The organism is Metabacillus herbersteinensis, from assembly GCF_042433335.1.
Lineage (GTDB): Bacteria > Bacillota > Bacilli > Bacillales > Bacillaceae > Metabacillus > Metabacillus herbersteinensis.
The window spans coordinates 1-42,984 of sequence record NZ_JBHLVO010000036.1 but is presented as its reverse complement, the minus strand read 5'-3'; the positions used below and the strand labels follow the sequence as shown (position 1 = coordinate 42,984).

Sequence of the window (42,984 nt, the reverse complement as noted above, 5' to 3'; positions counted from 1 at the left end):
CAAAAGAAGAAGGAACAGGTCTTGGCATGCTCATGGTTTACAGTACAATCAATAAAGTTAAAGGAATAATTGAAGTCGAAAGTGAAAAAGGCAAAGGTACAATATTTCTTATAACAATTCCTGCTTAAATCTAATTAAATAAAAAGCATTCTTACATTACCTATAAATTGTTAAGGTAAGCACTGCTTGTTACTTGGACTTTTTTCGTGATTATAAACACTTAGGTTTATTTAAGTGCTAAGTGTTTTATCTTTTTTAAACTATCTACACTCCATGTTTGATGTGGTCAACAAATCTAGCATTCAATCTTTGAAAACAACAAACTTCTTCAGCTAAAATATAGACTTGTAGGCAAAACCCCATACCTTAGGACTTTGCCTACAAGCTAATAATATAGTTAAGATTTTCTTGAAGGGATTGATTTAAGACAAGTAAAAATAATCAATTATTCTAAATAAAACACTTCTTTCATCGGTCTAATCGGCTCCGCTTCATTAAAGTCAAAAGACCCTTCCACCATCTTAGAAGTAATCGCATTCCACTTATTACAATCATCACTTTTTGCAATATAGTCAAACGCTGAATCCACATCATCACATTCAAAGCAATAAAAGAATTGGTTTCCATTTTGAAAAATAGAATAGTTTTTTATGCCTGCTTTCCTATGCTCTTCCATGATTTCTGGCCATGGATTAAGGTGTAGCTGTACATACTCTTCTAGCTGATCTTCTTTTATTTTCCAAGTCCATGCGAATTTATTACTAGTGTTCATCAGTATCCCTCCAATTTCTTTAATACATTTAAAAAGAACCGAGCCTACTCTCTTGTCATATGAGAAGATTGTTAGACTCGGCTTTTTTTACTATTTAACTATTAATAAACATCTTTCCATTCAGCAATATTATCAGCATCAAATTTGAATGGGTCTCCAAGCATAATCTGTGTGCCTTCATCATCTTCAACTATTTCTTGGCTACCTAATTCACCTGCTTCAAACGCCTCACCAAGTTCTCCGTTTATCGTTCCTTCAACTAATGCATGTGCAGTATATCCCGCTGCTGCCCCTACATCGATTGGGTTCCATAAGTACATCCATGGAGAAACACCACTCTCAATATAACTAGCCATTTCACTTGGAAGGCCTAAACCTGTTAATTTTACTTTTCCTTCTAGTCCTTTGTCGGTCAATACTTTACCTGCTGCCGCAATCCCAACTGTTGTTGGAGCAATAATTGCTTTTAAATCAGGATATGACTTTAATAATGCTTCTGTTTCAGATACACTCTTATCTCTTAAATCGTCACCGTAAGCGACTTTAACAAGTTCAACCTTTTCATATTCTGGTTTTTCTAGCTCTTTTTTCATCCACTCAATCCAGAGGTTTTGATTTGTTGCTTGTGAAGTAGCACTTAATACAGCAATTTGCCCTTCTCCACCAATCATTTCAGCAACTGCTTCGATTTGAATACGACCAATTCTTTCAGGATTTGCTTGGTTAACATGGAGATCACGACTGTTAGCATTTACAGCTGAATCAACTGATAGTACTTTTATCCCCTGACTCATCGCCTTCTTTAAAACAGGCTCTAATGCGTCTTGGTCATTTCCGGCAATTGCAATTGCCGCTACTTTTTGTGTAATAAGTTGTTCAATGATTTGGATTTGGCCTTCAGCAGTCGGCTGGTCTGGAGAACGTAAGATCACTTCTCCACCAAGTTCTTCTATAGCTGTTTTAAAACCATCCATCATTTTCTCTCCGTATGGATTTCCCGTGTTTTTAAAGATAAATGCGTATTTTGGTTTTCCGCCGCTGTCTTCCCCACCTTCGTCATTTGTGGAAGTTCCACTTTGAGGTGCCCCTTGGCTACAAGCTACTAGTATTGAAGATAGGAATACAATGGATAGGAACATCGATAAAAACTTCTTCATTCTCTTTCTCCCCTTATTGTTTTAAATTTTTATATACATAACAGTTTTAAAAACTGGAGTATAACAATTTGATTATTTTTTCTTAGTAAAATTCGGTAGTTTTATCTTTGGAACTGCAACAGCTAAGATCAGCAATACACCAACAATAATCAGCAGTGTCTGTGCTGGGATATTAATGAGCCCTAGTCCGTATTGAAGGTAGCCAATAATGAACACTGCGATAACTGTACCAATGATTTTTCCTTTTCCACCTGCTGTACTAATGCCACCTAATGCAGCCATAGCAATAACATCTAGTTCATACATGTTCGCTACATTTGGTCTTGTACTTCCCATTCTTGAAGATAAAAATAGTGCTGTTAGACCAGCCATAAGTCCAGCTAACGTAAAGACAATAATTTTCACCTTATCGACTTTCACTCCAGAAAAGCGACTTGCAGTGGGGTTTTTACCCATCGCAAAAATTTGTCGACCAAAAGTTGTTTTATGAAGAATCAATCCAAAAACTATTGCGACGATCACAAATAAAATTAAGATGAACGGGATCCCAAAGATATAGCCCCAACCAAAGAAGCCGAACCATTCGGGGAAGTTTCCTGAGGACTGATCTTCTAAGATAACGTAGGCGATTCCACGATAGAGAATCATTGTCCCTAATGTTACGATTACAGCTGATAACTCTTTAAACTTAACAATTAACATTCCATTTATCAGTCCGCAAAGGGCACCAACAGCCAAACATATTACGATTGCCAATTCCATTGGAACACCTAAGCTGTTATACATCGTTGCCATCACAACAGATGATAAGGCAACGGTTGAACCTACTGATATATCGATGTCTCGAAGAATCATGATCATGGCCATCGGGAACACAATATACGCTTTATCTAAGAAAATCATCGTTCCATCTCGTAAACTAGCATAGTTCAAATAATAAGGTGATAGATTTGCGTTAATGATCGTGACAACAACTAAGATGATAACAAGCATCCATTCCCATTGCAGGAAAAATCCTTTTAGGCTAAATTCATTTTTATCAAGGATATTTCGTTGTATATACCCTTGTTTATCCAGCATTGTTCTCTGTTCCATGGCTTATATTTTCCTCCTCATCAGATTATTTCGATCGACACCTCTTTTAACAAGAGTGTTTATAATAACAGCAACGAGGATAATGAGACCTTGAATACCTGTTTGCCAAAATGGTGATACATTTAATAATGGCAATGCATTATTTAAAATTCCTAATAAAATTGAACCAAGAATAATTCCTGATATTTTCCCAGAACCACCGGCAATACTTACTCCACCGAGAATACATGCCGCGATAACTGTTAGCTCATAGCCTGAAGCTGTATCTCCTTGAGCTGAAGCAAACTTTGACACCCATAACACACCTGAAAGTCCAGCAAATCCCCCCATGATGGTGTAAACAAGCATTAAGATTCGATCTTCCTTGATTCCACTTATTTTAGCTGAATCAGGATTACTACCGACTGCATAGATTTGTCTCCCTGTTCTTGTATGGTTAATAAGGTAGAAAAACAATAGATAAATAATAACGGCAATTACGATTAAATTATTAATACCAAGAGTAGTACCAGTTGCAATGGAGACAAAACTCTTAGGCATTTGATAAGAACTTATCCATTCACCACCACTAATCTTGAACGTAATTCCTCTAAAGATATTCATCATCGCTAGTGTTGCAATGATAGGCAAAAGGCCAATCTTAGCAATTAATACTCCATTAATTGCTCCACAGAACATACCAATTAATGTGCCTAATAAAATAATAAGAACAGGATTCAGGTCTTGATACGTACTAACGACTTGTGCAGCAACCATCCCTGAGATGGCTATTGTGGACCCAATTGATAAATCTATTCCTCTTGTAATTAATACAAGCATCATCCCAAGTGCCAAAATACTTAAGATGGCTGTATTTGTCATCATGTCATTAATGTTTTCCCCACTTAAAAAGCTTGGGTTACGTAACTGTACTGCTAACGATAGGATGATGATAAAACCTAATAATCCTAATTCCCTAAATTTATAAATATTTGATAGCTTTGATGTTTTTTCCACTTGAGACTGTAGTTGTGTTGGGTTCTCTATGACATTTTCAGGCATGCTCTTCACCTCGTTTGTTTAAAGTCTACTATTAACCTACTTCTTTCCCCTTTATATCACTCATTGCAGCTTCTAAAATAACTTCCTGTGTGGCATCCTCTTTGTTTAGTACCCTTGTGATTCTGCCTTCTCGCATCACAACAATTCTATCGCTCATTCCTAATATTTCAGGCATTTCTGATGAGATCATAATAATTCCATAGCCTCCAGCTGCTAAATCATTTATGATTTCATAAATTGCTGACTTTGCACCGACATCAACACCTTTTGTTGGTTCATCAAGAATAATGATATCCAGGTCTGCTGTAAGTAGTTTTGCAACAGCTACTTTTTGTTGATTTCCACCAGACAGTGAGCTTACTAAGTCAAAAATACTGTTTGCTTTGACGTTTACTTTTTCTGCTAACTTCTTTGCGATCGAGGACTCTTTTTTATTATTTAACCAACCTTTACTAGACAGTTCCTTCAACGCTGGTAAAGTAATATTTCTTCCAATTCCCCAATCTAAAACCAACCCTTGTAATTGACGATCTTCTGGTAAATAGCCAATTCCTAAGTTCATTGCAGCTTTTGGATCTTTCAAGTTTATCTTTTGTCCCTTTAAATAAACTTCTCCTCTTTCATAGGAAGTAATCCCAAAAAGAGACTGACAGACTTCCGTTCTACCAGCTCCAACTAGACCTGTTAATCCTAGGATTTCACCTTTATGAAGTGTAAAGGAAATGTCTGCATAGTAACCCACTTTCCCAAGGCCATTAACCTCTAGTAATTTTTCGCCAATTTTAGCTTTTTTGTTCGGAAACACCTGAGTTATTTCTCGACCTACCATCGCAACGATAAGCTTATCGTTTGTTATTTCATTTACTCCCCAAGAGCCAATATACTTAGAATCTCTGAGCACAGTCACTTGACTTGCTAGTCTATACATATCTTCGAATCGATGAGAAATAAAAATAATCGATGCGCCTTGATCACGTAACCGTTCTGTAATTTTATAGAGTTCTTCACTCTCTCTCGCCGTTAACGCTGCTGTTGGTTCATCCATAATGATGATTTTTGCATTTGTTGAAATTGCTTTTGCAATTTCGACGATTTGCTGTTGTGCCACACTTAGGGCTCCCATTTCTGTTTTTGGATCAATTGAAGATCCTAAATCTCGTAAAATACTTTTTGCTTCAGTGTGCATGTCTTTCCATCGTAATCTCTTCGTCCCTTTTTGGACCTTTTCATGTCCCATAAAGATATTTTCAGTGACACTTAAATCAGGATAGTTCGTAACATGCTGATAAATCGCTGCTATTCCCATTTTTTGAGCATCTTTTGGATTATCGAATTGCACCTTTTCACTATTTAAATACATATCACCTGAATTGGGTGAATGGACACCAGTTATAACCTTGATAAATGTGGATTTCCCTGCACCATTTTCGCCCATCAACGCATGTATTTCTCCTGCTTTTAATTTAAAATGAACATTATCGAGAGCCTTTACACCTGGAAATTCCTTTGTTATCCCTCTTAGTTCAAGAACATACTCTGACATGTTTTCACTCCTAACACTTTGTTTTGGATACTTACTTTGTGGCTATATATGAATCTTAATAAAAAATGAACGATATTAAGAATGCGCTTACATACATCTTAATGAATGATGGGTATTTATTGTAGGAGACGATTTTCGGTTTAGGGTGAAAATTTTCTGATATTTCAAAATAAAACAAAAAAACTCCCTAGTAAAGGAAGTTAAATTTGTTCTAATTTCATTCTCTCTTTATATTTTGAAGGGACTTCTCCATAATGTTTCTTAAATAACTTACTGAAATATTTCGTATCTGTGTAACCGACTTTAACCGATATATCATAAATTTTTAAGTCAGTAGTTAGCAAGAGTTCTCTTGCTTTTTCAATTCGAATTCGGGTTACATAATCAAGAACAGTTTCCCCAGTTTGGCTTTTATAGTATTCACAAAAATAAGTTGGATTCATATATACTTGACTTGCTATCTTATGAATTGTTACGTTTTGGTCAAGATGATTTACGATCCACTTTTTAGCAATATCAATATGATCGATGTTTTGAGTTTCAGTTTTTCTTTCTAAAATGTCTAGTACCTTTTTGGTCCATTCAAATACTCCATTTTTTAATTCTATTAGATTAGCCATTTTCTTGGTTAAGCCAAACACTTCTTGGATAAGTGGAAATTCATCTTTTCCTTGGGTATTTTTTATCATGTAATTGATGATTTGAATACCTAATAAGTGTAGCGATTGCTCGATTTCTTTAGGTGATTCTAACGTTTCGATCATATTCAAAAAATTAGATATTTCTCGCTTTGTTCTTTCTTGATTCATACTATCTAAAGAAAAAATTATTTTATTAATTTTATTTTCTACTTCTTTATTATCCCGTCCACCTTTTTTTTCTTTCCACTTCTCGATAATAGAATTCGAAAAGATTTGATTTCCTCCATAAAGTAAGCGGAATTGAATAAAGGTTAGGAGCTCGTCCTTTACACTTGATAATAGAGTGAGATCTCCGATTTTCTGACTAACTGCAATTGAACACGTTAATGGTGTAAACTGTTTAATATTTGACTTTAATTCTTCTGCAAATTGAACACTAATTTCCTGAAATAATTCAACTTTGTCATCCCGAACATGGAGTAGTAACCAAAAGGATAAATCGTCTCCTTTCCATTTCCAAGCTTGAATTGAAGAGTGTTTTAGTTTATTCATCATTTCATCAGATATGTTCTCAATAGCAAATGTCCAAGCATTCCAATCTTCTTTATGAAATGACTTCGCCTTACTCACAAGATTATCCATACTTACGTACAATAGGAGGTAATCCCCAGTCGGAAAGTCCTTCGTCCATTCTAGAAGTGAAAGGTCAATATCTTTTTGCCATGTTATTTGGCTTAGTTTTTGAGTATGCTTTATATATGAGAGCTGAGAAGCTTTTAATTCAATTTCTTCTATATGTTGAAACTCGTCCCATTGAGTCATGATTTTTTCCCTGATCTTCTTTAATTGTACTTTAAATTCATCACGATCAATCGGCTTAATCATATAATCACTAGCACCTTCACGCATGGCTGTTTGAAGAAATTGAAAATCATCAAAACCACTAATAACCATTGCATGAAAAGATTTTGTTTTCTTCATTTCTTTTATTAGTGTTAATCCGTCCATCCCTGGCATTTTTACATCGGTGATTAATAGGTCAAACGAAAGCTCTGTTTGTTGAAAAGCTAATAAACATTCATTCCCACTGCTAAAACTTCCGACGATTTCCCAGTCGTCATCACATGATAAAACTAATCGTTCAATCCCACGTCTAAGTCTTGCTTCATCATCTACAATAACAGTTCTTATTTTTTTAAGCATGCTCCCCACCTCCATTTACATTGTTTACTTCAGATCTCGTTAAAGCGGGTATTTTGACGATCACCTCAGTGCCTTTGTTATATTCACTATTCACTTGTAGTCCATAAGTTTCTCCAAAGATCATTGCAATCCTTGCATGTACATTTATTAGACCAAACTTTGAATCTCTTCTTGCCATTGGGTTTGTTTTCAAAGTCTCATTTAAATTTGTTAGAATGTTTTCTTCGATTCCTGGTCCATTATCCTTTACACGTACTATTAATTCGTCTCTTTCATTTTTACTAATTGAAATATCAATTACACATTTGTGATGTTGCTCAAGGCCATATTTTATTGCGTTTTCTATAATAGGCTGCAAAATGAATTTTGGTGTATAGTATAGGTTTGTATCTATATCTTCAAAAATCGTAAAATCGATTCGATCTTCAAACCTGAATTTTTGGATGGTTAAATAATCATTCATATGCATCACTTCTAAAGAAATAGGAACTAACTTTTCTTTATTGTTAAGCGAATACCTTAACATTCTGCCTAGCAATGTAACCATTTTAACAACCGCATCTTTTTCCCCTTCTTCAACTGCATACCCAATGGTTTCTAACGTATTGTACATAAAGTGTGGATTGATTTGTGATTGAAGAGCATAGAGTTCTGCATCCTTTTGTCGTAATTCGATTTGATAATTCTTTTTTATTAATTGGTTAATTTCTTGAATCATCGAATTAAAGCTATTGGCCAGTATTCCGACTTCATCCTTTGTATCAATTGGGAGATCTACATTGAAGTTTCCTTTTTCAACTTGTTTCATTAATTTCGTAAGTTTATTAAGTGGGTTTGAAACATTCCAAGCTAGAATAATAGATATGATTGTACTGAGTAAAGCAAATCCAATAAACACGATGATGGTTCCATTCCGAACAACATCCGTTTCTTTTGTTAGGTCACTTAATGGAATCCTATGAAATAAATACCACTCAGATTCTTGAAGCTTATCCATGCTAATTAGTTGGTTGTCCTCATGTTCAGTTGTCCGAAAACTTCCATTTATTTGTGGATAATCTACAAATTCATTATCAAGATCTCCTATTGAATGAGGTTCTGTATGAAAAATAATCCGACCACTTTGATCCGTTAACCAAATTTTTGACTTTTGGTCTTGATCCAGACTTTTTAAAGCCTTTTCAAAGAAAGTTAACTCAACAGCAATAAAGATCGTTCCAAGGTTCTCTTGGTTCTCATAATCTCTTAATTGCCTCATCAATAGAATAAAAGGAGGATCCCCTCTAAATGTTAGATTTGTTTGATATGGAAGGATGATCTCTTCTTTACCTTTCAAATCGAGATCCTGCCCATATGGTAAGGGGAAAGTTTGCATATCAAAACCAGTAAACGGAGTTTTCGTACTAGTAAATAACCTATTTTTAGAGAGGATGAAAACACCCAATATATCTGTATTACCACCATTAATATACGTTCTTGATAAATAGCCGTTAACTAAAAATTCATCCTTTAACAAGTTCGATTTACTTTGATACGAGTCCTGTCTTAGCACTTCAATTACTTGTGATGAATTGTATAATGAATCTGGAAGCTGTTTTAACTCGTTAATTTGGTTATTTATGTTTTCATTTGCTTGCTCTAATAATTTCGGAATGTATTCCCCGACTTGCTCTTCTATTGATTTTGTATATTGACTGTAAGCAATGTAACCTAATAATGAGATGGGAATGACAGTTAGTAGTAAATAGGTGATCATGAGCTTTGTCATTAGTTTATAATTTCTTAACTTAAACCTTTTAAAAATCATATTGATCAACATTTTCCCTTGTAAAGTCAATTGGTTCGCCCATTATGACCATATCATCAATCATTCGGATTTTGCCTACTCCTGGAATTTCTTGATTATCATAAGGCAATGAACCCGTTAGTATATTTTTACTAAGTGATACTGTTAAATAACCTAGCTTTTTCGGACTCCATAATGTGATGACTTGTGCTGATCCATCCTTTAAGTACTCATTCATTGGATTAGGTGAAGATAAACCGACTACTGCTATTTCTCCTGATTTACCTGCTTCCATAACAGCTTGTGCAGCTGCGGGAGGGCCAACTGACGAATTTCCAATAATACCCTTCAAATCTGGATAATCATTTAGTAGTTGTTGGGCAATGACATATGCTTTATGCGGGTCATCATCTGTTGCTGAAATATCTACTAGTTTCATATTCGGATAGTATTCCTCCTGTTGTGTTTGTATCCACTTCAGCCATTCATTTAAATTAGATGCAGAATGTGCACCAGTCATAATCGCAAATTCGCCTTCTTCACCTACATTCCAAGCAAGGGTATCCATTAAATGTCTGCCCAATGTTTCCGGATTCACCATATTAATAAAAAACTCCCTACCTTCTGGAAGTGTATCTGCATCCCAAGTAATTACCCTAATTTGATTTCGTTGTGCCTTTTTTAAAATAGGGATCAATTTTTCAGGATCATTTGCTGATATGGCAATGACATCTACTTCTTCATTTTCAATAAGATCATTTATTATCTTTATTTGCTGAGTTGAGTCAGCAATACTAGGTCCTTTGTAAATAACATTAACCCCTAAATCTTTTCCAGCTTCAATAGCACCTTCTTCTATTGCATTGAAATAAGGGATATTGATTACTTTAGGTATGATTGCTATTGTGTATTCTTTTACCTCTTGACTTTCATTCTCTGGTTGTAATGGTTCATTAGAGTAGACAACTTTGTATTCGTTATTGTTTGGTAACGAAGGGCTGCAACCGCTTACAATCAATAAAAATATTTGATACCAGAGTATCTTCTTTAACATCTTCTGCCCCCTTTTAAAAGTACTATTTGACTACTCTAGTTGTATTTTCCCATAAATATATTACTTAAAGCATAACATATGTTTATTTCCCTTTTATTATCTTTATTTGCTATTAGATATATAATTCACACTAACTCACCTATAAAATACCGATAATTAAAGATTCCTATTATAAGGAGAGAACTATATCATAGACTCTGCCGATGAAAACACAGCACTATGCAAAGTATTAAAGATTTATCATTTACCATTGTGTTTTTATTTTATAAAGTACATAATGAAAAATTCTTTGGAAGGCTATATTCGCTTTAAAAATCCCAAAAGAGCTGTAATAATGGAGCAGATCCTGTGACTATAGTAACGATAATCATGTTCTTGTCTCCACAATAGCTACTCAAATAAGCCCTATTTAAAATGTGTTTTCATTTACCAAATTATACATTAAATTCTATAAAGGTTTTAACATGATTTTCCTTTAATATAGAACTTATCCCGAAAATCCTCCCCCTTATCCGAAGTTTATCTACTTTCCTGAAAATTGCAACTATTATAAAATCATTATAGAAAATATAAAAATTTACAATTATATAAAATGACTAATCCTTATGAATATGGACTTCTCAACTTCTTAAATGTGCAGGCTATCATTTATTACTGCAAATTTGAAAGCGTTATCAACTATTTCTCCTAAAAAGGAAAAGTTAGATTAGGGTAATTTGAATCAACTATAGATACAACCAGTATCATCTACTGTTTTGTATAAATTTTACTCATGAAGAAAGGGGAGAGATAGTTTTCATCTACTAATCTGGTAAAGAGGAGTAGATGAAATGGACATCCAATACATTCAGAGAGGAGGAAATGAATTATTACTTTAAAAAATGTTTAAATATGTACTATATTGAAGGAGGACATGATGAATAATTCGCACGTAATATTTTCTAAAAATATATTAAGTATAACCCTAATAATACTTCTTATGGTAAGTATGGTAATAAGTAGCCTAAGTCCCTCAGCTTCTGCTAAAAATAATAAGTCATTCGAAGTAACTAACCTCATGGTTGACTACACCAAAACACCTATAGGGACAGATGTAGAAAAGCCGAGTTTTAGTTGGCAAATGAGTACTGAGTCTGGAAGTCGTGGGGATTTACAGACTGCCTATCAAATCGTGATCAAAGACTCAAAAAACAAGATAGTTTGGGATACAAAAAAGGTTAATAGTGATGTCTCGCTTGGCATTCAATATGCAGGCAACGAATTAAAAGCAACCACAAGGTATAACTGGACTGTGACAGTTTGGGATCAAAGCGGCAAAACCTCATCGTCAAATTCATGGTTTGAAACTGGTCTTATGAACCCCGATCCAAATTTGTCTGCATGGGACGGCGCAACCTGGATTGGGGGCGGAAATGACGACCTAGTATTTTATTCTCATTACCTGTCGGTTTTCAATGTAAAGTATACGCTAGGACTGGACAAAAGCTCCACCAAAGCAGGCTTTGTATTGAATGCAAATGATAGTCGCATGATGGATAAAAATAAGAACATTTACCAGATTGAAAATGGTAAAAATGAGAGTTATGTTAAGTTTGAACTAGATGTTTCGGATGTTGATGGTACTTCCACAGGTCTTGCAAAATTAAAGGTCTATCGTGTAGGCTTTGTAGAAAGTGACTCGTCTAGTAAACCGTTTAGTACTGTCGAGATTCCACAAACATTGATCAACAACGACAATAAGAACAAACCACACGATTTCCATATTTGGGGCACCTTTGGGGCATACCAAGTATTTATAGACGGTACGAACACTGCAACTAACAGGGTGTTCAATGGAGTCCTCAACCCAGTGGGCAATAATCATGATTATCTTACTCATGTGGGAATGTTAGCCGATATTGGATTTTCGGTGGATGCTGGACAAACCGCGTCTTTTAAAAACGTCGAAGTGAACCACAGACGAAGTCCTTCCAATACGCTGTTTAAAGAAGAGTTGACAACAGACGTTTACAGTGGTATCTATTCAGACGCCGTAAATAACGTGGATTCAGGGCTCAAGATAAACAACGGTGCTTATGTAGTAGATGGCGGTACCAATGGGGCCTTAATAGTGGCGGATCCAAGCCGCAACTCGATGCCGATGCTTCGTACAGAATTTACAAATGATGATAAGAAGATTGAAAGCGCTCGCGTGTATGCCACTGCTCGCGGTGTCTATGAAATGTACATCAACGGTGAACGGGTTGGGGAAGACTATTTTAACCCTGGCTATACACAATACAACCTCACTCACATGTACCAAACTTATGATGTTACAGATATGATCAAGAAAGGAGACAACGCTATTGGAGCGATGTTAGGAGAGGGATGGTGGAGTGGACTCCTTAACTATGGTTCAAACTGGAATTACTTTGGTGACCGCCAGTCTCTGTTAGCAAAGTTGGTTATTACGTATAAAGACGGTACAAATAAAGTGGTCACCACTAATCCAACTGACTGGAAATACAATAACGATGGTCCAGTGCGTTACGGAAGTTTCTTCATGGGAGAGACTTATGACGCTACTAAGGAATCTGCGATTAATGGTTGGAACAATACAGCTTATAATGACAGCGAGTGGAAAAGTGCTGTTGAAGTTCCTCTTGATAAGTCTACAACTTGGAATGGCTATAATTATGACAAAATGCAGCTCATTGGTCAGATTGGTGAAAACGCCAGCGCTGTAAAAACGCTAACGGCTAAAAATGTGACTGAAATTCGCCCTGGTGTCTATGTTTATGACATGGGTCAAAACATGGTCGGAGTTCCAAAAATTACGATCAAAGACGGTACTGCAGGTAATAAGATCACAATGAGAGTCGCAGAAGTGTTATATCCAGATCTACCAGAATCTAGAGAAAACGTTGGTATGATCATGCAGGAAAACCTACGTGCAGCATTGAACCAAGATACTTACATCTCTAAGGAAGGCAGTCAGGTTATCAAACCTCGTTTCACCTTCCATGGCTACCGTTATATCGAGATTACTGGAATTGATGAGGCTCTTCCCTTGGAGGCAGTGCAAGGTGTAGTTATTAGTTCGATCAAAGATTTAGACTCAAGCTATAAAACATCAAACCCTACAGTTAATAAGCTTTGGGAAAATATTACATGGTCGATGCGGGGTAACTTCCTCTCCATTCCTACTGACACTCCTGCGCGTAATGAGCGTATGGGTTGGGGTGGTGACATTTCAGTGTTCTCCCGTACCGCAACTTATCTTGACAATGTGAATCAATTCTTCAATCGACATATGATCGCTAATCGTGATAATCAGAGTGCTGCAGGTAGGTTTCCCGATGTTGCACCGGTCGGTCCAGGATTCGGTGGTCTTCTCTGGGGTAGCGCAGGAATGACAGTTCCTTGGGAGGCATACCAACAGTATGGCGACGTAAGTTTATTGAAAGAGCATTATGACGCTATGAAAAAATATATCTCCTACTTGGATTCAACGGTCAACCCAACTACAGGCCTAGTATCCGATAGCAGGTTAGGGGACTGGCTTAGCCCAGAAAACAATAAAACTGGGAATGATATAATTGTTACTGCCTATCATGTATATGATTTGTGGATTATGGCTAAAACCGCTGAAGCACTTGGAGAAACTGCGGATGCTGCAGGCTATTGGAAAGACTATAAAGATCGTAAGGCTTTCTTTAATACAAAATTTGTAGATGTAAAAACTAAAAAAACAATCAAGCCTGCTGGGATCATCTCCGACACCCAGGCTTCCTATGCTGTACCATTGGCACTTGATGTCTTCAGCGATGAGAATATTCCTTATGCCGCAGACCACCTAGCTGCTGCAGTTATGCGTGAAAACACTGATGACACAGGAGTAACACGTCCTCCGTATTCACTAATGACAGGATTTATAGGTACAGCCTCGATAAGTCAGGCACTGTCTGAAAATGGATACAATGATGTCGCTTATCGCTTATTACAGCAAACATCTTATCCATCATGGTTGTATTCTGTGAAAAATGGCGCAACTACGATTTGGGAACGACTAAATTCTTACACTGTCGAAGATGGTTTCGGTGGTAACAACAGTATGAATTCCTTTAATCACTATTCCTTCGGAGCCGTAGGTGCTTGGATGTATAATCAGTCACTCGGTATTCAGCGAGATCCGAATAATCCTGGCTTTAAGCACTTTATCCTCCAGCCTACTCCAGATCCAGATGGTGTAATGACTTGGGCTGAAGGTCACTATGATTCTATGTATGGCAGAATAAACAGTGCATGGAAAGTTAAAAATGGTACTTTCACTTATAGCGCGACTGTGCCGGCAAATACAACTGCTACTGTTTATATCCCATCCAACAATGTTAAAACTATCAAAGAAGGTGGCCAGCCAATTGCTGAGGCTGAAGGAGTTACGTTTGTAGAGTTTAAAGATGGCAAAGCAGTCTATGAACTTGAGGCAGGAAATTATGATTTCCGTTCTATTATTGCAGGTTCTAAAAAGTAGTTTTAAAGAAGACCCAATCTTAGTTTTTTTATTGTAGTATTTTCTATCTATCAAGAAATGTAAACACTAACAATATGGAACTGAGATAAGGAAAACACCTTACCTCAGTTCCTCTATGAGTCTATATTTTACAATTTTTATATCATATATTAAAAGAACAAAAGCGCAAGCGCCTTGAACAGCCTTAGGCATAGCATAAGGCGATTATAAATAGAAGGTGTTCTTTGCCTTAAATTTATAATTGACTTATGACCTCGAGGGGCTAGGCGCTGGAGCTGGATTCAGAAACGTTATCCACAGTACAAGAATTTTATAATTTCCTAAACAACAATGAAAAGCTTGGCTCCATTTCAGCCAAGCTTTCCATGTCTTCAGAGAACTTATGTGTATTAGTACCCTCTTCTCCACCACGAAGAACTTGAATCATTTTATGACTACTACAACCAACTGTCGAGAAGAGTAAAACAATAGATAGTAGGATTGATAAAGCATTTTCCTTCATATCTTTCACTCACAAAAGAAATTCCACGTGCTGTAAGTAAAGAATGGCCAACGATGAATCCACCTTTCAGCTTTTCATACTCACCACCGGAGCACCATGATAAATAACTGGACTAACTGAAGTAGTATTTATGAAGAACAAAAAATTCTTATTGATAATGAGCACTAGGGTTACGATAAGTATAAAAGTATAAAAGTATAAAATAAAGTTGGTTATAATCTTAAAATCTAAAATAGTATGATAAATTACTCCTCCGTACGCTGCTTACCCATTTCTGTAACCGCAAACTTTCGAATCATTGTTTTAATGTTTTCGACTTTACGGAATCGTAACGCTGACCAATCTTCGTCGATCGCAACCTGACGTACGGGTTCGTAGCCTTCAGATGCTAGCAGAGTTGCAACACTTTCACGGCTGCAGTCTGAACCTTTGTAAGTTTTTGAAGACTTTTTCGGGTAGCAAAGCCAGAACAAACCGTCTTCAGTTACATAGCGTTCAACACCTTTCGCTGCCGTTTGAAGCTCCTCATTCGTGGTCCCAAAAACTTGTACAAAATCATAGCTCTCAATCGTAGCCTGTTGATGGACCTCCCCCTCAAACGCAGCGATGACTTCATTATAAGCAGTAGGTGCTTGAACAATTAAGACTGGTTGCCCTTTATCTTTAAATTGCAGTTTTTTTATAATTGGCTGTGTTTCTGACATCGTAATCATTCCCTTCCTGTCTGGATAGCCTTTACAGCTTTAAATTCTATATCATCTCTTCTTTTTCCTATCGACATATTAATCTATTTATTAATGTTAAAAATTTACTAAGGGCTCTACAGCTTGATAGGCCACATACAAGGATTGCACCAAAAACAAGGCACCCCAGAACATGGCAGGTATGCTTGTATAATGCGCCAAGCTAGTTGCATCCCCTGCTTCTTTCCTTTTCAAAACACTCAAGATGAAAATTTGAAATGCAGATAAAACTGACTGAGTTAACAGGACGGCGGTTAAGAAATAGGCAACGAAAGTCTGTAAAAAAAGAGGACCATTATACACAGTCCACCAACACAAGACGACAAACGAAAGAAGCCAAACAATCCCATAGAGGTTTCGTATCCAGAGGATCAGGTTCACCAGAGCGATTGCGAGGAATCCATAAAGAATCCACACTATCTGACCTCTATGTAGGAAATAAACACAAAGATAAGCAACCAATGAAGAACAAGTATAACCCGCATATGCGGTAACCACACTTGAAAACCATCCACGTTGGCCTGTCACCGCTTCGCCTTCAGTGTTCATAAACAGCTTAATCGAATACACCTTCCCCTTCAAAAGTAAGGCCGCAATTGCATGACCATTTTCATGAACCAATGTATTGATTACCGTTACATAACGACCAATAAATGGTACAAATGAAATCACATAAGCAACTACTATATATATAAGTAAAGAATCAACCATTTTTTCTCCCCCACGAGGACTGGTTACTGCCCAATTATTCTATAGTCTATTTTAACTAAAATTTGAAGAGATTAAACGATTTGAGGTGTTAAACCTCCAAAATCACTAGATATCCTAATTTTTAAAGCACTAAACTTACTCTTTTCGATCTATAAATTAAAATGGTTATTCATCGTGATCCTGCCCTGCTACATTTTTTAATAAAATTTAGGTTAACGCCTATCAATCTTTCCCCTAGTCCAACATTAAATAAAGAAAAGGATTATAGATTGAATTTGATGTAGGGATGGATGGAAATGGCAAAAAGCAATCGAGGAAAAACATTGAAGAGAATATCTGCAAAAGCAGGAAGAATATATAGAGGAACTTGTCCTTTGTGTCCGAGAACGGGAGTTAAGTTGCTTTATCCATATCGGGATGAGAATAATAAGTTGATGCAGGTTTGTAAGCATTGTAGGGGGAAATAAAGTGTAGCCAAATTAGGAGTTGATAATTCGGGTGTTTGTGTTTTGGGCTCCTAGTGTTATTCAGTTAAGCTCGTGCTTTTGCTTGAATCTTTTTCTACTTGCTATTTCGACTGATAAATACACGAGCCTGGAATCCTTGAAACGGACTGACTTGATTATGAACCTAAATTGGTTTATTATAACAGTATTAACATATACTAAAAAGACGATTGGTGCTGATACACCAACCGCCTTCCTTGTTGCAGCTACTCCGCAGTGTAAAGCGCGGTGGCTGAGGCAGTAAAGCAAAGACTAGTTCACTACCTTCTTCCAATGACAGGGTGGGCTAGTCATTTTTTTTGTCGTTGTTTCTTGCTACAACGATAATTGAAACAACCAAAGCTGCGAATGCGATCATTGTATCTAATTCGTCTCTTGTAACGTACACGGCATCACCCCCATTCTTCCTCGGGAGTAACCACCGCTACCCTACCCTGCATTGTAGCTACCATAATTATATCAAATAAAACTACCAATTATTTCATATAATATTGTTTTTGAAAAGAATCGATTTTAACTTTTCTTTACTCTCATTAAGGAAGGCGAAGTCAAAAAAAAAATACAAAAAAAGAGCCCCTTTTTAGACTTCAAAATTCTTTTCTATTCTGTTCACTCAAAATTCTAGTTTTGCATTTTTCTCTATTAATAAATCAGTATCGAACTTGAAAGTATCAAGTTTTTCATTTGTTGCATTTAATCGTACATCTATCCTTTGCATGTCTCTTCTGTATTCTTCTTTAAATTCTGTAAAATCTTGCTGGAGTTTTTTTTAGATATTTAGTTTCTTTAGTCTTTCTATGAAACGATCAGTTAGCTCTCAAGGTGGGATCTCTTTCACACAAGAAAAGTCTTAACCCTTTTCGAACAAGGATTAAGACCTTCTGATCTCTTTGATTTTAGTAGGACATTGTCAAATCAGCCATAACAGGATAATGATCGCTTGGGAATTGGCCATTTTTATTATAGTCTAAAATTTCAATTGTTTTCGTTAAGAGGTCTCCTTTTCCAAGAATCCAATCAATACGTCTATCTGGTCCTCCACCAGTCGGATCCTTAAAACCATTAAATGTTCCAAGATTTTCATTACTTCTATTTTGGGCAGTTTCCCATAAATCATCAAATGCTCCGTCACTAGTGAGCGTTTGGTGTGGAAGACTATCAGGACTAGTATTAAAATCCCCTGTTAATACAATAGGTAGCTCCGCATCAAATGCTTTTATTTTTTCTAAAATTAAATCTGCACTCTTCTCTCTTGCTTCTGCAGATTGATGGTCAAAATGAGTGTTCACCACATAAAATTGTTGATTGCTCTGTTTATCAAGAAATTTCGCCCATGTTACCATACGTGGAATTGAGTTCCCCCAGGACTTGGATCCAATCACATTTGGTGTATCTGATAGCCAAAAATGGTCATACTCTAAAGGAGAATAGCGGTTTTCATTATAGAAAATAGCTGAGTATTCCCCTTTATTTCCTCCCTCACGCCCTAAACCGATCCATTCGTAATCTGGCAAACTAGCACCCAGATCCTTAAGTTGTTGATATAAAACTTCCTGAGTTCCAATAATATCTGGTCGTTCCATTCGAATGAGTTTTTTAATTTCCGGAACTCTTTCTGCCCATGTATGTGGCGAAGGATCACTGTTATTTAAATACCTTAAATTATAAGTCATTACCTTTAAATCTACCTCAGATGCTTGTCCTGATTTTTCTAAAGCGAACACATTTGACGTACCTGAAAACATGCTACTTACCAAAACAACTACCATTGTCAACAGTAAAACAGGATTTAACACTTTTCTCATCTTAAATTTCCCTCCTCGTATGTATTACAAATAAAGCATAACGTTCCTATGTTAACTATTTGTTAAAGAAAGGATAAAAAAGTAACCAATGGTAGGTAAAGAATAGAAAGTCTGTATAATCAAGGATTTAATCGTAAAAAACATGCTATTTGTATGAGAGAAACAAGAACTTTTGTAAATTTTCTTGGTGAATTTCTCCTATTAAACTTTGCAATTTTTTCATAATGTTATTAACGTTTACTTTATTTTAATCAATATGTAATGATCTGGTTTCATCTCACATCGTTAGCAGGCACTTATGAGGGATACAGAAATATCTATTTATTGACACAAAATCAAACGATACGGGACGTATTCTTAAGAGCGTTTACTGCCGAAATAGAACATGCGGTTAGATTTGGATTTTTAAGAACTCTCTAAATTAGAAAATGCCTATCACCCCTCGTGATATGTCGATTAGTTTTCGACAAATAAACGAGGGGTGCAGGCACAGCATCTTAAGTGTATACCTATGTCTTTCCAAAACTAAACGAACACAATCATCTATTAACCATGTAAATATTCCGACCAAAAATCATCCGCAAAGTTTTAATGATTGACTGCCATCATTTATTTCTTGACTTTATTAACCTTGTTTTTTACTTGGTTAAACACAACAGTTGAATCCCAGACATTTAACCCAAATTGTCCTTTTATATAGGTTTGGTCGCTTGTGTCAATAACAAGCTCATCATCTAAATAAGCCTTAATGTTTTCGTCTGCAGTCACTACTTCGAGATGATAGTTTTTATTTGCATGCAGATTTAGTTTTCCATCATTGTTATAAGACACAAGGTCGTGGCCCACACCGTTCACAAACTTGATTAGTTTAACAGCATTATTTTTCACATCAACATTGACAACATACGAGTTTTTCCCTTTAGAATCTGAGCGAAAAACTAATCCTCCTGCACCGACTAAGTTATGAACTGTATCCTTATTAGGATCATTCGGATGTGAGTCAGTATCAAGAACTTTAATGTCTGCTTCATACTTAAAATCGCTTCCTGCTTCATCCGATAAATTGAAGGCATCTCCACTACTTTGTCCCTGTTTTCCATCAATTGTATCAGCCCAATTACCATTTACAGATGTCCAACCATTTAGTTTTGATTTGAAATCGCTTTTTTTCCAGATACTTTTTACAGGATAGATAGTTAAGGATTTCAATGTACTATTTCCATCCTTACTGTAAATCTTTACGTCTTTACTTGTTGGGCTAGGAAAAATTTGATCGGTAATTACCGTCTCTCCATTGTTTCCAAACACTTCTACCGCAGACCGATCTACAAAAATATGCATCTTTACAGTTCCATCTGACACAGATAGTGGAGCTTCATGCATCTCAACGACATTATTGCCGTAATCAAAGAGATCAGAATTCGTTCGGTCAACAAATAATTGCTTGTTCGCAACTTGGTATCCTATTTTTGTATACTCATCATTAGATCCTTTGCGAACTTCAAAGCCAAATTCAGTTGCCGATGTTTTAGAAACATCAAATTCCGCAATCATTTCAAAAGTATCTCCCGAAAAATCATCGAGAAGATTATTGTTAGTTGAAACAACTTTATTTTCATAAGACACTTTATTGCTATTGTCACGAATGGAATTGATCGAAACCGGCGTTTGTTTTAGACGCAACCCATCTTCTGTTTGAGTCAGTTCCATCTTACGTGGTAAAGTCGTTGAACTTCTCCATGATGATGTTGGTGTATTGTTAGCGTATTGCCAGTTACTCATCCATCCTAGCCAATATTTTTCACCACTCTCACCCTCAATTCCACTCCATTCTACCGCTGCGTAGAAATCTGCTCCATAATCAGTCCATAACACCTGATCAGAAGAATTCTCATTTTCAAACGTTTTTCCGTCAAAATCGCCAACAAAATATTGCATACCAGACCCACCAGCAGGTGCTCCATCATTTATACTTACTTGTAACACCCACTTTGTTTTTGTAGGATCACCATCAACTGGTAATTCAACTAAAGCAGGACATTCCCAAATACCACCGTTATTGCCGTGAGTTGATGGGATCCATTCTCCTGAAACTGCAGACCATTCTGTAAGGGTTCCACTGTGCTTGACTGCTTCATCTTCCACAGGTTCTTTTGCAACATTGTCAACTTCTGTTGGCATAGGACCTTCATTATAAGCATGGAAATCATCAATATTTATATGCCCCCAGCCACCCTTAGCTAGATCAACCACTTTAATATATAGTACTTCACCGATATACTGAGAAGCATCCCATACGTATCTGTTATACTTTTCATCATTAAATTTTGTATTCGCCTGGCGGATTAATTCTTTGTTATCAGAGGCTCTCACTAGTGATACATAGCGATTGCTACTATCATTACCACCGCCTAATAAGAAGTTTATTTCACCTGTACCATCTAGCTTAAAGTAGGAGGAATGCAGTTCACCTGTTGCATCATCTCCATTGTGAAGGTCAGAAAATCCCCATAAATGTTTGTTTCCTTCATGGCCAAATGGACCACCCCAATATGATGTAGCTTCTGTCACATGATCATTTGTAAAAGCATTACCTTCAACTACTTTCCAACCTGTTAAATCTCCTGTTTCGAAATCATGGTTTATGATTTCTTTTTCGTTCGTTTTGATGTTCTTATTTAATTGAACGTCTTGAAAAGTCGTTGAGGAATTCCAAATGTTCAATCCTAAATAACCTGATTCATACGTTGTGTCATTTATGTCATGAATAAGCTGACCATCTACATCTACTTTTATGTTTTCACCGTAGGTACTAACCTTTAAATGGTAGGTTTTATCTGGATCAAGACTCATCGCTTTTTCAGCTAAAACTTCTATCTTTCCGTTATCAATTTTCATTAATTTCACAGCATCATTCAACACATCAATATTTGCTATATAGCCATTCAATACATCAGCATCTGCTCGGAAAACGAGTGAACCTGCCCCATTTCCTCCTTGATCTCCAGAAATATTGATGTTCGCTTCATAAAGGAAATCATCTGCCATTTGACCACTCATAATAAAAGCGTCATCCGTTGCGCTCCCACTTTTCCCATTTAACGTATCTTCCCAAGAGCCATTTACAACCGTCCATTTAGACAAATTTGTCGAAAAATTTGATTTATTATCAAATTCAACATTTCTAAAAGTTGCTGTAGAATTCCATGCTGACAATCCATAGTAACCGCTTTCAAAAGATGGATCAGTTGCTTCAATAACAGATTTATCGTTAACGGAAACTTGCATTTGATCTCCAACTACATCTACCTTTACATGGTAGGTCGTTGAGGTTTTTAGAGTTAACGGTTTTTGAGCAATTTCTATCTTTTCACCATCGATATTTTTACTTAAAGTTACAATATCGTTTTTTGCATCTAGGTTGGCAATATATCCGTTCTTCGCACGCTTGTCAGCGCGAAAAACAAGACCGCCTGCGCCTTCTCGCCCATTCTTTTCGTTAAGGGTGATGTCGCCTTCATAACTAAACGATCCACCTGTTTGCGTAGACATAGCGTAAGAGGTGCTATCAAGACTATTTGCTTGGATCCCACCATCTTGACCGAATTCACTAGCAAACTCCCAATCTTTTAAATTGGGTGAATTATAAAACATAATTTTATCCTTTGCAGCTAACGACATAACCCATTGGTTTGAGTCTTCATGCCAAAATACTTTTGGATCACGCCAATCTGGTATTGGAGGATTAGGCATAACCGGATTACCTTCATACTTTTCCCACGTTCTTCCTTTATCAAGGCTGTATGCGAGACTTTGTACTTGCCCTTTTTCCCCTGCATGAGTGAAGATGGCAACCATTGCTTCCTTTCCAAATCCTGCTGTATTGTTCCAATCAATCACAGCACTTCCTGAGAAAATCTGACCATTTTCATCAGGTGATAACGCAATCGGTAAATGCTCCCAATGAACAAGATCCTTACTTATAGCATGACCCCAATGCATCGGCCCCCACGTTGTCCCATATGGATGATACTGATAAAACAAATGATATTCACCCTCGTAATAAACCATCCCATTTGGATCATTCATCCAGTTTGCTTCAGGGGAAAAATGAAATTGATTACGATAGGGTTCATCATAATACCCAGGGTCTTCTGCAAATACACTAGATAAAGGTAAACAAAAGACAGTAAAACAAATTAGGAGCATACTAATCTTTTTTTTCACTTTTTCACATCCCTTTTAATAGTTTAAAGCCATTTTTTAATTTTACTTGATGAAAATTAAGCTGCACTACTTCCTCTTAAACGATCTAATAAAACGGCTGCTACAATTACCCCACCCTTTACAACTAACTGCCAATAATAATTAACATCCATAAGTGTTAATCCGTTACTAATTACACCCATGATTAACACCCCGATGATCGTTCCTTGTACTCTACCCTTTCCTCCGGTTAAACTGGTTCCACCTAAAATAACCGCAGCAATGGCATCTAATTCATACATTTGTCCTGCAGTTGGCTGGCCAGAATACAATCTTCCTGCTAAGACGACACCACCTAAACCAGCTAATAAGCCACTAATGGAATAAACGTTTATTAATGACTTTTCAACCTTGATCCCTGTTAAGCGTGCTGCTTCTTCATTTCCGCCAATTGCATAGATATGGCGACCAAACATCGTATACTTCAAAATAAAAAACATCACTACATACACCAAAAGCATGATATAGATCGGAGTGGGTATTCCTAAAATAGCCCCGCCACCAATGAATTTAAAGGTTTCATTTTGTAAAACAATTGGATACCCCCCACTGATGACATAAGCAAGACCACGGACATATGTAAAGCTTCCTAACGTGACGATAAATGCTGGTAATTTCGCTTTTGCTGTTAAAAAGCCATTTATAAGTCCTACAGCATAACCTACAGCTACACCTGATAACATCGCTAGAATTGGGTTAACTCCTGCAGCAGAAACCATCACTGATATAACACCAGATAGAGCAACTGTGGATCCTACTGATAAATCGATACCCCCTGTTAAAATAACCATTGTCATTCCTGCAGCTAGTATCGCAATAATTGAAACCTGCTTTAATACATTAAACATATTGGCTGCATCCAAGAAGTTAGGTGCTGCGAACGAAAGGACAACACATAATAATAATAGAATCATAATCATCCCTAAACGATTCCATAAATCATGAAGGATATTTCCGACCTGCAGGCTTTGCGATGGTGAAGCTGATTGAGCATTTGCCTTCATTTTTCTCTACTCCCCTTTAGTAGCTAAGTGCATTATTTTTTCCTGTGTAGCTTCTTCTCTTGAAAGTTCCCCAGTTAATCTTCCTTCGCTCATGACAAGGATTCGATCACTTACACCTAATACTTCTGGCAACTCAGATGAAATCATAAGTACGGCTAAACCTTCATCCGCAAGCTTTGAGACTATTTTGTGTATTTCAGTTTTTGCCCCAATATCAACGCCCCGAGTTGGTTCATCTAGAAGTAAAACCTTCGGTGAAATGGACAACCATTTAGCGATGACTACTTTTTGTTGATTACCACCGCTTAGGTTCGAGACCTGCTGCTCAGGTGAAGCAATTTTAATATTTAAGTCTTTTATAAATTGATCGGCACTACCATTAACCTGCTTCCAACTAACAATTCCTGACTTACAATGCTTTTTCAATTCTGCCATTAAAATATTCTCTTTTACTGACATAGATAAAAATAAACCTTGTTCTTTTCGGCTTTCAGGAACATGGGCAATTCCATTTGCAATTGCATCTATTGGCGATTTTATGTTTACAGACTTACCATTTACGTATATTTCTCCACTTTTCAACTCCGATACACCAAATAGAGCCCTGACTAGCTCAGTTCTACCGGCACCTACAAGTCCTGCTAAGCCAACAATTTCACCAGGGTAAATTTTGAACGAAACATCTTTTACAAGGGTATTATCCGAAACATTTTTCAGCTCTAGAACAGGTGTCGTTCTAGATGAAATTGTTGTCTCAGATGCTTTCGTTCGATTAAATAAATCTTTTAAATCACGACCTACCATTAGCTTTACGAGGTGCTTGGGATTTGTCTCTTCAATTGGGCCACTTGTAATCCACTCACCATCACGTAGTACAGTGAATCGATTAGAAATCTTAAAAATTTCGTCCATCCTATGGGAAATATAAACGATCGCAACTCCTTGTTTTTTTAAATCGTCAATAATTTGAAACAACTTAGTAATCTCTTTATCTGTTAACGAGGCAGTAGGTTCATCCATGATAAGAACCTGCGCCTTAAATGATAATGCTCGTGCAATCTCTATCATTTGTTGTTGTGCGACACTCAAGGTTGAAACTAATTGACGGGGATTTAGACTGGATCCCATTGAATCTAACACCTTTTGTGCACGTTCGTGTACTTCGTCCCATTTGATCATTTTCAGTCGATTTCTCGGAAAAATTGAACCCATTAAAATATTTTCACTAATGGTCAAATTAGCAGAAAGATTTAACTCCTGATGTATAACACTAATTCCTTTGTTCCTTGCATCAACAGGATCCTTCCATGATATAGGTTGACCTTTTAAGTAGATGGTCCCTCCATCAGAATCAGGAGAATGAATCCCTGCAAGAATTTTCATAAAAGTTGATTTCCCGGCACCGTTCTCTCCCATTAATGCGTGTACTTCACCTGGATAAAGTTCGATCCTCACATTGTTTAATACCTTTACACCTGAGAACGTTTTACTGATCCCTTCCATATTCAGTACTGGCAGTTTGTTTTCGTGTGGTTTTTTTATTACCAATTCTCTAACAGCCATCCTTTTAATCCCACCCCGTATTTATGATGTCTCACTTTATTTAAAAGAGGCTGAGTAAGGGATCAACCCTATTCAGCCTCTTTATTCAAGGAAGGCTTACCAACCTTTGTAAGAATCTAATGTATCTTGAGTTACAAGCTCTACAGGTACTTTGATAAGCTCTTCAACTTCTTCAGCGTTTTTGACCTTCATTCCAATTTCAACTGCCTTTTTCACCATTTCGCTAGGAGATTGAGCCGAAGTTGCCATAATTGAGCTTCCTTCTTTCGCCATTGCTTCTGTAGCTTCAGGAGCACCATCTACACCCACAATGAAAAACTCATCTTTACGATTCGCTTGTTCTTGAGCAATTTCAACTCCAATTGCTTCAGGGTCATTGATTGCAAATACTGCATCAATCGATCCAGCTGGATTTGCTTGTAATATACTTTCCATAACTGATAATGCCTTTTCACGGTTTCCTTCACCATTTTGCTTCGCAACTACTTTAATACCAGAATCTTTAATTACATCCTCAAATCCTTGAATACGATCTGTAACGGCTGAAACTGGAGGTCCATCGATAATGACAATGTTTCCTTTTCCATTTAATTGTTCAACCACGTATTCACCAGCAAGTTGACCTGCTTGATAGTTATCTGACGTTACCGTTGAATCAACACCACCCTCAGCATTCGTATCGACAGCAATTACTGGAATACCTGCCTCCTTTGCCTGTTGAACAGCTGCGGCAATGCCCTTCGTATCAACCGCATTTAATAAGATTACATCTACCTTTTTAGTAATAAAGTTTTCAATTTGGGCAGTTTGTTTTGCAAGATCGTATTCAGCACTTTCTACGAGAACCTCTGCACCTAATTCTTTCCCTGCTTCTTCAGCACCTTTTCCCATTGAAACGAAGAATGGATTTGCTAAAGTACCTAAAGATAATCCGATTGTTAACTTGTCGTCGCTGTTATCCTTCCCAGTACTATCATTTGAAGATTCACTTGCACTACTACATGCGGACATTAAAGCCATTACAGCAATTAAAGCTAGTACTACTAATGTTTTTACATTCTTTTTCATTGGTGGGCCCCCTAGAATTTAATCATTTAAAGTAAAATTTTTTAAAGAACTACATCTTTTGATGATCTCCATTGGTAACGCTTACATTTTATAACTACAACACCCCCTTAAAAATCTTTCAAATATAATGTGGTTTCTAGATTGGATCGTTTTCTTTGCTAACGCTTTTAATATTAGTTGTATGGATAGTGTTTTTGGCTTTTTCTGACTGACTTTTACATTTATCTTGCTTGATAATGACTATCTTTGATTGATTATGATTATATTACGCTCATTTACAATTGTCAACATATTGAGAAAATTCAGGAAATTATATCTATATTAGAAAATTCTACCTTTTTCAACTAGCTTTCTATATGTGTTGAATGAGGAAATTATTAGGGAGTAACCGGAAATTCTATCGTCAATACACTCCTTCCAAATCTCAAATAACGGTTTACTAAAATATTAATTTTTGAGAAACTTAATTTTAAAGAGAAAAAAATATTGAGAATTTTCATCATGAACGAAAAGAACACAAGCGCAAGTGCCTTGTTCAGCCCCGACAAGCATAAGACGATTCTAAATAGAAGGCGTTCTTTGCCTTCAATTTAGAATTGACTTATGACCTCGAGGGGCTAGGCGCTGGAGCTGGATGCAGAAATGTTATCCACAGTTTGAAAATTTTATAATTTCCTGGTAAACGAATAAAAAGAGCTTTACCCATTTTGTCTGTTCACTAGACATCTGAGACAGCTCCAATTGGAAATACTTATCACTTTTACCGTTTTATTAATTCCTTATCTAGAAAGTTGTTTTGCGGGACTATATATGTAGTTTCTTAGCAAAATACATACCGAACTCAATATCAACGATAGTAATCCCCCTAATACGACGTATTGTGTACCTATTCCTGATATAAATAATCCACCTACAGCTGTACCAATTGTTGTTCCTAAGTTAGTGGATGTTAAAAATAATCCATTAGCGAAATCAGGAGCTTCGGGAGCTGCAGACGTAATCCAATATTGAGCAATATTAGTTCCTATACCAGCTAATATTCCCCAAACCAAAATAATGAAAGCCATAGGGACAGTGAACTGTCCCAATGAGAATAGTACGATGTAAACTGCTCCTAATGCGAAAGGAAAAGACGCTGCAGATTTGACGGCATTTTTAGTAAGTAACTTCCCTGCCACAATGTTTCCAATAATATTTGCCGCACCGTATATTACTAACATTAAACTAATTGTTTTCCAAGACATATTAGTAATGATTTCAAGATACTCAGCAAGGTAACTATAAACCCCAAATATGGCTGAATTTATAAAAATGACAGCGGCAATGGAAAGCCAAGTAATCGATTTTTTTAATACGATTAATTGGGCTCCGTAAGAAAGTCTTTCCGTTACAGGCATAGATGGTACAAATAGTAATGTAGCAATGAATACTATAGCATTAACGATAGCAAAGAATGACATCGCCATTTCTAATGAAGTTGAATTAGCAATAAAAGTAGTGACTGGTACACCAAGTACCATACCTGCAGATACACCCATGATTACTTTAGAAACAGCTTTTGGAGCTTCTTCCTTGCTAACTGAGGTAGCAGCTAATGTAAAAGCCATTGAACAATAAATTGGATGAAAAAAAGCTGGAATTACACGAGCAATTAATGCAATGGTAAAGTTAGATGCAAATATGGAGACAATGTTACCCAGAACGAAAACACCGAGTACAAGTAACATTGCCGTCTTGCGATTTATACCCGAAAACAATAACGGCATAGTTGGACCAGATATTGCAACAGCAAGTGCAAAGAGACTCACAAACCACCCTGCTTTAGATACACTGACCTGAAAGTGATCAGCAATTAAAGGTAATATCCCAATAACTCCCATTTCAGTATTTATGATGCCGAAAACTCCTATGGTCAATATAAGAATAATCAAATTATTTCGTTTAGCCATAAAAATCCATCTCCAACCATCATTAATGGTAAATCTTAAATCTTATGTTTCATTTATCCCACAGCTGTATTTGCATCGTCATAGATGAGAATAGCACTGAATTTAATCAATTTTTTCAATTGTAACTGTAAAATCGTCCTCAATACTTGCAAGCTTCTCTATTCCAGATTCAATGGTACCTAATTTAATAAGTCCATTTGATTTACCAATATCAGATTTTTTGAACTGCTCTTCGTTCCTGCCCCTGAATAAATTTCAAAGCATAATGTGTCCCACAAATATAGATTCCCGTGATAGATAGATGGTCAATTAAAAATCTTATAATGGAATCATCATTGAACCAATTACCAAATGGGTTATAAATGATTAGTTTAGAACCTATCTCTCTCTCGAAGGAAGAATGCACCCCATAGGCAACAATTAATAACGCCAAAATACGCAACGTAATGGTGCGAATACGGCTAGTACCGGTGATTCCCGTCATCCTCCGTACTGAATTGATAATCATTCCCCATGATAATCCTATATGTACTGCCATGATGATAAATCCCCAATAAGCAGTCTGAACATGTATTTGCCGTAGCGTCATGTCGTTATTTATAGGAATAAAGGGAAATAAATTACTGGAAATCAACACAGCACTTGTCATCATCAAAACCATAGTTACAAGAAATAGTAGGTTGATTCCTATTTGTAGAATGCGTCGTACATTTTGTTTTCCCTTTAAAATCGCTTTATACCAACGTCGATTTAAAAAGTTATGGACGATAAATAATACAAGCACCACAACTCCAACGACTTCATGGATCATATTTCCGGTAATATAGTAAGCCATTGCTATCAACATGAGAACTGTCATAACAAGGTCATTTACTAGCCTGAATACCACCTTTCGATTCAAAGCAAGCACCTCTTTCTATTGAACATTTATCACTGGATTGTGTTTCCATGTGGATATGCAAATATCTCTTAATGGCAACACATCCATTAGCTTTTATATTGCTGTAAATACATCCTCAAAAGAACTTCCTGAATTTTTTTCGCTTTTTCCTCATCATCTATTAAATTACTTTCTTCTTTATTTACATCCTTAGAATCACTCATATGAGCAGATATCTCATTTACCTTCCAACCCTCTGTAGGGATAGCTACTGTTTGGGTTTCTGTACTGCTGTTCTTTGATTGTGAAACCTCTCCTAAATCAAACTCTTTCATTTGACCTAACGAATTCATATAGTCATCTCTTAACTGATTGGCGTGACAGGAAAAGCAACGGCCAATACTATCTGGCCTCACTTCTTTGTCAGGAGTAAATGCTTGGTATTCCCATTCCCCATTACGTTCTTCCGGCGAATATTGAGAACCCCAGTCGGTACGCTTTTCCATCACTAAATATTGGTCAAGCTCTCCATCCTTATATCCCACAAGAGTAATAACGGTGCCGCTCGGAAGCTCCTCCCCGCTCTGCACTGCTTCAATCCCTTCTTTACTATTTACATAGATGTCTTCATGAATATCTCCTCGATCGTAAGTGGCAAACACGATCCCCTTTTCAAGGTCTTCAGGGAATTTAACAAGGTTAGCCCCAGATCCAATCTCAGCATATTCCCCAGACTTAGCCCCAGAGGAATTCTCTTCTTGTTGAGAAATGTCCTTTGTACCAGTATCGTTGTTGTTGCAAGCTGTAAGGGTGACGGCTAGCAGGAATGCAAATGAATAAATTAATCGATTTTTCATACCGTTTTCTCCTCCAAGTTTCGTTTTATTGTCTCGTAAATTCATCGTGACTTGGCTTCTATCTGACTAATAATCTAAGTTGAATATCGTTGTCTTTAGATGGTAAGGGAATTACTTTCATACTGACTTCTTCTCTATTCGTTATATCCGCCAAGCATAAAAAACTCCAGCATATGGTAATGATTAACAACACCCTTCAAATCTACATAGCGTATGGAATTCTATTAGACAAAAAAATGTGAATCCCGACAAGATATGCAGGATTCACACAGTGGTTTCACTCTAAGTACCATTGGCACGCAAAGCATTCTACGATCTTCAACACAAGCCTTATTTTTTCTTCAGGTTTTCTTTGAAGAAGGACTCGAGCTTGTCAAAGGGGATTAAATTCACCCGGTCGTACAGATCCACATGACCTGCTCCTGGAACAATGTAGAGTTCCTTCTGTTCGCCTGCTAGCTTGTATGCGTCTTCGCTGAACTCTCTGGAATGAGCGTTTTCACCCGCGATGAAAAGCATTGGACGAGGAGAAATCGTCTCTATGTCTTCGAACGGGTAAAAATTCATGAATTTGACGTTGCTGGTAAGCGTCGGGTGCGTTGTAAGTTCTGTCGACGAACCTTTAGGCGTGTATTCACCTCTTGGAGTGCGGTAGAAGTCATAAAACTCACGCTCAATGGCGGTTGAGTTTTCATTTAGTTCATGCACTGTCCCGCTGGTGTATTTGGTTTCACCGCCCGTGAACTCTACATAGCGTTGCTCGGCTGCCTCTTCGAGAATCTTCTTTCTCTGCTCGAGAGTCTGCGAGTGTTTAAGCCCGTTACGGTTAGCGGCACCCATGTCGTACATACTGACTGTCGCAACGGCTTTCATGCGCGGGTCGATCTTGGCTGCGCTGATGGCAAAGCTTCCGCTGCCACAAATCCCGAGAACACCAATCCGATCCCTGTCAACAAACGGCCGGGTGCCTAGGAAATCCACCGCAGCACTGAAATCCTCGGCATAGATATCCGGCGAAACAGCGTTGCGAGGCTGACCCTCACTCTCTCCCCAGAAAGACAAATCCAAGGACAAAGTAACGAATCCCTTTTCAGCCATTTTAGTGGCATACAGATTCGCACTTTGTTCTTTTACTGCGCCCATAGGATGCCCGACAATGATCGCGGGATTTTTGGTGTTCTTCTTCAAACCTTTAGGAATAAAAAGATTCCCTACAACATTCATGTTGTATTGGTTTTTGAACTCAACCTTCTTCATGGTTACCTTGTTGCTCTTGTAAAAGTTGTCTGCTCCATTGGACATGTCCGGCGTGTATGCAGCGCCAACGCCGGTCGTGGATGCAACGATGGTCGCGGATAAAAGCAAGCACAGTGCTATCACTGTGAGTACACGCGTGATAATAGATTTTTTTTTCATTTTTAAAATAACACCCTTTCTTATTTTTGTTTTGAAAATAATTCTTTTGTGACTATCATGGTGTACATTGACTTCGTTCAAAAAAGAAAAGCATCATTGATTGATTAATCAACATCTGTTTATAATTATTAAATAGAAATACGATGCTCTCAATGGTTAAATGAACGTAATTCGTTGATTACTCAACAAATCAATAAAAATTGTTGATTATCTTTAGGAAAGTCTGGTGACCAAACAATGCCGAAAATAGATAGAAGAATAACCAAAAGCCAAGAAGCCATTAAAAAGGCTCTTATCGAACTGATGTCTGAAAAAAGTTTTGATAACATTACCATTCAGGATATTTCTGACAGGGCAAATGTTAACCGAGGAACCATCTATCTTCATTACTTAGATAAATTTGATTTATTAGATAAGATCATGGAAGAACATATAAATAACATGAGTAATTTTTGCGAGACAGCAACTGAAATGGATTTTATAGAATCCACTGTACACTGTATGGAATACTTTGAGAGTAACTATTTATTCTTTTCGACGATGTTAGCAAGTGAAGGAGCCCTATATTTTCGTAGTCGATTCCTTCAGTTTAATATCGTAGAGTTCAAGAACGATGTGGACATAACAAAAGGAAAAAATTATGGTCAAAATGAGGATGTAATTGTTCAATTTGTTGCAAATGCTTACGTAGGGGTAGTGGAATGGTGGTTAAAGAATGGAATGCCTTATCCACCTCGTGTCATGGCAGAAAAAGTAGGGGATTTGTTAGAGAGGATTGTATAGTTATCTCCTATGAAAAACCTACCTCCATTTAGTGACGAAGAAAGTTGATAATTCATGGGGAGATGCTTTAACTAGTAACATTGTCTTTCACAATCTGTATTTTTATCAATGAAAATATGTCTAGTTAAAGCATCTTCCAGACGGTTTTGCTCGTTAGCTGGTTATTCATACACTTTGTTCATTTAAACGTAGTTCTCTCTCAATCGGTTTACATCTACTCTAGGTGAAAAACCAAACATTAAAGGCTTTAGAAATAGTACTCAAATTCAAATCTAAATAATCGGCAAAAGGGTACTTTGTTTCTTTGCCAAATGGAGACGAAATTTCCTTAGATAAATTGTCTTCAGGAAAGCAACATGAAATTGTATTAATGTATGATACTTTATTTAGGACTACTACCGGTGCTTTTGTACTTGTAGATGAACCAGAACTCTCTTTACATATCACATGGCAACAAAGATACTTAGAGGATGTCCTTGAAATTGCAAAGCTCACTGGTTTGAAGATGTTGATAGCAACCCATTCACCAGACATTATATCTACTAGATGGGATTTGACAGTTTCTTTAGGGGAGGAGTCATAATGCGTAATCATATACCTCCTTTTAGGCATATAAACTCCATGTGTATGTCATATTTACCCTTAATTGATAATCTCCTGAATAGTGGGAAGATTATAGGCTGTATTTTATGGGCTTCTTTAAAATATGGAGCTGATTTGAACAACCCGTAAGGATATTAAGGAGAGGGCATTCACGGTTCTTGTTTAACATGAAAAATTTTCTTATTCAGTCTAGGGATATACATAATTAGAAAACCAGATCTAACCATACTAAAGATGATGAAGGCGAGCCATAAGCCATGATTGTCCCAGATGGGGGTTGCAGTGACTTGCACAATAATATACGCCATCAACGCGTAAATCATAGAGTTTCGAACCGGTACAATTTCAGTCGCTCCCGTAAAGACACCGTAAATGACGAGTCCGAAACAAGCTGCAAATGGGAAAATAATTAGCCAATCTCCATATGTATTCGATAGCTCAATTACTCTCGGTAATTTCGTGAAGATTCCAATAATCTGTTCTTGAAATAGTCCATAGACGCAAGCAATAAAGAAAGCGGATAGAATTGACCATTGCCACGACAATGTGAGCGTTTTTTTATATAATTTTTCGTTATTTGATCCAATCGCTTTACCTACGAAAATGCTAGATGCATTCGCAAACCCATCAAAGAAATAAGCCATAATATAATGAATTTGAATCAATACAGCATTGGCAGCCAATAGTTCTGTACCAAAAGAAGCACCTTTTGCTGTAAACAAGTTAAAAACGGCTAATAAACAAATCGTTCGAATAAACAAATCCCGGTTAACGATAAACGTCTTTTTCATAGAATGTGAATCTATAAGAGTTCCCACAGCTGGCATTTTCCATTGAATCGGTGATGACTTCATTAAAATGAGTAAGCCAATTAAGAAGGCTATGATTTCTGCGATTAAAGTGGCCATAGCGACCCCTTTTACGGCCCAAGAAAAGACATGAACAAACAAAATGGCAAGAACCATATTTAGGACATTCATGAACACTTGTAAAAATAAAGATACTTTAATCTTTGACATGCCCATCAACCAACCAAGAATGACATAATTCATCAAAGTGAAGGGAGCTCCCCAAATTCGAATTCGAAAATATTCCGCTGCAAATTTGCTAACATCGGAATCAGGGTCAATTAGTGTCAAAGCGGCATATTCAATCGGCCATTGTAAGAGGATAAAACAAAGACCTACAATGACAGCTAATAAAAAAGGGCGAAACAAAGCGAGTGTTCCTTGAGCATGATCGTTTGCCCCATTAGCTTGAGCGGCAAACGCAGACGTGCTAACTCGTAAAAAACCGAATAACCAAAACAAAGTATTAAAAATAATGCTACCTACTGCAACTCCTCCAATATACGCCGGATCTGGAAGCTGACCAACAACTGCTGTATCAACAGCCCCTAATAAAGGGGTTGTCATCGTTGAAATCGTTAAGGGGATGGCTAAGGCAAGGTATGCTCTATGGTTCATCGGATTTTCCTCCAATATGTTCTTCAGAAAAAATATAAACAAGAGCCTCGATTTTTAATCTGAAATCGAGGCCTTCTTATCAATTAATATATAATTCTAATCTAGGTCTTACTAATCCTAGTTGGAAGAGAACGAAAACCTGGATGCTCGGCAAGGATAGAGCCTCTCATCTGTTTAACGACAGGATTTTCTGACGAAAAAAACTGATTTTTTGAATTGTAATGCTCAATTAATTCTCCGTTTTCTAGTACACCCAAAGTATCAGAGATTGAATAGGCGGCTTTAATATCATGTGTAATAAAAAGATAAGATAAGCCGAAGTCTTCTTTTAACTCGCTTAATAATTCTAAAATTAGTGTTTGATTAACCATATCTAGACTACTGACGGATTCGTCTAAGACGATTAGCTTTGGTTTAAGAGAGATTGCTCTAGCAATATTAATTCTTTGCAATTGTCCGCCGCTAAATTGGTGCGGGTATTTTTTTAAATCCTTTTTACTTAGGCCGACTCTTTCCAATAATTCAATAACGGTTCTTTTTTGTTCGGCTACGGTTAGTTTTTCATAGTTTTCTAATGGCTCGCCTATAATACGCTCGGCTGTCATTCGTGGATTGACAGATGAATACGAATCCTGAAAGACGACTTGTAGATTACGGCGTATCTTTTGCCGAGTAAGCTTATCGGCAGTATAGATATCATGCCCTTGAAACAGAACCTGTCCTTGCTGTGGACGTTCTAAGCCAAGAACCACTTTTCCTAAGGTGCTTTTTCCGGCTCCACTTGTGCCAAGTAGTCCTAAACATGTTCCTTCGTCAATAGAGAGGGAAATGTCAGTGAGTACTTTTTTAGAACGGTCTTTCCATTTAAATAACGTATGAGAATTATAGCTATGAGTTACTGCTTTTACTTGTAATAAACTCATTTGTTCCCCCCTCAAAAGAATGGCACTCTATCTATCACAACATATTGGTGATAGGTTCTTCAGGATGTAAGATTGGGCGTGCATTTAGCAGTTTCTTTGTATACTCATGCTGCGGATTATCAAATAGTTCAAACACATTTGCAGTTTCTACAATTCTGCCATGCTGCATAACGACTACATCATCTGCCATTTCAGAAATGACTCCAAGATCGTGAGAAATGAGTAAAATGGATGTTCCATATTCAGAACGAATTTTATCTAAGTGGCGAAGTACTTGTAATTGGTTATGAACGTCGAGTGCAGTTGTCGGCTCATCAGCAATAATAACGGACGGATGTAAACATGCGGCCATCGCAATCATCACGCGTTGAAGCATACCTCCACTCAATTGAAAAGGATAGCTTTTCAATAGTTTCGCGGGATTTGGTAGGTTTACATTTTGCATCGCATCGATGGCAAGTTCTTTTGCTTGTTTTTTATTCAATGAGGTATGTGACCTAATCGTTTCGACAAATTGATTGCCAATTGTAAAAACAGGCGTAAATGCATTCATCGGATTTTGCATAATAAAGGCGATGTCCTTACCCCGAATCTCACGCATTTCTTTATCGTCTAAACCATTCAATTCACGTCCTTGTATGGTAATGCTGCCTTCAATTGTCGTTGTTTTCCGGTCAAGAAGCTGTAAAATGGACATACTTGTAATGGTTTTACCACTACCACTTTCCCCAACGAGACCCAGTACCTTCCCTTGTTTAAGTTCAAAATTAATGTCCTGAACGAGGGTGGAAACACCATCTTTTGTTTTTACTTGTACATGTAGATCGCTCACTTTTAATACATACGACTGTTCTGTTCTCAATCTTCTCATTCCTTTTTATTAACGACGTTTGACTCCAAAACGTTCTGATAGAGCTTCGCCTAATAAATTAAAGGTGACGACAACGAGCATAATCATCAAACCTGGATATACCATTAATTCTGGATTCGTCCGAATATACGATTTTCCTTCATGAATCATCGCTCCCCATTCTGGTGTAGGGGGTTGCACACCTAAACCTAGAAACGACATGGCTGATATATCCATGATGGCCCAACCCATTTCTAATGTACCCATAACTGCTAGAGGTGGGAGGACATTGGGAACAATATGTTTCTTTATTATCTTCCATTGAGAAGAACCGCTTATTTTAGCTGCAGCAATATAGTTTTGTTCTTTCAGACTTAGCACCATTCCTCGGAAAATTCTCGCGTAATACACCCATTGCACGAGGATCAATGCTATTATGACTTGTTTAAGGCCAGGTCCCAATATACCAACAAGTCCAAGAATGAGCAAAAGATTTGGGAATGCCATAACACCATCACATAGTCTCATTAGCACCTGGTCCACCCAACCACCTTTATAACCAGCAATGGTTCCAACAATCAAACCAATCCCTAAAGATGAAATGAAGATTAATGTGGCAAAGCCTAACGAAATGCGAGCTCCATATAAGATGCGTGATAACGTACATCTTCCTAAATGATCGGTTCCTAATGGATAATCAAAGGAAGGGGGCAGTAGTTTATTAGCTAAATTGACAGCAATAGGATCATTAGGTGCAATCCAAGGAGCAAAGATGGTGATGAAAAATAGGATGCTCAATATTATGGAACAAAGGACAATTACTTTTTGACTTTTCAACATAATACGAATCTTTACGATCATTGACGTTGCCCTCCTTTTCTGGAGATGCGTGGATCGATATACATTTGAATAAGGTCAACAATCAAATTACTTATTATAAATAAGCCCGCTGCTAAAAGCACATAGCATTGAATGACTGGAACATCCCGATTAAAAATAGCTTCAATAAAATAACGGCCAAACCCTGGCCATGAAAAGACCGCTTCGACGATAATGGTACCAGTCAATAGTTTTCCTAGATTCATCCCAAGACCAGTAATCATGGGAGAAATGGCAATTCTCAATACATGTTTTCCCATAATGACTTTTTCATGAATCCCTCTTGTACGTGCAAAAAGAACATAAGGTTCCTGTAAATTTTCAAGAACGCTAGCACGTAATAGTCGAGTATACAAAGCTATTAATGGCAAAGCCAAAGTAACGGAAGGGAGAACTAGATGTTGCCAAGTCCCGATTCCTTCTACCGGAAATAGGTCGAGTTTAACAGAAAGGAAAAAAATCAATAAATAACCAAGCCAAAAAGAGGGAATGGATGCCCCGAAAAAAGAGAGAAGTCGACTAAAATGGTCGATTCCACTGTTTTTCTTTATGCCTGCCAAAAAACCAAGTGGGACACTGACCAGGACCGCTAATATGATGCTACCTATAGTTAACTGAATGGTAGCTGGCATTCGATATGTAACCTCGTCCCAAACAGGTTTGTTCGAAACATAAGATATGCCAAAATCAAATTGGCATATCTTAATAATAGAGTTTACATATTGAACAAGGAGAGGTTGATCTAAGCCAAACTCATGTCTTTTCTGAGCCAACATCTCATCTGTCGGTTGGATTTGTGCGGCGGATAAATATGCCTCAGCTGGGTCCACCGGTGAAAGGTTAATCATCCCAAACGTTAGAAGAGTGGCCAAAAGAAAGATGGGAATAATGGCCATAATTCGTTTCAAGATATAAGTGCCCATGAAAACCCTCCTGTTGCTTACTACTCGATGCTAATTCCTGTGAATGGATATTCGTCCCGGTTAGCAGGGAAAGTAAAATTAGATACATCTTTTTGATAAACAGCTATTTTCTTAATATAAGAAATAGGTACAATTGCTCCTTGGTCTTGTAGTGATCCTAAAATAGAAGAGTAAAGTTCTTGACGTTCTTTTTCATCTGTTGTTCGAGGAACCTCAGCAATTTGTTTTAACAACTGTTCTCTATTCGGATAAGATGAAATGGCTTCGCTAAATCCGAATCCTTCTGAACCAACGATGTTTACGAAAGTATGTGGATCATAAGGTGCGCCATAGTTACTAAAGAAATTTAAATCAAATTCATTTCCTTTAAATCTTTGAATTTGAACCGTAAGCTCTACTCCAACGATATTTAATTTAACACCTAGTGCCGCCCACTCAGATTGTAATGTTTCGGCCATTGTTTTTTGAATCGATTCTGCAGAGTCATACATTAACTCGATTTCAAGTGGTTTTCCGTCTTTTTCACGAATGATTTTTCCTTTTGGTAGCTTCCATCCTGCTTCATCTAATAAAGCTTTTGCTTTTTCAACATTATAATCAATTGGAGTTACATCAATATCTGCAGTGTAAGCGAAGTTTGTTGGTAATATATGATCTGCCTTTTCTTCCAACCCAGAAGTCACTCCGTCAACCATTGCTTGTTTATTAAATCCATATTGTAACGCTTGACGAACACGTAAATCCGAGAGCTGTTCTTTCTTCGTATTCATAACCAATTGTCTTGTTGCAACTGGTTCAGAAATACTAGTCTCATAGGAACCTGTTGAGTCTAATTGTTTGAAAGCATCTAAACTGATAACACCTTCACCATAAATAAGGTCTAGGTCACCTTTTTCAAAAGCAAGAACTCGCGTTTCAGCATCAGGAATGATTTTGATTTTGATTTTCTCTACTTTAGGGAGTTCACCCCAATAATTTTCATTACGTTTGAATATAGCATATTCATCTGCTTTATATTCTTCCAAAACCCATGGACCTGTACCGACTGGTTTTGTAACACCTTTTGAAGTGTCACCATCTTTAGGAAATCCAGCATCACCTAAGAAACGGACTGGACGAACGACAGCTAACTCCTGAATAGTAGGGTAATATGGTTCCTTTAATGTTAGTTTAAACGTGTATTCGTCGATTACTTCAGTTTGATCCACTTTCGGAATAAAGCCTAACCAACTATGTAAATCAACATTTTTCAATATAGCATCAAAATTCTTTTTCACAATCTCAGCATTAAAGCTTGTACCGTCAGAAAATTTCACATCTTGACGTAGGTTGAACATATATTCTTTCCCATCCTTAGAAATCTCCCAAGATTCAGCTAAATGTGGTTTCAGCTCTCCACCATCTTGGTAGCTAACTAAAGGTTCATATACCATTGATTGAGCAACTAATTGAGAAGGGTTATAAACATGTGGATTCATTTCGCCAATATCCCTAGGCCAAGCAAAAGTAAGCATGTTTTTACTGTCTTTGTTTGAAGCTGAATCTTCTTTTGATTCATTTGTACATCCAAGTAAAAGCATTGATAAAATTAAAACAATTGCATATATAAATAACACTTTTTTGCTGATTCGTCGTTTCGACATAAAATTGGTGCCTCCTGTATGAAATTGAAAATCATTTTCAATTGTAAAGAGTAAACATGTGATTGTCAATATAATGTCGAATAATTCCAAAAGATATATTATGTATAAGAAAATATGTTTCTAACAAATCATATTTGCACCAGAACCAAAGCATCTGCTCACCGACAGATGCTACTTTTTGACGAGTTTCTTCTATTATATAAAACTACTTTGAAAGTCTCTTTCGTATTTTTTAACGCCTATTTCCGCCATGGCTTTAACGGCTGTAATTTCTCCTTCTTTCCAACGATCATACACTTCTTTAAACTCTTCTGTAGCCAGAACTTTCGGTCGGCCAAAAGCTACGCCATTTTGCAATGCCACATTAATCCCTCTTATTGACGTTTCCGAATCCTGTCTCGTTCCTCATCTGCCATCCAGGAAAGAATCTGTAAAACCAAGTCAGCAATAAATGTACCAAGACTATCTTTAAAATTGTGTTGTGTCTAGCAAAGGCATATCCATTACAACGATATCTGCGAATTTCTTTTTGGAATGTCATTCCATTCCTGAAGGATCTCTTCCTTGTTTCTATCAAAACGATCAAGGGAATGAATGTAAGCGTGAGTGGCTATCATGGTATTTGGCGAAGGAGGAGCCAATGCTTTTTTATTTTTCAATCTATTAAACTATCTTTTAATTGGAACATTTTCAGCGTAGTACGACGTTAGCGATTCTTCTTTTTTGAAGCTTTACTTAGTTTTCTTTTCTTCTTTTTAGCCTTCAGATGCTGTTTTTGTTCTTCTGTATGAACGTGGTTTTTTCTTCTCCGTCTAACAGGTTGTTCGTTCATTAATGAATCAGCTGATACGTATGAAGCAGATATATACATAAAACCTCTCCTTTCTTGGCGAAGTGTGCATTAAAACAACTAAAGCAAAGAGGATACTTCTTGAACATTCTATCGGTAAACATCAATTTCATTCCTTCACTATTTTTGTGTCAATTTTCGTTGTAAACATCCACTTGGCGTTAAATGTAATAAAAATTTCGAATTTCTGGATTCATTCTCTTACCCTCCAAGTGGTTTCCAAAATTTACATGTATAACGTTCATCAATAACATCAAACTATCATTAAGCAAGCTTGCAATAGTCTATTTCTTAAAAACTTAAGGAGATGATTTTATGGCTCGCAATAACAACAATAATCAATTAGTTGTTCCAGGTGCTCAAAAAGCTATTGAACAAATGAAATTTGAAATTGCATCTGAGTTTGGTGTAAACCTTGGTGCAGAAACAACATCAAGAGCTAACGGTTCAGTTGGTGGGGAAATCACTAAACGTCTAGTTTCAATGGCCCAACAATCAATGGGTCGTTTATAATTATCTTAAAGGAGTGGCTTTGCTGCTCCTTTTTGATCCGTAAAATATCAACTGACCTATCATTTTGTTTCGCTTAATAAGCGTGCTGTTCATTTATATCCAATTCAAGTTGTCCTTTTACTGGTTTTACATGATCTTGCCAAACTATCTGAGGATACGTTTTAAATTCAGTTGTCATAAAATAAGCTTGTTTTACTCCACAAACATTTCCTGAAAGCCATTTTGATAGACGACGCAATTTCATTCCAGCTTCCAGCCATTCTTTGTTTTATAATTTGTAATGGTATTTTCAAGTAATATATATTCTTCTTGTTCTTCAGGAGAGATTGCATACTCTTTTTTCATAATCACTTACTCCTTCACAAAATATTCGAAGTGCGAAACTTACTAATCAATTCTCTTTCCGTTAGGTTCTCCCAACAATCTATTCGCCTTTGCATATAAGAAGTATTGGTCATTGTGTGAAATACGCCTATTTTCATTGATACGTCTTGATTCAAGGAAAGCATTGTAGTAAGTTTTTACAAATTCCTCAAGTTCAGAAATTCTATCTTCTAATTCTTTTGTCATAAAATACCTCCTTCGCTTTTTAGGTCTTTGACGACATACGTTGCATTTTTCATTAGATCAATCTCTACTGTCATTTTTTCCACCAAGACCCCTCCTAATGGACATAATCTTTATATTTACCACATGTCCCCTGCGTGAAGGGTAAGGCGGATTAACTGTAAAAGGATGTGCTTCTCTACTCCTTTTAGTTATTTACCCTTCGTGTAGGAGACAAGTTATTGTTTGATTAACTCACTATCTTTTGTTTACTAAAGTTTTATTTTTGTTATAAAGAATATTTTTTGGATTATTACGCAACTTATAATCATGAAAACCAAACTAAAATACTCATTATTCATACTTGCTCTTATTCTTTGGTGGATACTACTTGGTATTTACATGTATTACGAGGGTGTCTTTAAATTACTAGATTACTGATCTATCATTTTGTTTCGTTAAATACTCGAAGTGCGATACTTACAAATCAATTCTCTTTCCGTTAGGTTCTCCCAACAATCTATTCGCCTTTGCATATAAGAAGTATCAGCCAGATATTTCTGGTTGACCATTTTTTATATCGATATATGCTAACGGTAGCCGGGGTAGAACGTAAGCACCCGTGGGGCTTAGATCCCGTCAACTTGTAGAAACATGATTGAGGCAAGTTGGGACAATGATCTCGTATAACAAGCGAAGCTATGAAACTACATGGAGGAATAGGGGTTACCGGTTAAAAGAGTTTCCGGAGGGGATAAATAATGAATCCAGTAATAGGTCTGGATGTGGCAAAAGGCAGAAGAAATCTTAGAAGCAGGCGAAGAAACAATCGGTAACAAAATAAAAGAGTTATGTAAAAGTCGTTCACAACAATGGGCAAACAGTCAAGCAGTAAAGTTGATGTCTGCCGCAGCTCAAAACCCGTTTCAG

Annotated in this window: 35 protein-coding genes and 2 pseudogenes; 6 read left to right on the top strand and 31 right to left on the bottom strand. The window is 36.9% G+C overall.

The window, feature by feature from the left end; all coding sequences use genetic code 11:
- Positions 1 to 128 (top strand): ATP-binding protein (locus tag ACFFIX_RS24525; protein ID WP_378938776.1); only part of this gene is annotated, 128 nt, incomplete at its 5' end.
- A 317-nt stretch (positions 129 to 445) separates the two neighbouring features.
- Here the strand turns inward: ACFFIX_RS24525 and ACFFIX_RS24520 are convergent.
- The 8 genes from ACFFIX_RS24520 to ACFFIX_RS24485 all read right to left on the bottom strand — a co-directional run bounded on the left by ACFFIX_RS24520 (position 446) and on the right by ACFFIX_RS24485 (position 10,292).
- The gene (locus ACFFIX_RS24520; protein WP_378938770.1) at positions 446 to 772 is read right to left on the bottom strand and encodes an L-rhamnose mutarotase; all 327 of its coding nucleotides are present in this window, start codon (positions 770 to 772) and stop codon (positions 446 to 448) included.
- A 101-nt stretch (positions 773 to 873) separates the two neighbouring features.
- The gene (gene rhaS, locus ACFFIX_RS24515; RefSeq protein ID WP_378938768.1) at positions 874 to 1,929 is read right to left on the bottom strand and encodes a rhamnose ABC transporter substrate-binding protein; all 1,056 of its coding nucleotides are present in this window, start codon (positions 1,927 to 1,929) and stop codon (positions 874 to 876) included.
- Between the two features lie 72 nt (positions 1,930 to 2,001).
- The gene (locus tag ACFFIX_RS24510; protein WP_378938766.1) at positions 2,002 to 3,024 is read right to left on the bottom strand and encodes an ABC transporter permease; all 1,023 of its coding nucleotides are present in this window, start codon (positions 3,022 to 3,024) and stop codon (positions 2,002 to 2,004) included.
- Between the two features lie 3 nt (positions 3,025 to 3,027).
- Positions 3,028 to 4,065: an ABC transporter permease gene (locus ACFFIX_RS24505; RefSeq protein ID WP_378938764.1), complete on the bottom strand. Its 1,038-nt coding sequence runs from the start codon at positions 4,063 to 4,065 to the stop codon at positions 3,028 to 3,030.
- A gap of 31 nt (positions 4,066 to 4,096) precedes the next feature.
- Complete coding sequence (locus ACFFIX_RS24500; RefSeq protein ID WP_378938762.1) at positions 4,097 to 5,608, bottom strand: sugar ABC transporter ATP-binding protein; 1,512 nt, start codon at positions 5,606 to 5,608, stop codon at positions 4,097 to 4,099.
- A gap of 200 nt (positions 5,609 to 5,808) precedes the next feature.
- Positions 5,809 to 7,452: a response regulator transcription factor gene (locus ACFFIX_RS24495; RefSeq protein WP_378938760.1), complete on the bottom strand. Its 1,644-nt coding sequence runs from the start codon at positions 7,450 to 7,452 to the stop codon at positions 5,809 to 5,811.
- Complete coding sequence (locus tag ACFFIX_RS24490) at positions 7,445 to 9,220, bottom strand: cache domain-containing sensor histidine kinase (RefSeq protein WP_378938758.1); 1,776 nt, start codon at positions 9,218 to 9,220, stop codon at positions 7,445 to 7,447. Before ACFFIX_RS24490 ends, ACFFIX_RS24495 begins: the two co-directional genes overlap by 8 nt.
- Before the next feature lie 28 nt (positions 9,221 to 9,248).
- Entirely contained in the window at positions 9,249 to 10,292 is a 1,044-nt protein-coding gene (locus tag ACFFIX_RS24485; RefSeq protein WP_378938756.1) for an autoinducer 2 ABC transporter substrate-binding protein, read from the bottom strand.
- A 916-nt stretch (positions 10,293 to 11,208) separates the two neighbouring features.
- Between ACFFIX_RS24485 and ACFFIX_RS24480 the strand changes: the two genes are divergently transcribed.
- Positions 11,209 to 14,805, top strand: a complete 3,597-nt coding sequence (locus ACFFIX_RS24480) for a family 78 glycoside hydrolase catalytic domain (protein WP_378938755.1) — start codon at positions 11,209 to 11,211, stop codon at positions 14,803 to 14,805.
- Positions 14,806 to 15,115: 310 nt separating this feature from the next.
- Here the strand turns inward: ACFFIX_RS24480 and ACFFIX_RS24475 are convergent, their stop codons facing one another.
- The 3 genes from ACFFIX_RS24475 to ACFFIX_RS24465 form a co-directional block, all read right to left on the bottom strand.
- Positions 15,116 to 15,307 carry a hypothetical protein gene (locus ACFFIX_RS24475; protein ID WP_378938752.1) on the bottom strand — a complete coding sequence of 64 codons (192 nt, stop codon included), beginning with the start codon at positions 15,305 to 15,307 and terminating at the stop codon, positions 15,116 to 15,118.
- A gap of 245 nt (positions 15,308 to 15,552) precedes the next feature.
- Positions 15,553 to 16,011 carry a DUF3052 domain-containing protein gene (locus ACFFIX_RS24470; protein WP_378938750.1) on the bottom strand — a complete coding sequence of 153 codons (459 nt, stop codon included), beginning with the start codon at positions 16,009 to 16,011 and terminating at the stop codon, positions 15,553 to 15,555.
- A 96-nt stretch (positions 16,012 to 16,107) separates the two neighbouring features.
- A complete protein-coding gene (locus tag ACFFIX_RS24465; RefSeq protein WP_378938748.1) occupies positions 16,108 to 16,761 on the bottom strand; it encodes a M50 family metallopeptidase in 654 nt (217 codons plus the stop codon).
- Positions 16,762 to 17,051: 290 nt separating this feature from the next.
- Between ACFFIX_RS24465 and ACFFIX_RS28020 the strand changes: the two genes are divergently transcribed.
- Entirely contained in the window at positions 17,052 to 17,228 is a 177-nt protein-coding gene (locus ACFFIX_RS28020) for a hypothetical protein (RefSeq protein ID WP_512700177.1), read from the top strand.
- Between the two features lie 935 nt (positions 17,229 to 18,163).
- On the opposite strand, the gene ACFFIX_RS24460 is transcribed toward ACFFIX_RS28020, so the two are convergent.
- The 10 genes and pseudogenes from ACFFIX_RS24460 to ACFFIX_RS24415 all read right to left on the bottom strand — a co-directional run bounded on the left by ACFFIX_RS24460 (position 18,164) and on the right by ACFFIX_RS24415 (position 32,075).
- A complete protein-coding gene (locus ACFFIX_RS24460; protein WP_378938746.1) occupies positions 18,164 to 19,072 on the bottom strand; it encodes an endonuclease/exonuclease/phosphatase family protein in 909 nt (302 codons plus the stop codon).
- A 609-nt stretch (positions 19,073 to 19,681) separates the two neighbouring features.
- A complete protein-coding gene (locus tag ACFFIX_RS24455; RefSeq protein WP_378938774.1) occupies positions 19,682 to 21,253 on the bottom strand; it encodes a glycoside hydrolase family 32 protein in 1,572 nt (523 codons plus the stop codon).
- Between the two features lie 1,407 nt (positions 21,254 to 22,660).
- Positions 22,661 to 23,281: pseudogene (locus ACFFIX_RS24450) on the bottom strand (glycoside hydrolase family 32 protein); the annotation flags it as partial.
- Positions 23,282 to 23,355: 74 nt separating this feature from the next.
- A complete protein-coding gene (locus tag ACFFIX_RS24445) occupies positions 23,356 to 24,342 on the bottom strand; it encodes an ABC transporter permease (protein WP_378938744.1) in 987 nt (328 codons plus the stop codon).
- Positions 24,343 to 24,348: 6 nt separating this feature from the next.
- Positions 24,349 to 25,905, bottom strand: coding sequence for a sugar ABC transporter ATP-binding protein (locus tag ACFFIX_RS24440; RefSeq protein WP_378938742.1), 1,557 nt, complete (start codon positions 25,903 to 25,905; stop codon positions 24,349 to 24,351).
- A 96-nt stretch (positions 25,906 to 26,001) separates the two neighbouring features.
- Positions 26,002 to 26,973 carry an ABC transporter substrate-binding protein gene (locus tag ACFFIX_RS24435; RefSeq protein ID WP_378938740.1) on the bottom strand — a complete coding sequence of 324 codons (972 nt, stop codon included), beginning with the start codon at positions 26,971 to 26,973 and terminating at the stop codon, positions 26,002 to 26,004.
- A gap of 779 nt (positions 26,974 to 27,752) precedes the next feature.
- Entirely contained in the window at positions 27,753 to 28,922 is a 1,170-nt protein-coding gene (locus tag ACFFIX_RS24430; protein WP_378938738.1) for an MFS transporter, read from the bottom strand.
- A 211-nt stretch (positions 28,923 to 29,133) separates the two neighbouring features.
- Complete coding sequence (locus ACFFIX_RS24425) at positions 29,134 to 29,823, bottom strand: DUF4405 domain-containing protein (RefSeq protein ID WP_378938736.1); 690 nt, start codon at positions 29,821 to 29,823, stop codon at positions 29,134 to 29,136.
- 86 nt (positions 29,824 to 29,909) lie between these two features.
- Positions 29,910 to 30,659, bottom strand: a complete 750-nt coding sequence (locus ACFFIX_RS24420; RefSeq protein ID WP_378938734.1) for a cytochrome P460 family protein — start codon at positions 30,657 to 30,659, stop codon at positions 29,910 to 29,912.
- Positions 30,660 to 30,989: 330 nt separating this feature from the next.
- Positions 30,990 to 32,075, bottom strand: a complete 1,086-nt coding sequence (locus ACFFIX_RS24415; protein WP_378938772.1) for an alpha/beta hydrolase — start codon at positions 32,073 to 32,075, stop codon at positions 30,990 to 30,992.
- Between the two features lie 237 nt (positions 32,076 to 32,312).
- Here ACFFIX_RS24415 and ACFFIX_RS24410 point away from each other — a divergent pair, with 237 nt between their 5' ends.
- Positions 32,313 to 32,858: a TetR/AcrR family transcriptional regulator gene (locus tag ACFFIX_RS24410; RefSeq protein WP_378938732.1), complete on the top strand. Its 546-nt coding sequence runs from the start codon at positions 32,313 to 32,315 to the stop codon at positions 32,856 to 32,858.
- A 304-nt stretch (positions 32,859 to 33,162) separates the two neighbouring features.
- Positions 33,163 to 33,441: an AAA family ATPase gene (locus ACFFIX_RS24405; protein ID WP_378938730.1), complete on the top strand. Its 279-nt coding sequence runs from the start codon at positions 33,163 to 33,165 to the stop codon at positions 33,439 to 33,441.
- A gap of 169 nt (positions 33,442 to 33,610) precedes the next feature.
- Here the strand turns inward: ACFFIX_RS24405 and ACFFIX_RS24400 are convergent, their stop codons facing one another.
- From ACFFIX_RS24400 to ACFFIX_RS24365, 8 genes and pseudogenes are all read right to left on the bottom strand, one after another.
- Positions 33,611 to 34,927, bottom strand: a complete 1,317-nt coding sequence (locus ACFFIX_RS24400; RefSeq protein WP_378938728.1) for an MATE family efflux transporter — start codon at positions 34,925 to 34,927, stop codon at positions 33,611 to 33,613.
- A 101-nt stretch (positions 34,928 to 35,028) separates the two neighbouring features.
- Complete coding sequence (gene nikE / locus ACFFIX_RS24395) at positions 35,029 to 35,850, bottom strand: nickel import ATP-binding protein NikE (RefSeq protein ID WP_378938726.1); 822 nt, start codon at positions 35,848 to 35,850, stop codon at positions 35,029 to 35,031.
- A 34-nt stretch (positions 35,851 to 35,884) separates the two neighbouring features.
- Complete coding sequence (gene nikD / locus ACFFIX_RS24390; RefSeq protein ID WP_378938724.1) at positions 35,885 to 36,712, bottom strand: nickel import ATP-binding protein NikD; 828 nt, start codon at positions 36,710 to 36,712, stop codon at positions 35,885 to 35,887.
- Between the two features lie 18 nt (positions 36,713 to 36,730).
- Positions 36,731 to 37,561 (bottom strand): nickel ABC transporter permease subunit NikC, encoded by an 831-nt coding sequence (gene nikC / locus ACFFIX_RS24385; protein ID WP_378938722.1) that lies wholly within the window; start codon positions 37,559 to 37,561, stop codon positions 36,731 to 36,733.
- Positions 37,558 to 38,502, bottom strand: a complete 945-nt coding sequence (gene nikB, locus ACFFIX_RS24380) for a nickel ABC transporter permease subunit NikB (protein WP_378938720.1) — start codon at positions 38,500 to 38,502, stop codon at positions 37,558 to 37,560. Before nikB ends, nikC begins: the two co-directional genes overlap by 4 nt.
- A 20-nt stretch (positions 38,503 to 38,522) precedes the next feature.
- Positions 38,523 to 40,145, bottom strand: a complete 1,623-nt coding sequence (gene nikA / locus ACFFIX_RS24375) for a nickel ABC transporter substrate-binding protein (protein ID WP_378938718.1) — start codon at positions 40,143 to 40,145, stop codon at positions 38,523 to 38,525.
- Positions 40,146 to 40,340: 195 nt separating this feature from the next.
- Positions 40,341 to 40,744 (bottom strand): annotated as a pseudogene (locus ACFFIX_RS24370) (recombinase family protein); the annotation flags it as partial.
- Positions 40,745 to 40,851: 107 nt separating this feature from the next.
- Positions 40,852 to 41,016 (bottom strand): hypothetical protein, encoded by a 165-nt coding sequence (locus tag ACFFIX_RS24365; RefSeq protein WP_378938717.1) that lies wholly within the window; start codon positions 41,014 to 41,016, stop codon positions 40,852 to 40,854.
- 294 nt (positions 41,017 to 41,310) lie between these two features.
- Here ACFFIX_RS24365 and ACFFIX_RS24360 point away from each other — a divergent pair, with 294 nt between their 5' ends.
- Positions 41,311 to 41,508 (top strand): alpha/beta-type small acid-soluble spore protein, encoded by a 198-nt coding sequence (locus tag ACFFIX_RS24360; protein WP_378938714.1) that lies wholly within the window; start codon positions 41,311 to 41,313, stop codon positions 41,506 to 41,508.
- A gap of 73 nt (positions 41,509 to 41,581) precedes the next feature.
- Here the strand turns inward: ACFFIX_RS24360 and ACFFIX_RS24355 are convergent, their stop codons facing one another.
- Positions 41,582 to 41,752, bottom strand: coding sequence for a hypothetical protein (locus tag ACFFIX_RS24355; protein ID WP_378938712.1), 171 nt, complete (start codon positions 41,750 to 41,752; stop codon positions 41,582 to 41,584).
- Positions 41,753 to 41,895: 143 nt separating this feature from the next.
- Complete coding sequence (locus tag ACFFIX_RS24350; RefSeq protein ID WP_378938710.1) at positions 41,896 to 42,078, bottom strand: hypothetical protein; 183 nt, start codon at positions 42,076 to 42,078, stop codon at positions 41,896 to 41,898.
- Between the last annotated feature and the right edge of the window lie 906 nt (positions 42,079 to 42,984).

Coding starts and splice junctions, on each gene's coding strand:
- ACFFIX_RS24460 (WP_378938746.1), bottom strand. CDS start 19,072: ATGAGAAAAGTGTTAAATCCTGTTTTACTGTTGACAATGGTAGTTGTT.
- rhaS (WP_378938768.1), bottom strand. CDS start 1,929: ATGAAGAAGTTTTTATCGATGTTCCTATCCATTGTATTCCTATCTTCA.
- ACFFIX_RS24500 (WP_378938762.1), bottom strand. CDS start 5,608: ATGTCAGAGTATGTTCTTGAACTAAGAGGGATAACAAAGGAATTTCCA.
- nikC (WP_378938722.1), bottom strand. CDS start 37,561: ATGATCGTAAAGATTCGTATTATGTTGAAAAGTCAAAAAGTAATTGTC.
- ACFFIX_RS28020 (WP_512700177.1), top strand. CDS start 17,052: ATGGAAATGGCAAAAAGCAATCGAGGAAAAACATTGAAGAGAATATCT.
- ACFFIX_RS24505 (WP_378938764.1), bottom strand. CDS start 4,065: ATGCCTGAAAATGTCATAGAGAACCCAACACAACTACAGTCTCAAGTG.
- ACFFIX_RS24485 (WP_378938756.1), bottom strand. CDS start 10,292: ATGTTAAAGAAGATACTCTGGTATCAAATATTTTTATTGATTGTAAGC.
- ACFFIX_RS24510 (WP_378938766.1), bottom strand. CDS start 3,024: ATGGAACAGAGAACAATGCTGGATAAACAAGGGTATATACAACGAAAT.
- ACFFIX_RS24520 (WP_378938770.1), bottom strand. CDS start 772: ATGAACACTAGTAATAAATTCGCATGGACTTGGAAAATAAAAGAAGAT.
- ACFFIX_RS24360 (WP_378938714.1), top strand. CDS start 41,311: ATGGCTCGCAATAACAACAATAATCAATTAGTTGTTCCAGGTGCTCAA.
- ACFFIX_RS24400 (WP_378938728.1), bottom strand. CDS start 34,927: ATGAACCATAGAGCATACCTTGCCTTAGCCATCCCCTTAACGATTTCA.
- ACFFIX_RS24415 (WP_378938772.1), bottom strand. CDS start 32,075: ATGAAAAAAAAATCTATTATCACGCGTGTACTCACAGTGATAGCACTG.
- ACFFIX_RS24470 (WP_378938750.1), bottom strand. CDS start 16,011: ATGTCAGAAACACAGCCAATTATAAAAAAACTGCAATTTAAAGATAAA.
- ACFFIX_RS24435 (WP_378938740.1), bottom strand. CDS start 26,973: ATGAAAAAGAATGTAAAAACATTAGTAGTACTAGCTTTAATTGCTGTA.
- ACFFIX_RS24420 (WP_378938734.1), bottom strand. CDS start 30,659: ATGAAAAATCGATTAATTTATTCATTTGCATTCCTGCTAGCCGTCACC.
- ACFFIX_RS24365 (WP_378938717.1), bottom strand. CDS start 41,016: ATGTATATATCTGCTTCATACGTATCAGCTGATTCATTAATGAACGAA.
- nikA (WP_378938718.1), bottom strand. CDS start 40,145: ATGTCGAAACGACGAATCAGCAAAAAAGTGTTATTTATATATGCAATT.
- ACFFIX_RS24410 (WP_378938732.1), top strand. CDS start 32,313: ATGCCGAAAATAGATAGAAGAATAACCAAAAGCCAAGAAGCCATTAAA.
- ACFFIX_RS24490 (WP_378938758.1), bottom strand. CDS start 9,220: ATGACAAAGCTCATGATCACCTATTTACTACTAACTGTCATTCCCATC.
- ACFFIX_RS24430 (WP_378938738.1), bottom strand. CDS start 28,922: ATGGCTAAACGAAATAATTTGATTATTCTTATATTGACCATAGGAGTT.
- ACFFIX_RS24445 (WP_378938744.1), bottom strand. CDS start 24,342: ATGAAGGCAAATGCTCAATCAGCTTCACCATCGCAAAGCCTGCAGGTC.
- ACFFIX_RS24465 (WP_378938748.1), bottom strand. CDS start 16,761: ATGGTTGATTCTTTACTTATATATATAGTAGTTGCTTATGTGATTTCA.
- ACFFIX_RS24355 (WP_378938712.1), bottom strand. CDS start 41,752: ATGAAATTGCGTCGTCTATCAAAATGGCTTTCAGGAAATGTTTGTGGA.
- nikB (WP_378938720.1), bottom strand. CDS start 38,502: ATGGGCACTTATATCTTGAAACGAATTATGGCCATTATTCCCATCTTT.
- ACFFIX_RS24475 (WP_378938752.1), bottom strand. CDS start 15,307: ATGAAGGAAAATGCTTTATCAATCCTACTATCTATTGTTTTACTCTTC.
- ACFFIX_RS24495 (WP_378938760.1), bottom strand. CDS start 7,452: ATGCTTAAAAAAATAAGAACTGTTATTGTAGATGATGAAGCAAGACTT.
- ACFFIX_RS24350 (WP_378938710.1), bottom strand. CDS start 42,078: ATGACAAAAGAATTAGAAGATAGAATTTCTGAACTTGAGGAATTTGTA.
- ACFFIX_RS24455 (WP_378938774.1), bottom strand. CDS start 21,253: ATGCCAACAGAAGTTGACAATGTTGCAAAAGAACCTGTGGAAGATGAA.
- nikE (WP_378938726.1), bottom strand. CDS start 35,850: ATGAGTTTATTACAAGTAAAAGCAGTAACTCATAGCTATAATTCTCAT.
- ACFFIX_RS24440 (WP_378938742.1), bottom strand. CDS start 25,905: ATGGCTGTTAGAGAATTGGTAATAAAAAAACCACACGAAAACAAACTG.
- ACFFIX_RS24480 (WP_378938755.1), top strand. CDS start 11,209: ATGAATAATTCGCACGTAATATTTTCTAAAAATATATTAAGTATAACC.